The sequence below is a fragment of the Pseudomonadota bacterium genome (genome assembly GCA_039193195.1).
Taxonomy (GTDB): domain Bacteria; phylum Pseudomonadota; class Gammaproteobacteria; order Steroidobacterales; family JBCBZW01; genus JBCBZW01.
Map to the genome: position 1 here is coordinate 173,015 of JBCCWS010000001.1, position 57,405 is coordinate 230,419.

General features: G+C 64.9%; 51 protein-coding genes and 1 pseudogene (2 of these 52 only partly in view). 26 read left to right on the forward strand and 26 right to left on the reverse strand.

Going from position 1 to position 57,405, the window contains the following annotated elements; all coding sequences use genetic code 11:
* The 4 genes from aroQ to cutA form a co-directional block, all read right to left on the reverse strand.
* On the reverse strand, positions 1-406 hold the 5' portion of the coding sequence (aroQ, locus tag AAGA68_00705) for a type II 3-dehydroquinate dehydratase (protein ID MEM9383553.1). Its footprint begins 32 nt before the window's first position; only the first 406 of its 438 coding nucleotides appear in the window; its start codon is at positions 404-406; the stop codon falls past the left edge of the window.
* A gap of 123 nt (positions 407-529) precedes the next feature.
* Complete coding sequence (locus AAGA68_00710) at positions 530-1,087, reverse strand: TlpA disulfide reductase family protein (GenBank protein ID MEM9383554.1); 558 nt, start codon at positions 1,085-1,087, stop codon at positions 530-532.
* A 35-nt stretch (positions 1,088-1,122) separates the two neighbouring features.
* Positions 1,123-3,558 (reverse strand): protein-disulfide reductase DsbD, encoded by a 2,436-nt coding sequence (gene dsbD, locus AAGA68_00715; protein MEM9383555.1) that lies wholly within the window; start codon positions 3,556-3,558, stop codon positions 1,123-1,125.
* Between the two features lie 43 nt (positions 3,559-3,601).
* Entirely contained in the window at positions 3,602-3,940 is a 339-nt protein-coding gene (gene cutA / locus AAGA68_00720; protein ID MEM9383556.1) for a divalent-cation tolerance protein CutA, read from the reverse strand.
* A gap of 153 nt (positions 3,941-4,093) precedes the next feature.
* Between cutA and glnE the strand changes: the two genes are divergently transcribed.
* From glnE to AAGA68_00735, 3 genes are all read left to right on the forward strand, one after another.
* Positions 4,094-6,997 carry a bifunctional [glutamate--ammonia ligase]-adenylyl-L-tyrosine phosphorylase/[glutamate--ammonia-ligase] adenylyltransferase gene (gene glnE, locus AAGA68_00725; protein MEM9383557.1) on the forward strand — a complete coding sequence of 968 codons (2,904 nt, stop codon included), beginning with the start codon at positions 4,094-4,096 and terminating at the stop codon, positions 6,995-6,997.
* Between the two features lie 66 nt (positions 6,998-7,063).
* Positions 7,064-7,282, forward strand: coding sequence for a zinc-finger domain-containing protein (locus AAGA68_00730; protein ID MEM9383558.1), 219 nt, complete (start codon positions 7,064-7,066; stop codon positions 7,280-7,282).
* A gap of 89 nt (positions 7,283-7,371) precedes the next feature.
* On the forward strand, positions 7,372-8,439 hold the full coding sequence (locus AAGA68_00735; protein ID MEM9383559.1) for a glycosyltransferase family 4 protein: 1,068 nt from the start codon (positions 7,372-7,374) through the stop codon (positions 8,437-8,439).
* Between the two features lie 22 nt (positions 8,440-8,461).
* On the opposite strand, the gene lpxL is transcribed toward AAGA68_00735, so the two are convergent.
* On the reverse strand, positions 8,462-9,400 hold the full coding sequence (gene lpxL / locus AAGA68_00740; GenBank protein MEM9383560.1) for an LpxL/LpxP family Kdo(2)-lipid IV(A) lauroyl/palmitoleoyl acyltransferase: 939 nt from the start codon (positions 9,398-9,400) through the stop codon (positions 8,462-8,464).
* A gap of 189 nt (positions 9,401-9,589) precedes the next feature.
* Between lpxL and waaA the strand changes: the two genes are divergently transcribed.
* Positions 9,590-10,915 carry a lipid IV(A) 3-deoxy-D-manno-octulosonic acid transferase gene (gene waaA / locus AAGA68_00745; GenBank protein MEM9383561.1) on the forward strand — a complete coding sequence of 442 codons (1,326 nt, stop codon included), beginning with the start codon at positions 9,590-9,592 and terminating at the stop codon, positions 10,913-10,915.
* Here waaA and AAGA68_00750 read toward each other — a convergent pair.
* From AAGA68_00750 to AAGA68_00760, 3 genes are all read right to left on the reverse strand, one after another.
* Positions 10,899-12,311: a TolC family outer membrane protein gene (locus AAGA68_00750; GenBank protein MEM9383562.1), complete on the reverse strand. Its 1,413-nt coding sequence runs from the start codon at positions 12,309-12,311 to the stop codon at positions 10,899-10,901. The genes waaA and AAGA68_00750 overlap by 17 nt on opposite strands.
* A gap of 96 nt (positions 12,312-12,407) precedes the next feature.
* A complete protein-coding gene (locus AAGA68_00755; GenBank protein MEM9383563.1) occupies positions 12,408-12,728 on the reverse strand; it encodes a rhodanese-like domain-containing protein in 321 nt (106 codons plus the stop codon).
* A gap of 24 nt (positions 12,729-12,752) precedes the next feature.
* A complete protein-coding gene (locus AAGA68_00760; protein MEM9383564.1) occupies positions 12,753-13,409 on the reverse strand; it encodes a protein-L-isoaspartate O-methyltransferase in 657 nt (218 codons plus the stop codon).
* A gap of 162 nt (positions 13,410-13,571) precedes the next feature.
* On the opposite strand from AAGA68_00760, the gene thiC reads away from it, so the two are divergent.
* The 3 genes and pseudogenes from thiC (at position 13,572) to AAGA68_00775 (ending at position 18,532) form a co-directional block, all read left to right on the forward strand.
* Positions 13,572-15,446: a phosphomethylpyrimidine synthase ThiC gene (gene thiC / locus AAGA68_00765; GenBank protein ID MEM9383565.1), complete on the forward strand. Its 1,875-nt coding sequence runs from the start codon at positions 13,572-13,574 to the stop codon at positions 15,444-15,446.
* Positions 15,447-15,621: 175 nt separating this feature from the next.
* Positions 15,622-17,631 carry a sodium-translocating pyrophosphatase gene (locus AAGA68_00770; GenBank protein ID MEM9383566.1) on the forward strand — a complete coding sequence of 670 codons (2,010 nt, stop codon included), beginning with the start codon at positions 15,622-15,624 and terminating at the stop codon, positions 17,629-17,631.
* A gap of 250 nt (positions 17,632-17,881) precedes the next feature.
* A pseudogene (locus tag AAGA68_00775) lies at positions 17,882-18,532 on the forward strand (adenylate kinase).
* A 953-nt stretch (positions 18,533-19,485) separates the two neighbouring features.
* Here the strand turns inward: AAGA68_00775 and rnd are convergent.
* A complete protein-coding gene (gene rnd / locus AAGA68_00780; GenBank protein ID MEM9383567.1) occupies positions 19,486-20,613 on the reverse strand; it encodes a ribonuclease D in 1,128 nt (375 codons plus the stop codon).
* 66 nt (positions 20,614-20,679) lie between these two features.
* Between rnd and mpl the strand changes: the two genes are divergently transcribed.
* Entirely contained in the window at positions 20,680-22,128 is a 1,449-nt protein-coding gene (gene mpl / locus AAGA68_00785; GenBank protein ID MEM9383568.1) for a UDP-N-acetylmuramate:L-alanyl-gamma-D-glutamyl-meso-diaminopimelate ligase, read from the forward strand.
* Positions 22,129-22,130: 2 nt separating this feature from the next.
* A complete protein-coding gene (locus AAGA68_00790; protein MEM9383569.1) occupies positions 22,131-22,772 on the forward strand; it encodes a flavin prenyltransferase UbiX in 642 nt (213 codons plus the stop codon).
* 21 nt (positions 22,773-22,793) lie between these two features.
* Here AAGA68_00790 and hemL read toward each other — a convergent pair whose 3' ends face one another.
* From hemL to AAGA68_00805, 3 genes are read right to left on the reverse strand one after another with little or no spacing between them, the layout of a single operon-like run.
* Entirely contained in the window at positions 22,794-24,098 is a 1,305-nt protein-coding gene (gene hemL, locus AAGA68_00795) for a glutamate-1-semialdehyde 2,1-aminomutase (protein MEM9383570.1), read from the reverse strand.
* Positions 24,099-24,139: 41 nt separating this feature from the next.
* The gene (thiE, locus tag AAGA68_00800; protein ID MEM9383571.1) at positions 24,140-24,760 is read right to left on the reverse strand and encodes a thiamine phosphate synthase; all 621 of its coding nucleotides are present in this window, start codon (positions 24,758-24,760) and stop codon (positions 24,140-24,142) included.
* 4 nt (positions 24,761-24,764) lie between these two features.
* Entirely contained in the window at positions 24,765-25,580 is an 816-nt protein-coding gene (locus AAGA68_00805; GenBank protein ID MEM9383572.1) for a hydroxymethylpyrimidine/phosphomethylpyrimidine kinase, read from the reverse strand.
* Between the two features lie 96 nt (positions 25,581-25,676).
* On the opposite strand from AAGA68_00805, the gene AAGA68_00810 reads away from it, so the two are divergent.
* Positions 25,677-25,841 (forward strand): rubredoxin, encoded by a 165-nt coding sequence (locus tag AAGA68_00810; protein MEM9383573.1) that lies wholly within the window; start codon positions 25,677-25,679, stop codon positions 25,839-25,841.
* 52 nt (positions 25,842-25,893) lie between these two features.
* Here the strand turns inward: AAGA68_00810 and AAGA68_00815 are convergent, their stop codons facing one another.
* From AAGA68_00815 to metK, 5 genes are all read right to left on the reverse strand, one after another.
* Complete coding sequence (locus AAGA68_00815) at positions 25,894-26,778, reverse strand: TraB/GumN family protein (GenBank protein MEM9383574.1); 885 nt, start codon at positions 26,776-26,778, stop codon at positions 25,894-25,896.
* A gap of 23 nt (positions 26,779-26,801) precedes the next feature.
* A complete protein-coding gene (locus AAGA68_00820) occupies positions 26,802-27,584 on the reverse strand; it encodes a phosphodiesterase (GenBank protein ID MEM9383575.1) in 783 nt (260 codons plus the stop codon).
* A gap of 47 nt (positions 27,585-27,631) precedes the next feature.
* Complete coding sequence (locus AAGA68_00825) at positions 27,632-28,441, reverse strand: YdcF family protein (GenBank protein MEM9383576.1); 810 nt, start codon at positions 28,439-28,441, stop codon at positions 27,632-27,634.
* Positions 28,442-28,547: 106 nt separating this feature from the next.
* Positions 28,548-29,963, reverse strand: coding sequence for an adenosylhomocysteinase (gene ahcY / locus AAGA68_00830; protein MEM9383577.1), 1,416 nt, complete (start codon positions 29,961-29,963; stop codon positions 28,548-28,550).
* 92 nt (positions 29,964-30,055) lie between these two features.
* Complete coding sequence (gene metK / locus AAGA68_00835) at positions 30,056-31,219, reverse strand: methionine adenosyltransferase (protein ID MEM9383578.1); 1,164 nt, start codon at positions 31,217-31,219, stop codon at positions 30,056-30,058.
* Between the two features lie 274 nt (positions 31,220-31,493).
* Here metK and AAGA68_00840 point away from each other — a divergent pair, with 274 nt between their 5' ends.
* The 8 genes from AAGA68_00840 (at position 31,494) to AAGA68_00875 (ending at position 41,154) form a co-directional block, all read left to right on the forward strand.
* Positions 31,494-32,051, forward strand: coding sequence for a thioredoxin family protein (locus tag AAGA68_00840; protein MEM9383579.1), 558 nt, complete (start codon positions 31,494-31,496; stop codon positions 32,049-32,051).
* Positions 32,052-32,181: 130 nt separating this feature from the next.
* Positions 32,182-34,188, forward strand: a complete 2,007-nt coding sequence (gene tkt, locus AAGA68_00845; protein ID MEM9383580.1) for a transketolase — start codon at positions 32,182-32,184, stop codon at positions 34,186-34,188.
* A 15-nt stretch (positions 34,189-34,203) separates the two neighbouring features.
* On the forward strand, positions 34,204-35,214 hold the full coding sequence (gene gap, locus AAGA68_00850; protein ID MEM9383581.1) for a type I glyceraldehyde-3-phosphate dehydrogenase: 1,011 nt from the start codon (positions 34,204-34,206) through the stop codon (positions 35,212-35,214).
* 22 nt (positions 35,215-35,236) lie between these two features.
* A complete protein-coding gene (locus tag AAGA68_00855) occupies positions 35,237-36,409 on the forward strand; it encodes a phosphoglycerate kinase (GenBank protein ID MEM9383582.1) in 1,173 nt (390 codons plus the stop codon).
* A 6-nt stretch (positions 36,410-36,415) separates the two neighbouring features.
* Entirely contained in the window at positions 36,416-37,894 is a 1,479-nt protein-coding gene (pyk, locus tag AAGA68_00860; protein ID MEM9383583.1) for a pyruvate kinase, read from the forward strand.
* Positions 37,894-38,748 (forward strand): MoxR family ATPase, encoded by an 855-nt coding sequence (locus tag AAGA68_00865; GenBank protein ID MEM9383584.1) that lies wholly within the window; start codon positions 37,894-37,896, stop codon positions 38,746-38,748. Before pyk ends, AAGA68_00865 begins: the two co-directional genes overlap by 1 nt.
* 21 nt (positions 38,749-38,769) lie before the next feature.
* The gene (locus AAGA68_00870) at positions 38,770-39,987 is read left to right on the forward strand and encodes a VWA domain-containing protein (protein ID MEM9383585.1); all 1,218 of its coding nucleotides are present in this window, start codon (positions 38,770-38,772) and stop codon (positions 39,985-39,987) included.
* 117 nt (positions 39,988-40,104) lie between these two features.
* Positions 40,105-41,154 carry a Fic family protein gene (locus AAGA68_00875; GenBank protein MEM9383586.1) on the forward strand — a complete coding sequence of 350 codons (1,050 nt, stop codon included), beginning with the start codon at positions 40,105-40,107 and terminating at the stop codon, positions 41,152-41,154.
* A 288-nt stretch (positions 41,155-41,442) separates the two neighbouring features.
* On the opposite strand, the gene AAGA68_00880 is transcribed toward AAGA68_00875, so the two are convergent.
* Complete coding sequence (locus tag AAGA68_00880; GenBank protein ID MEM9383587.1) at positions 41,443-41,976, reverse strand: peroxiredoxin; 534 nt, start codon at positions 41,974-41,976, stop codon at positions 41,443-41,445.
* Positions 41,977-42,142: 166 nt separating this feature from the next.
* Here AAGA68_00880 and AAGA68_00885 point away from each other — a divergent pair, with 166 nt between their 5' ends.
* A complete protein-coding gene (locus AAGA68_00885; protein ID MEM9383588.1) occupies positions 42,143-43,369 on the forward strand; it encodes a patatin-like phospholipase family protein in 1,227 nt (408 codons plus the stop codon).
* Positions 43,370-43,383: 14 nt separating this feature from the next.
* Here AAGA68_00885 and mgtE read toward each other — a convergent pair whose 3' ends face one another.
* The gene (gene mgtE / locus AAGA68_00890; protein ID MEM9383589.1) at positions 43,384-44,736 is read right to left on the reverse strand and encodes a magnesium transporter; all 1,353 of its coding nucleotides are present in this window, start codon (positions 44,734-44,736) and stop codon (positions 43,384-43,386) included.
* A gap of 138 nt (positions 44,737-44,874) precedes the next feature.
* The gene (gene nhaR / locus AAGA68_00895) at positions 44,875-45,786 is read right to left on the reverse strand and encodes a transcriptional activator NhaR (GenBank protein MEM9383590.1); all 912 of its coding nucleotides are present in this window, start codon (positions 45,784-45,786) and stop codon (positions 44,875-44,877) included.
* Between the two features lie 192 nt (positions 45,787-45,978).
* Between nhaR and AAGA68_00900 the strand changes: the two genes are divergently transcribed.
* From AAGA68_00900 to AAGA68_00930, 7 genes are all read left to right on the forward strand, one after another.
* On the forward strand, positions 45,979-46,464 hold the full coding sequence (locus AAGA68_00900) for a hypothetical protein (protein ID MEM9383591.1): 486 nt from the start codon (positions 45,979-45,981) through the stop codon (positions 46,462-46,464).
* Between the two features lie 31 nt (positions 46,465-46,495).
* Positions 46,496-47,341, forward strand: a complete 846-nt coding sequence (locus AAGA68_00905; GenBank protein ID MEM9383592.1) for a cobalamin B12-binding domain-containing protein — start codon at positions 46,496-46,498, stop codon at positions 47,339-47,341.
* 123 nt (positions 47,342-47,464) lie between these two features.
* Positions 47,465-48,592 carry a YjgN family protein gene (locus AAGA68_00910; protein MEM9383593.1) on the forward strand — a complete coding sequence of 376 codons (1,128 nt, stop codon included), beginning with the start codon at positions 47,465-47,467 and terminating at the stop codon, positions 48,590-48,592.
* Positions 48,593-48,597: 5 nt separating this feature from the next.
* Positions 48,598-49,641, forward strand: coding sequence for a M48 family metallopeptidase (locus AAGA68_00915; protein ID MEM9383594.1), 1,044 nt, complete (start codon positions 48,598-48,600; stop codon positions 49,639-49,641).
* 51 nt (positions 49,642-49,692) lie between these two features.
* Positions 49,693-50,724, forward strand: a complete 1,032-nt coding sequence (locus tag AAGA68_00920) for a helix-turn-helix transcriptional regulator (protein MEM9383595.1) — start codon at positions 49,693-49,695, stop codon at positions 50,722-50,724.
* A gap of 154 nt (positions 50,725-50,878) precedes the next feature.
* Positions 50,879-51,853: a hypothetical protein gene (locus tag AAGA68_00925; protein MEM9383596.1), complete on the forward strand. Its 975-nt coding sequence runs from the start codon at positions 50,879-50,881 to the stop codon at positions 51,851-51,853.
* Positions 51,846-52,802: an acyl-CoA desaturase gene (locus AAGA68_00930; protein MEM9383597.1), complete on the forward strand. Its 957-nt coding sequence runs from the start codon at positions 51,846-51,848 to the stop codon at positions 52,800-52,802. Before AAGA68_00925 ends, AAGA68_00930 begins: the two co-directional genes overlap by 8 nt.
* On the opposite strand, the gene ptsP is transcribed toward AAGA68_00930, so the two are convergent.
* The 6 genes from ptsP to AAGA68_00960 form a co-directional block, all read right to left on the reverse strand.
* Complete coding sequence (ptsP, locus tag AAGA68_00935) at positions 52,711-54,462, reverse strand: phosphoenolpyruvate--protein phosphotransferase (GenBank protein ID MEM9383598.1); 1,752 nt, start codon at positions 54,460-54,462, stop codon at positions 52,711-52,713. The two genes, AAGA68_00930 and ptsP, sit on opposite strands and share 92 nt — an antisense overlap.
* On the reverse strand, positions 54,459-54,743 hold the full coding sequence (locus AAGA68_00940; GenBank protein ID MEM9383599.1) for an HPr family phosphocarrier protein: 285 nt from the start codon (positions 54,741-54,743) through the stop codon (positions 54,459-54,461). The genes ptsP and AAGA68_00940 overlap by 4 nt, the downstream gene beginning before the upstream one ends.
* Before the next feature lie 72 nt (positions 54,744-54,815).
* A complete protein-coding gene (rapZ, locus tag AAGA68_00945) occupies positions 54,816-55,679 on the reverse strand; it encodes an RNase adapter RapZ (protein MEM9383600.1) in 864 nt (287 codons plus the stop codon).
* A 9-nt stretch (positions 55,680-55,688) separates the two neighbouring features.
* Entirely contained in the window at positions 55,689-56,180 is a 492-nt protein-coding gene (locus tag AAGA68_00950; GenBank protein MEM9383601.1) for a PTS sugar transporter subunit IIA, read from the reverse strand.
* 25 nt (positions 56,181-56,205) lie between these two features.
* A complete protein-coding gene (gene raiA / locus AAGA68_00955) occupies positions 56,206-56,532 on the reverse strand; it encodes a ribosome-associated translation inhibitor RaiA (protein MEM9383602.1) in 327 nt (108 codons plus the stop codon).
* A 50-nt stretch (positions 56,533-56,582) separates the two neighbouring features.
* Positions 56,583-57,405: the 3' portion of an RNA polymerase factor sigma-54 gene (locus tag AAGA68_00960; protein ID MEM9383603.1), read on the reverse strand. It continues 668 nt past the right edge of the window; 823 of the gene's 1,491 nt are visible here — the last part of the coding sequence; the start codon falls outside the window, past its right edge — the gene reads right to left on this strand; the stop codon is at positions 56,583-56,585.

The following is a 57,405-nucleotide window of genomic DNA, read 5'->3' on the forward strand; positions in this document are numbered from 1 at the left end:
CCAACTCGTAGCCGACCGTTCCGAGGCCGATCACCGTTCCCACCGAGATGTCGGAGAGGTAGGAGTGATGACGAAACGACTCTCGCGCAAAAATGTTGCTCAGATGAATCTCGATGAACGGCACGTTGACGCTCAAAAACGCGTCGCGCAGCGCGATGCTCGTATGGGTGAAGGCCCCCGGGTTGATCAGCACGAAGTCGGTCGCTGTGGCGCCCGCATTGTGCACCGCATCGATCAGGGCGCCTTCGTGGTTGCTCTGTACACAGTCGAGGGTGATGCCGAGGGCGTCCGCTCGCTGGCGGAGCCGGCTCTCGATATCGCCCAGAGTGTCGGTTCCGTAGACTTCTGGTTCGCGGCTGCCGAGTAGGTTCAGGTTGGGACCGTTGATCAGCAGGATGCGAGCCATATAGCCGCCGTTATGTTTTTTTCGTGAACGTTCGCTGCCAGTTTAACCGCCTTCTGTCGAGCGGTGAAAGTGTTGCAGTCAATTTGCGACGCTTGCCACGATCGCGGCAGCGCGGGGCGAGCCTCAGAGCACTTCGGCGAGCAGTCGCCGGGCATCTTCTTCTGTGAGTTCGCCCACGTGGCCGGCCACGATGTGACCCGCGCGATTCACGGCAGCGGTGAAGGGCAGGGCGGTGGTCGGGGCACCAAAGGCGACCATGGCATCGATGCCCTCCTGCTCACCCACCACGATCGGGTAGTCGATGCCCAAGGACTGCGCCATCTCGCGGGTGGGGATTAGTTCGTCGATGGCAATACCGACGATTTCTAGGTCGTCCTCCGCGTGCATTTCACGTAGCGCGATGAGCAGCGGAATCTCCTTCCGGCAGGGACGACACCAGGTTGCCCAGAAGTTGACCAGAAGCGGTTGGCCCTTGAAGTCCGCCAGGTTCACCGCTGCTTCGTCTAGTCCGGTGAGGGTAATAGCTGGCATGGCCTGAGCTTCTGCCGTCGCGGCGGCGGGCCCTCGGTCGGCGCTCGCGTCCACCGCGGTCACCCTCGTCGGACCCGATAAGGTGCGATCGGCAATGAAGGCGCCAGCCCCGAGGGCAACGAGGGCGATGGCAAAGGTCGTGGTCTTCATGCGGTCCATTGCGTGGCAAAGTTTTCCGGTGCTGGTCAGTCGCTGATCGACGCGGATGATAGGCGAGCGCCACCCTCCCTGTCATGGCTGGCCCCGGCGGCCACTACGGCGCTGACGTGCGCTTGGAAGTTCTCGGCCGGCATGAAACCCACCACACGTGCGTTGCGCAGTTCGCGCCCGTCGGCCGCGAAGAAGGCGATCGTGGGAGGACCGTAGATCTCAAAGTACTTGAGCAGAGCCTTGTCGTCCGCGTTGTTCGCCGTGACGTCAGCCTGCAGTAAGACCGCGCCATTCAGGGCCGCCTGCACGCTAGCGTCCGTAAAGGTGTGCTTTTCCATTTCCTTACACGAGGTGCACCAGTCGGCGTAGAAATCGAGCATCACGAGCTGACCGGCAGCACCCGCGCGGGCCACTTCGGATTCCAACTCGGATACGGAGGCGATGCGCGTGAAATCCAGGTGCTTTGCCTCGTGACGACGAAGTGGGTCTAGGGGGTCGGTACTCCCCACCAGCAAGAGGCCACCGAGCAGCACCGCACCATAGGCGGCCAGCGCGCCGCCAGCGATGCGCACGCCCGCGGGGGTCGGCGTGCCGCCGCGCACGAAGGGCGCAAAGCCGCCGAAGGCGAGGCCGCCGCCAATGGCGAGTGCAGCCCATAAGCCCATGGTAGCGGCGGCCGGGAGGATCCGACTGAGCATCAACACGGAAACCGCTAGCATGCCGATGCCAAAGAAGGTCTTCACCCGCTCCATCCACGCGCCGGCCCTGGGCAGAAGCTTGCCGGCCGACGTGCCGTAGGCGACCAGAGGAGCGCCCATGCCGAGACCGAGGGCGAACAACGCGATGCCGCCACGCAGGGGATCACCTCCCTGCCCAATCACGATCAGTGCGCTCGCCAGGGGTGCGGCCATGCACGGGCCGACGATTAGCGCGGACAGGGCGCCCATCGCGGCGACGCCGACGAGCGATCCACCTTCCTGTCGATTGCTGAGCGCCATCAAGCGACTTTGTACGCCCGCGGGCATTTGCAGCTCGTACACGCCGAACATGCTCAAGGACAGCACCGCGAACAGGGCGGCGAAGGAGATCAATACTGCGGGGTGTTGGAAGGCCGCCTGCAGGTTGGCGCCGAGCATCGCCGTCACCACGCCGGCCACGGTGTAGGTGGAGGCCATGGCGAGCACGTAGGCCATAGAGAGCGAAAAAGCTCGTTGGGTGCTGGCAGATTCGCCCTCGCCCGAGCCCTGTTGGCCGATGATGATGCCGGACAGGATCGGGAACATCGGGAACACACACGGCGTAAAGGCCAGCAGCAGGCCAAAGCCGAAGAAAATGCCGATCATGTAGAGCACGTTGCCCTCAGTGATCGTCTGCACCAGTAGGTTCTGCTCCGAGGCGGGCAAGCCCGAATCACCGCCATCGAAGCTGGCGTCAACTCGGTAGGTGCCCCCCGGGGTGCTGCCATCGCCTATGGCAGGCAGCAGCACCAGCGATTCGGTCTGCGAAGGCGGGTAGCAGATACCCTGCTCGGCGCATCCCTGGTAGCTCGCGCGGAGCGTGAACTCTGCCGAGCCGCGCTCCTCCCGACTGATGGGTACAATCGCCTCAGCACGGTCGTGGAACACGGCGACGAGGCCGAAGTGTTCATCGTGCTTAGCTTTCCCGTCAGGGAGTTGGGCGGGCTGTAGATCGATGCCCGGAGCATCGGTCTCGAACGCGAACTTGTCGCGGTACAGGTAGTAGCCGTCGGCGATGGTCCAGACTGCCCGCACGGTGAAGGCGTCCACGATCTCTGTGTGGAACGCGAAAGCCTGCTCCGGTGGCAGGTAGGCATCGCCCGTAATATTGATGCCGCTACCTGGGGACCCCGCTGGCGAACCGGTGACGCCGGCGCCGAGCGCATCCATTAGGGGGTCGGCGAGGGGTGCCGCGATGGCGTCTGCGGCAGGGGCGGCAGCGCCGGGCGCAAGATCGAGGAGGTTGGCGCCCTGGCCAGCACTGGTGGCCGGTAGGGCGACGTCAGCTGTCCAGGTCTCAGGTGGGTAGCATAGGCCGACGTCTGCGCAGCCCTGGGAGCGGATTTCCAGACTCAGGACGTGCACGCCAGCCGCGGCTTCGTAGGGGATGGTGACCTGCGCCTGTTTGCGGTAGATCTCAACCTCGCCGAAGAACTCATCGTCCTTCACCTTGCCCTTCGAGAAGGCGACATCGCCGAGCGCAATGCCGGCGGTGGCCGTGGAGTAGCGCATGCGGCCGCGGTACATGTAGTAGCCGGGTTCGATATCCCAGCGCACGGTGATTTGCTCCACGTCCGCGCTCACCTCGTAGCGGAACGCCTCTTGAGGAGACAAGATGTCTTCCTCAGCTTGTGCCGGCAGGATGGCGCCAAGGGCTAAAACCAGACTCGCCCCGAGTGGGGTGAGTAGGCCAGCAGCGGGGATCCGAGCGGCGAATTTGGCGAATTGGCTCATAGCGTTCCTCTATCGCAGCCCTGCGTCGACGTGCGTTGGGCGCTCATTCAGACGGCGGCTGGCTTTCCGCGACCACCCAGTCAATATAGGCCGTCAGCCCATCCAAGACAGGGACTGCAATCACTTCCGGAAGTTCGTATGGGTGTAACTCCCGGATTCTTTCAGCTAAAGCGCTAACGCGCGTGGATGCGGTCTTAATCAGCAGTAATACTTCACGATCTCGCGCGATCTCCCCCTGCCACCGGTAGGTGGAGATGCCAGCCGGCATGATGTTCACACAGGCGGCGAGCTGCTCCTCGACCAGGGCGTCGGCGATGGCCTGGGCATGGTCAGGAGGGCAGCTGCTCAAAACCAATCGAATCGGCAGCGACGGTGATGTCACGGACCAGACCTCTCGTGAGTGGCCCCGAAAGGTGCGCGAGACTACAAGATAGTCCCAACGCGGTGCCACTGGCGTAGGCTGGCGGCATCGAGACCTCACCGATGAACACTCGCCCTCTGGGTGGTTGCTTCCGCGAAAAGGGTTACGCCGCGAGTGACGACCATTCTGCAATTCCTGCCGTCGGCGTGGCGCCTGGCGGGAGAGCCTCCGGCGTCCTTGGAGGAGGAGGTTTGCCGCGCTCTGCAGGCGTTGCGCCAGGCTGCTGAGTTCCGCGGGTCGGTGCAGATCCCCGCTGCGAACAGCGAGGCTGACGCGGGTGCGCAGAACGATGTGATTCGTCGCCTCCTGGCCTGCAGCCCCTTCGCCGCGGCCACCCTGACTCGCTGGCCCGACTTTCTTTGCGATCTTCCCTTGCACACGGGTGCGCCGGCGTCGTCGGTGCCTATGCCGCAGCCCCCTGCCTTCGATGCAGCGCTCAACGAGGCCGCGTTTATGGCCGCGCTGCGGTCATACCGGCAGCGGGTCATGGTGCAGATCGTGTTCGCGGCGCTCGGCGGCGAGGCCTCCCTGCCGCAGGTGTTGGCAAGCACTTCACGCTTGGCGGACATCTGCCTCAGCACCGCCGTCGACCGTGCGCAAGCCCAGCTGAGCAGCCGTCACGGACAGCCGCGGGATAGATCCGGCAGCGCCCTGCGACTAATCACGCTCGCGATGGGCAAACTCGGCGGTGAAGAGCTGAACTTCTCCTCCGATGTCGACGTTATCTTCCTGTTCCGCGAAGGCGGCACCACTGACGGTGCACGGCCGATCTCCCACGAGGAGTTCTTCACCCGGGTCACTCAGCGAGTGGTGCGCTATCTCGACCAACGCACGGCCGATGGCTTCGTCTTCCGGGTGGACACGCGTCTAAGGCCATTCGGCAGTAGCGGCTCCCCGGTTCACTCGCTGAGTGCGTTAGAGGACTACCTGCACCAGCATGCACGCGCTTGGGAGCGCTACGCCTACGTGCGGGCGCGGCCGGTGACCGGTGGCGCGGAGGATCGCGTGGCGGTACTGGAACTGCTGGGCCCCTTCGTCTTCCGCCGCTACCTCGACTACAGCGTACTGGCGTCCGTTCGCGACATTCGCGAGCGCATTGCCGCCCAGTCTCGCCGCCAAGATCGCACGGAGGATCTGAAGCTCGGTGCCGGTGGTATCCGGGAGATCGAGTTCGTCGTGCAGACCTTTCAAGTGCTCTACGGAGGGCGCGACCGGGCCTTGCGTCGCGCCGGTGTGCTACCTGCGCTCCCCTTACTCGAGGAACGAGGGTTGTTGAGCCCGGAGTCGACCCGCAAGCTCCGCACGGCCTACGTGCTGCTTCGGCGGGTGGAGAATGCGGTGCAAATGACCCGTGACGAGCAGAGCCATGTGCTGCCGGAGCGAGAAGAAGAGCGTGCGCGCCTCGCTTACCACCTAGCATTCGAGGATTGGCAGATGCTCGCCGAGGCCTTGAACCAAGCGCGCGCGAGCGTCGTGCTCGAGTTTGCCGCCGCCGTGGTCGGAGGTGGTGCGGGACCGGAAGCGGGTGGGGCGCTGTCGGCCGTCGCTAGCGGTCGGGTGGACGGCGATGAGGCGACGGCGCACCTCGCCGATGCAGGCCTGGAGGGAGCCGACGAGGTGGCCGCCCTGGTAGCGGCCCTGCGCGAGTCCACCTGGTACCGTCGTCTGACGCAGGTTGCCCGCGAGCGCCTCGACGCGCTGCTCCCGCGTCTGCTGGCCGAGGTGGCGAAGGCGCAGGCCGACGTGGCCACAGTGCAGCAGCTGCTCAAGGTGCTGGAGGCCATCGGCGGGCGTAGCGTGTACTTCGTGCTGCTGATTGAGAACCCTTGCGCCCTCTCTCAGCTGGTCAAGGTCTGCCAGCTGGGGCCTGTGGTAGTTACCCATCTTGTGCACACGCCTGCGCTGATCGACGAACTGCTCGATCCGGCCCTACTCCTCGCCGACCCCACGCAGGCCGACCTCGCCCGGGACCTGAGTCGGCGCTTAGATGGTCTCGACATGCGTGATGAGGAGTCCTGGTTGGATGCCCTGCGCGCTTTCCAACGCGGTGCCCTGTTTCAGATTGCGGTCAGCGATCTGACGGGAGGGCTTGGCGTATCTCGTGTGAGTGATTTGTTGAGTGCGGTCGCAGAACTCCTGCTGGAGCGGGCGTTGATCACTGCTCGCAAGCAGCTAGCTCGCCGCTACGGTGTGGCCCGCGACGGCGAGGGGCGAGAGATGAGATTTTGCGTCCTTGGGTACGGCAAGCTCGGCGGTCGAGAACTTGGCTACAGCTCGGATCTTGACCTCGTATTCTTGCACGACGACGGTGCCGGCCAGAGCGACGGCGAGCATCCTTTGGAAGCCCAGGTCTACTTCATCCGCCTCGCTCAGCGAGTCATCCACGTCCTCTCCACGCAGACTGGTGCCGGTGCCCTTTATCAGGTAGACACACGCTTGCGACCGAGTGGCAACTCAGGCTTGCTTGTGAGTTCCTTCGCTGCCTTCGCAACCTATCAAAGGAATGAGGCATGGACCTGGGAACATCAGGCGCTGCTGCGAGCGCGTACCGTAGCTGGTGATTTACCCTTGCGCGAGCGCGCCGAAGCCCTGCGCATCGACCTGCTCTGCAGACCTCGTGATGTGGCCACCCTTCGGAGCGAAGTGGCTGCTATGCGCGAGCGGATGCGCAGCGTGCGACCCTCGAGCGAGGCGTTCGACGTCAAGGCTGACCCTGGCGGGCTGGTCGACTTGGAATTTCTGGTCCAGTTCCTGGTTCTCGCGAACGCCCACGCGCACCCGGCGCTGGTTGCCGTTCGCGAGAACGTGTCTCAGTTGCGAGCGCTCGCCGAGGCAGGGATTATCGACAGTGAACGCGCCGAGGCTCTGGCCGACGCTTACTATGCGCACCGGGCCCTCGCGCATCGGGCCAACCTGCGAGGGGAAGAGCGGGCCCTAGTGCCCGTACAGGAAGCGGTTCCCGCTCGAGCGGCGATCCAGGCCGCCTTTGACGAATGGATCGGTAGTGCATCGGGTTGATCGGTGCGTACGCTGATCGCGTTATACTGAGGCCCAACCCGCCGCGTCCAAGAGGCCAGGTTCCCGGTGACGAGCTCCCCTGCCCCCCGTACACCCAACGATCAGAACTTCTACGAGATCACCGATGAGGATCTTCCCCTGTGCTGCCCACTGCCCGGCAGCTCCCTGTGGAACTCCCACCCGCGGGTGTTCCTCTCGCTGGATCAGAACGGCCAGGCGCAGTGTCACTATTGCGGCGCGCGTTTCATGCTGGTCACGCGCACTCGCGGCGCGGCGAGCGCCTGATCAGCGCTAGGGTCGCAGCCAGTCTTCGTCGCCCACGGCACGGCTCACGCCGTAGAGGCATCTTCCAAGCAAACTGACGTCGAGCGCTCATGTCCGCCGTTCACGTTACTCATGTCAGCCTCGCGCGCGATTACCGCGGTGCTCAGCGCCAGCTGGAGCTCCTGGTTCGCGGCCTTGCGGGCCATGGCATCCCCCAACGCGCGGTCGTTGGCAGTCGACGCCTGGCCGAGGCGCTGGGCGATGTGCCGGGCTTGGAGGTGCGGCGCGCCGAAGGCACGCCCTTCGCGGCGCTGGCCATCCCCGGTGCCTGCCGCGTGGTTCACGCACACGAAGTGGCCGCGGCACCCGCGGCGCTGTTCCGCCAGCAGACCGGCGGTCCGCCCTATGTGGTCACCCAGCGCTTGGCACCGTCGCCGCGAGCGCCTCGCCTGGTGCGACGTGCCTGTCGCCGGGCCGCGCGGTTGGTGGCGGTCTCCCAGTACGTGGTCGAGTCGATCCGGGCCGAGGACCCATCCCTCACGCCCGTGTTGATTCCTAGTGGAGTCGCGCCAATGCCGAGTGATCCCTTCAAGGTGGAGCGCTTGCGACGACGCTACGAGGGCAGGTTCTTGGTTGGGAACGTGGCCCCCCTCGACGACCGACTGCGGGGCCAGCGCGTGTTGATCGATGTGGCGCGACAGATCCAGAGCACCCATCCGCACGTGCACTTCCTGTTGCTCGGTGACGGGCCCGATGCGGCGGCTCTGCGCGAGGCGGCCAAGGGGCTTACCAACCTCGAGTTCGCCGGTTGGGTAGATGATGTGAGCAACTACCTCGGCGCCCTCGACCTGTTTGCCTACCCCTCGCGTGAGGAAGCGCTCGGTTCAGCGCTGCTGGAGGCGATGGCCTGCGGCGTGCCGGTGCTCGCCAGCGAAGTCGGAGGGGTGCCTGAGCTCGTGTCCCCGCAGACGGGACGTCTCGTGGCTTCGGGGGATTCAGCCGCATTCGCACAGGCCCTGATCGCGCTAGCTGAGAACTCGGCCTTGCGCGAGCAGATGAGCGAGGCTGCTTGCAAGCAGGCAGACCGCTTCACCGCTGAGCGTATGGTCAACAGCTACCTACGCCTGTACGGGGCCCTCGGTTACGCGGCGCCCACCGCCAAGATCACCGCGCCGTGAGCAGCGTGGGGGAAGTACTGAATCAGCTGAGGTCGGCGTAGAGGTCCGGCAACGAGGCGGGTCGATTCTTGAAGCGTCGATGGATCCAAAGGTAGCTCGACGGAACCCGCCTAGCGTGCGCTTCGATAAGCGCGTTCATCCGCGTCGCTCCCTGCAAGTCATCGTCCTCAGCGAAGTCATCGATCGGCGGGCCGATAATTAGCTGGTAGCTCCCGTCGGCCGTGCGCTCCGGGAAGTAGGGCACGACGGTGGCTCCTGTGAGCTTGGCCAAGCGTGTGGTGGCCGTGTTGGTCACTGCAGGGACGTCGAAGAACGGGGCTAGTACGTCGTCGTGGCCGCCGTGGGGCGTTTGATCAGGTGCGAACCAAACGGCTTTATTAGCACGCAGGCTGCGCACGAGCGCGCGTACGTCGGTGCGTTCGATGATCTTCTCCGCATGAGCCCCGCGTGTGCGCCGGATCATCTCCTGCAGCAGGGGGTTATCGTGGCGGCGGTACATCACGTGCAGGGGTGTGTACAGGCACATCAGTCGTGCGCCCATCTCAAGGCAGGTAAAGTGCGCGGTCAGGAGGATCACGCCGCGGCCCTGTGCAAGGCCCGCCTCTAGGTGCTCCAAACCGATCGGGTCCGCCATGTGCGCGAGGCGTGCATCGCGCGCCCACCAGCAGGTGGGGATTTCGAACAGGGCGATGCCGAGGTGCAGGAAGTGTTCGCGAAGCAGCTGATCGATCCGGGCCGGCTCAGCGTCGGGAAAGCAAGCCTCAAGGTTGCGTCGAGCGATGCCGCGGCGAAAGGAGAAGACGTGGTAGCCGATCTTCCCGATCATTCTGCCGAGCCCGCGCTGCAGCCCCATCGGCAGCAAGGAGAGCAGGCGCGCCCCGCCGATCAGCAGCCACAGGCCCCAGTAGCGCGGGGCGAGGAAGCGGGTGAGTGGTTGGGCAGAGGTATCGCGCGCAGGCATCTTCGAGCTTGTGGCAGGCGAGGGTTGGCGCGAGGGGCACCATGCGGATCGCGGATTGTACTCAACCCATCGCAAGCGGCGGTAGCGCGGTGAGCGCGAGCGGCGGCGGGCGATCCTGGCGGGTCCACTACCCCGGGGGGCCGCTGATCGCTGCGCCCCGGCGCGTTAGAGACAGGTGAAGCAAGCGGAGTGACGAACTCGCCCGATTCAGGCGACGCGGACGGCGACATCGGGCGCGTGCTAGCAAGGCCGCTCTACCTGCTACTGTCCTACGCGCTGCTGCCCGTCCTGCTCGCCGTGGTGGGCTGGCGTGTCCTGACGCGCCCTCCTTACCGTGAGCGCGTGTTTGAGCGTTTCGGCTGGGGACGGCGAGAGGAGGGCGATGCAGTGCTCTGGGTGCACGCCGTGTCGGTCGGCGAAGCCCAGGCGGCGCTGCCCCTGATCCGCGCCCTGCGCGCAAAATCGCCCGACGCCTGCGTCGTCATCACGACCACGACGCCGACCGGAGCCGCCCATGTAGCGCGCCTCTACGGCGACTCGGCCACCCATCGCTACGTGCCCTACGACCTGCGCGATGCGGTGTCGCGCTTCCTCGACCGGGTGCGCCCGAGCGTGCTGGTGGTCGTCGAGACCGAGCTCTGGCCGCATATGCTGCAGGGGTGTCGCCGCCGTCGGATCCCGGTCGTCTTCGCCAACGCGCGCCTCACGGACCGTTCGCTCCGGCGCTACCGGCGATTCGGCGCACTGTTCCGCGATGCCTTGCGCGATGTCGTGGTGGCCGCGCAGAGCGAGGCGGATGCGCAGCGCTTCCGCGCCCTAGCGCCGCCAAGTGCGCAGGTGCAGGCCGTCGGAAATCTGAAGTTCGATATCGCCCTCGACCCGAAAACGCTGCGCGCTGGTCGGGTGTGGCGCGCGCGCCAGGGAGAGCGTGACGCGGTGTTGGTAGCTGGGAGTACCCACGAGGGGGAGGAGCAGGCCGTCATGGATGCGCTGCGCGTACTTCAAGAGGCCGGTACGAACTGCCTGGCAGTCATCGTGCCGCGACACCCAGAGCGCTTCGAGGCCGTCGCAAAGGCAATCCACGGGCAGGGCTTTCCACTGCGCCGGCGCTCTGAACTTGGCTTCGAGATGAGCGTCGATGACGCTCAGGTGCTGCTGGTGGATGTGATGGGCGAGCTACTAAGCTTCTACGCGGCGGCGGACATCGCGTTCGTCGGTGGCAGTCTGGTGCCGGTCGGTGGCCACAACCTACTGGAGCCTGCAGCACTGGGTCTGCCGACGCTTACGGGACCGCACCATCACAACGCACCGGAGGTGGCAGCGGCGCTTGCCGAGGCGGGTGCCCTTCGCTACGTCGAGGACGGCCGGGCGATTGCCGGGGCGGTGGCTGAGCTTCTAGCGGACCCACCGCTCGCATCGCAGATGGGCGAGGCTGGGCGGCAGACCGTCGCCGCCAACCGCGGGGCGGTGGCGGCGGTGGTCGAGCGCGTGGAAGCGCTCAGGGCAGCTCGGTGACGGGCTCGGTCAGCGACTGATTGATCGCCGCAAGGTCATCACCGGTGAGCTGACCGGAGGACAGCTTCAGGGTGATGAGGTTGGTGATGTACACGTAGCGGCTGCGCTCGTAGTTGGTGCGGGCGCGGGCCAGGTCCTGGCGAGCGTTGAGCACGTCCACGGTGGTGCGCGTGCCTACCTCGAACCCCGCTTCCGTGGCTTGTAGCGCCGTGCGCGAGGATTCGAGAGCCTTCTCCAAGGCGCCGACGCGAGCGATCTCTGAGAGCACCCCGGCGTATGAATCGCGGGTCTGACGCTCGGTCTCTCGGATTGCGCGCTCCAGCCGTTCCTTGGCAGCGCGCTCGAGGTACACCGCTTCCTTCGCCCGCGATCCACGGAATCCACCGGAGTAGATGGGCACGTTCAGCTGCAGGCCGATCGAGGTGTTGCGGCTGTCGCTGTCCGACGGTTGGAACCCAGGCTCCGGCGCGCCAAGCTGGAAGGAGTTCGTGCGCTGGTTGGTATTGTTGTCCGCGCCCTGGACCACCAGATCGAGGGTTGGGTAGTGCTGAGCGCGCCGGCTGCGCAGCTCGTTGTGGGCCACGTCCACGCCGTACTCGGCCGACACTACGGTTGCGTTTTCGGCCTTCGCGCGCACCACCCAGTCTTCGGCGCTCGCCGGCGAGGGCGGCATCAGCGGCAGGTCACCTGGCGCGAGCAGCTCCTCGTAGTACTCGCCGGTGATCTCTCGCAGCAGTTCCTTGGAGGTGCCGAGGGAGCGCTTTGATTGGATCTCGTCCGCTACGGCCTGGTCGTAAGCGGCCTGGGCTTCGCGCACGTCGGTGACCGCAATCAGGCCGACGTCGAAGCGCGTCTCCGCCTGCTCCAGCTGGCGGGCCACCGCTTCCTTGGTGGTGCGCACCGCGTCGAGATCTGACTGGGCGCCGAGCACATCGAAGTAGCGCTGGGACACGCGCTGCAAGAGGTCGAGTTCTGCGGCTCGGTAGTCGGCCTCTGCTTGGAGGATACGAGCTTGTGCCGAGTCCAAGGCGATGAACTGGTCCTTGCGGAAGACCGTCTGCGTGATGTTCAGGGAGAAGCGCCTGTCCTCCAGCGTGCGCGACTCGAAGATCGTGATCAGTGGTACACCACCAACGGCGGTGAAGGCGCTCTGACCGGTGGCCTCGGAGCGGGTGGTGCTGGCTTGGCCAGTGATCTGCGGCTTGAGGGCTGACCAAGCCTGGGGCTTGGCCTCGCGGGCGGCGAACAGGTTGGCCTCAGCTTCACGCAGCTGGGGATCGCTGCGCATGGCAGCTTCTAGGGCATTGAGCAGATCAGCACCGAAGGCGCTGGGCGCGAACGCCATCAGGGCCAAGAAAAGGGGCGCCAGGGCGCGGAGTGTGAGTTTCAGGGGCATGGGGGTCCCGATTATCCTGAGAGTGTTGGTGTTGTATACTAGTATAACACCGGACGTGGGTCTAACCCTGGCGTCTCGGCATCCCGTCGGAGGCGCTCAGTAGCGGGGGATCGAGGCGTCGATCAACCGCGACCAGGCGTCGATTCCACCGTCGAAGTTCGCGATATCGCTAAACCCCTGACCGGTCAGCCACTGAGCCACCTGCCGGCTGCGAGCGCCATGGTGGCACATAACAATAAGGGGCTTACCAGGATCCAGTTCTCGAACGCGGCTGGGAACGCTGTTCATCGGGATGTGCACGGCCCCGGCGACGCTGGCGACGTCCAGCTCCCAGGCTTCTCTCACATCCAGCAGTACAGCAGCCCCATCGTCAGCCGCTAAACGTGCGGCTACTTCGGTGGCGTCGAGTTCCTTCATGAGCAGCTCCGAAGGCCTTAGACGTCAGAACTCGAAAGGAGGTCGCGCGGTCGCGTCGATCAGCGGCGGAACGGCGGTTTCGAAGAGCGCCGTGCGGGTCCACTCCAGAGCGCTGACGCGGCGAATCAGGCAAGCCTCCATCAACGGCTCACGGCCGCTGACTAGAACGAGCCGGCCGCCCACCTTGAGCGCTTCGCGAAAGCGTTGTTCGCCCGCGGGCTCGGCGATGGAGGCACTGACCAGCACGGCATCGTACTGACCGGGTGAAGCGAATTGCGTCGCGTCTTCCTGCCGGACCTCGGCGTTGGTCACGCCGGCGTCGCACAGATTGTGTGTGGCCATCGCTGCCAGCGATGAGTGGTACTCGAGGGCGTGGATTCGACCAGCGAGCCGAGCTAAGCAGGCGGTGACAAAACCCGAGCCCGCGCCCACCTCGAGCACCTCGTCGTCTGCGCGTAGATCGAGTGCCTGTACTAGCTTGCCCTCGACGGAGGGGCGGAGCATGACCTGGTCATGGCCGAGCGGAATCTCGGTGTCCGCGAACGCCAAGCGGGCGTAAGCCGGTGGAGCGAAGCGTTCACGGGGCACATTCTCGAAGGTCGTAAGCACGTCTGGATCAAGGACTTCCCAGGTGCGCAGCTGCTGCATCAGCATCTGGCGACGAGCGTGTTCCGTATTCATCCTTCAAGCCTTGGCGGGAGGCCGGCGTGCGACCCATTGGCGACGTTCGAAATGTGTATGGCGCCGGAAGGTTACGGCCTTTGCAGCGCAGTGACAAGCGCAGGTCCGCGATGCATGATGCGGGCACGGTTTCGAACATGGACAGAGGAGGCACTCGGCCCCATGAGTGCAAAGGCGAAGGACTTTGAAACGCAGGTGGGCGAGCTTTCACGCAGCGTGACTGGACCGCTTCCGGGCTCCAGCAAGCTGTACGTGACCGGTGCTCGCCCAGACCTGCGTGTGCCTATGCGACGCGTTGCCCAGGCGCCCCGGGCGCCAGGCTCGTCCGGCGGACGACCGGACATCGTGTTGTACGACACCTCCGGCCCCTACAGTGACCCCGATCAGCGGATCGACCTAACCGCCGGACTGCCAGCGCTGCGCTCGGGCTGGATCGACGAGCGCGGCGATACGGTGGCGTTGGGCGGCTCCGGCTCGACCTACCGTCGTGAGCGGCTGGCGAGTAGTGCCTACTTCCCGCGCCGCGACCACGGACGGCGCGCCAAGGACGGAGCTTGCGTCACCCAGATGCGCTACGCCCGCCAGGGCATCGTGACGCCTGAGATGGAGTACGTCGCCATTCGCGAGAACCTGCAGCGTGAGGAGATGCGCGAGGCCTACGAGTCGGAAGGCTTGTGGCGTCGTTCGCCGGGCCAGGGCTTCGGCGCCAATCTCCCCGCCCAGGTCACTCCCGAGTTCGTGCGCGACGAGATCGCCGCCGGCCGCGCCGTGATTCCGGCGAGCATCAATCACCCGGAACTCGAGCCGATGATCATCGGCCGCAACTTCCTCGTGAAGATCAATGCCAACATCGGTAACTCGGCGGTCACCTCCTCCGTGGCGGAGGAAGTGGAGAAGATGGTGTGGGCGACCCGCTGGGGCGCCGATACGGTGATGGATCTGTCCACGGGCAAGGAGATCCACGAGACGCGCGAGTGGATCTTGCGCAACAGCTGCGTGCCGATCGGTACCGTACCTATCTACCAGGCGCTCGAGAAGACTGGCGGCATCGCCGAAGAGCTGACCTGGGAGCTGTACCGCGACACGTTGATCGAGCAAGCCGAGCAGGGCGTGGATTACTTCACGATCCACGCCGGCGTGCGCTTGCCGTTCATTCCCATGACGGCCAAGCGGCTCACGGGCATCGTGTCCCGGGGCGGATCGATCATGGCTAAGTGGTGCTTGGCGCATCATGAGGAGAACTTCCTCTACACACGCTTCCCCGAGATCTGCGAGATCATGGCGGCCTACGACGTCACCTTCTCTCTAGGCGATGGTCTTCGACCTGGATGTTTGGCCGATGCCAACGACGACGCCCAGTTCTCTGAGCTGCGCACCTTGGGGGAACTGACCAAGATCGCTTGGCAGCACGATGTGCAGGTGATGATCGAGGGGCCTGGGCACGTGCCCATGCACATGATCGAGGAGAACATGAAAGAGGAGCTCGAGCACTGCAGCGAGGCGCCCTTCTATACGCTCGGTCCGCTCACCACCGATGTGGCTCCGGCCTACGATCACATCACCTCTGCGATCGGCGCCGCCCAGATCGGCTGGTACGGGACGGCGATGCTCTGCTACGTGACTCCTAAGGAGCATCTCGGACTGCCGGATCGCGAAGACGTGCGCGAGGGCATCGTGTCGTACCGCATCGCAGCCCACGCCGCGGATCTCGCGAAGGGCCACCCGGTGGCACAGGTGCGAGACAACGCCCTGTCCAAGGCGCGCTTCGAGTTTCGCTGGGAGGATCAATTCAACTTGAGCCTCGATCCGGAGCGGGCCCGTGAGTACCACGACGCCACCATGCCCAAGGAGGCGCACAAGACGGCGCACTTCTGTTCCATGTGTGGTCCGAAGTTCTGCTCCATGAAGATCACTCAGGAGATCCGCGATCTTGCCGCCGACGCCGAGGAGGACCCGTCTGCGGTGCGTGAACAGGGCATGCGCGAGAAAGCGCAGGAGTTCCGCGAAGGTGGCGCAGAGCTGTACCGGGAGGGGTAGGGGAGAGTCTAGGCAGGCAGGCGGCGGGCGCGTGCGCTAGAATCGCCGCGCCGGCCCCAAGCCCGACTTCACCAAAGACGTTAGCTTTTGACCGCGTCGTGCGCCGGCGGATCCGACTGAGGATCTCGCCGGCGTTTTCGTTTCCGAAGAATGAAAAACCAACCAGAGGGGAGACATGGAGACAGGTTATTTTCCCGTAATCGCGGGTGCCATCGGCATCGTCGCCGCGATCGTGCTCTACGCCACCGTGAACCGTTATCCCGCGGGTGAGGGCAAGGTGGCGTCGATCGCTGAGGCGATCCACCAGGGGGCGATGGCGTTCATCCGTCGCGAGTACATGATCCTGTGGGCCTTCGCCATCGGCGTCGCCGTGCTCATCGCGGTCTCCGGGTTGGGGCTGGAGACGATGATCGCGTTCCTTGCAGGCGCGGCCACCTCTTCGGTCGCCGGTTGGGTCGGCATGTACACGGCCACGCGCGCCAACGTGCGCACCACCGTTGCCGCCAATCAGCACGGCGCGGGCACGGCGCTCACGATCGCCTTCTTCGGCGGGTCGATCATGGGCGTTACGGTGGCTTCCATGGGGCTGCTCGGCCTCGGGACCTTGTACCTGGTCTTCGGCGGTGATCCGGAGACCGCGCACAACTTGCACGGATTCGGTATGGGCGCGTCCGTCGTGGCCTTGTTCTCACGTGTGGGCGGCGGTATCTACACCAAGAGTGCGGACGTTGGTGCGGACCTCGTGGGTAAGGTCGAAGCAGGTATTCCCGAAGATGATCCGCGCAACCCTGGCGTGATCGCAGACAACGTGGGCGACAATGTAGGTGACGTTGCGGGCATGGGGTCGGACATCTTCGAGTCCTACTGCGGCTCGATGATCGCCACCATCGCCATCGCCTCGACGCTGCCGATTGCGGCTTTCGAGCGCTTCGGTCCTCAGGAGTCGTTGATGGGGCTGCCCCTTCTGCTCGCGGCCGTCGGCCTGATCTGCTCCCTGCTAGGCATCGTCATCGTGCGCATGTCTTCGGGCCGAGCGCCGGAAGTCGCCTTGCGCACGGGCACGCTGGGCGCCGCGATCATCTTCATCATCGCGGCCTACTTTGTAGTGAGCGCGACTGGGCTCTCTGCGGGTGTGTGGCAGGCGGTGCTATCGGGCGCGATCGGCGGGATCATCATCGGCTTGGTCACCGAGTACTACACGGGTGGCCCTCCCGTACGCAAAATCGCCGAGTCCGGTCAGACGGGCCCAGCCACTGTGATGATCTCTGGCCTCGCCGTGGGCATGCAGTCGGTCACCGTGCCGCTGTTCACGATCAGCGCCATCATCTACGTGAGCAACGTCACCGCCGGTCTGTACGGCGTTGGTATCGCCGCTGTTGGCATGCTCGCTACCGTGGGCATCACCATGGCAATCGATGCGTACGGCCCGGTAGCGGACAACGCCGGCGGTATCGCAGAGATGGCGGCGATGGGTGAGGACACGCGCGAGATTACCGACTCCCTCGATGAGGTGGGCAACACCACCGCCGCCATCGGTAAGGGTTTCGCCATCGGTGCAGCCGCGCTGGCAGCGCTCGCGATCATCACCGCGTACATCGAGACCGTCGCTCACAACAAGGCGGACTTCGAGCTGCTGTTGAACGATCCAGAGGTACTCATCGGGATCTTCATTGGCGGGATCTTCCCGTTCCTCGTCGGGTCGATCACGATGACCGCAGTGGGTGATGCAGCGTTCCAGATGATCGAAGAGATTCGTCGTCAGTTCCGCGAGATTCCTGGCCTACTCGAAGGCAAGGCTGAGCCTGACAACGTGCGTTGCGTGGAGATCGCGACCACCGCAGCGTTGCAGCGGATGGCCTTGCCCGGCGTGTTGGCGGTCGGAGCGCCCGTGGTGGTTGGCTTCGCCATTGGCCCCGAGGCGCTCGGCGGCATGCTAGGCGGTGCCTTGATCACCTGCGTCCTACTGGCCCTGTTCATGGCCAACGCTGGCGGCGCCTGGGATAACGCCAAGAAGTACGTGGAGAAGGGCAACCTCGGTGGCAAGGGATCGGATGTGCACAAAGCCGTTGTGGTCGGCGACACCGTCGGCGATCCGTTCAAGGACACCAGCGGTCCATCCATGAACATCCTCATCAACGTGATGGCCATCGTGTCGCTGGTGATCGCGCCATTGTTGAGTAGCTGATAGTGCTGCGGTGATCGACACCTGGGCAAACCAGGTGTCGATCACGCCCCCTTGCTGCGGCACTCGTCCGCGGATACGAGCGGCTACGATCCGCTCACCTGCAACGCGTCTCGCTGGTTGATCAAACGACGATCTTCAGGCACCGAGCAACGCCTCGATGAGCACGCGTTCACACCCGAAACGGTTGCGTTTGACGCGCGCGAAAGCAATCGGTACGTTAGCCGCGTCCGTCTACTATCGAGTCTCCTCAATGAGAATCGTGCTCCTGGGGCCGCCTGGTTCAGGCAAGGGCACTCAAGCCAAGAAGCTCGTCGAGCATTTGGGTATCCCACAGGTCTCCACTGGCGACCTACTGCGAAGCGCGGTCGAGTCGGGCACGTCATTCGGACTTCGAGCCAAAGCAGCCATGGACGCGGGGCAACTCGTCTCCGACAGCATCGTGCTCGGCATCATAGGAGAGCGCCTCTCGCAGGACGATGCGCAGCACGGTTTCATCCTCGATGGCTTCCCCCGCAACGTCGCGCAAGCGCGTGCCTTGGACCAAATGCTCAAGGCTATGTCGATCGAACTCGACGCCGCCGTGCTCTTCGAGGTGGACTTCGACCTTCTCATGCAGCGTCTCACGGGGCGCCTTACGTGCCACAACTGCGGCGCAGTGTTCAACATCTACAGTTCACCGCCGACGTTGGAAGGAATCTGCGACAAGTGTGGCAGCACACGCCTGTCTCGCCGCGGCGACGATACGGAAGAGACCGTCAGCAACCGATTGCGCGTTTACGAGGCGCACACCAAACCCCTGGTAGTGCACTACGAGCGCGCGGGAAAGCTCAATCGCCTGGATGCGGTCGGTGAGGTCGACTCCATCTTCGAAGATCTCACAGACCTGCTGAGCGCATTGCGCGAACGCACGGGCGCTATGTCAGTCGAGTCGACACTGACGACGGTGACCCACGACAGCGACGGGCTGCCCAATGGGCCGGCCGTGCAAGCGCTCGCCGATGCGACGGCGATGACACCAGCACCTCGGCCACCGGCTGAGGTCACTCCCATCGACGTCGGACGTCGAGCGAGCGCGAGCAAGAAGAAAGCGCGCGCCAAGCGTGGGGGATCGAGTTCCGCGGCCCGCAAGCGTGCCGCGAAACAGGCGACCGGGAAGCAGAGTGCTAGCACGAAGGCTACCCGGATTAAGGCCGCCACGGCGTCGAGTCGCAGTAAGGGCACCAGTGCCCGTGCTGCCGGCGCCGAAAAGGCGGCTAGGAAGGCAGCGAAAAAGGTGAAGGCAAAGACTATGGCGGCAGAAACCCCAAGCGATGAGCCTGCTGCCGAGACGACGACCAAGGCGTCGACGTCCGGCCCAGGCAAGAAGAAGGCGAAGAGGAAGACAGCAGCGAAGAAGAAAGCGGCTGGCAAGAAGAAGACGGCAAGCAAGAAAAAGGCTAGCAAGAAGAAAGCTGCGTCGAAGAAGAAGGCCACCACGAAGAAGAAGGCGGCTAGCAAGAAGAAGGCTGCGTCGAAGAAGAAGGCAGTCAGCAAGAAGAAGGCGACTTCCAAGAAGAAAACGGCGAGTAAGAAGAAGGCCGCTTCGAAGAAGAAGGCGGCTGGCAAAAAGAAAGCAGCTAGCAAGAAAAAAGCAGCTTCGAAGAAGAAGGCGGCGGCCAGCAAGAAGAAGGCAGCTTCGAAGAAGAAAGCAGCCAGCAAAAAGAAGGCCGCTTCCAAGAAGAAGCCCGCGGCCAAGAAGAAGACAGCCGCGCGCAAGAAGGTCAGTCGTCGCAAGAAGCGCTAGCTAGGGCACTGATCGGAAGGTCGGCGGCCGGTGTTGCAGCCAGCCGCCGGAATGAACGCCACTCGACCCCTTTAGAGGGTCGCAAACTCCTCGCGCAAGGAGCGCAAACCCTCGCCGACGAATTCCCGCCGCCAGCCACGCTCGAGGCGCGTGTGATTGTGGCCGCGGGAGAATTGCTCGATATCCCGACGCGAAGCGATCGAGGTCGCGCACACGTTCTCCTGCTCGGCGAGCGAGCGTAGGTTCGCCATCAGCTTGCGCACCAGCGGCTCATCGACAGGCGTATAGCTGCGCGGCGGTTCCACCTCGTGCGCTGCGAATGGCTCACAGAGCAGTGCGAATAGCTCTTCGCCGTGACGCCGTACGACCGCGGCGGGCAGGTCGCGGTTTCTCTGCAGCGTGCGCAGGCTGTCGGGGCGCCGTTGGGCGAGGCTCAACAGCACCTCGTCCTTAAGTACCCACTGCCGTGGCTTGTCGCGTTCGAGCGCGCGCGTCTCGCGCCAGTCAGCAAGGCGCTTCAGCAGCGCAAGCGCTTCGGGACGCAGGCGTCGCGCGCCCTTCACCCGCCGCCACGCCTCGGAGGTGTCCACCTCGTACAGGTCGGGGTCGATCAGCGCGGCGCTGTCTTCGCTCACCCAGTGCTCTCGGCCGCGCTCACGCAACTCTTCCCGCAGTTGCGCCCACACTGGGAGCAGGTAGCGCACGTCATCGGCGGCGTAGTCGAGCTGCGCCGGATCGAGCGGTCGTTTGGTCCAGTCCGTTCGCGTGTGCGCCTTTGGCAGGGTGATCTGTTGGCGCTCTTGAACCAGATGGGCGTAGCTCACCTGCTCGCCGATACCGAGCAATCCAGCAGCGATCTGCGTGTCGACGTAGGGCACCGGCATGACCGGCTCTCCTAGTGCGCGACGGCTCTCCGTGTGCGCAAGCTCGAGGTCCTGGCGTCCAGCGTGCATGACTTTGGTGGCCGTTGAATCGGCAAGAAACTGCCAAAACGCCCCGAGATCGAGCTCAGCGAGGGCATCGATGCACGCCACGCGAGTACCGAAGGCGAGTTGGATCAGGCAAAGTCGCGGATGGTACGTGCGAACGCGCTCGAACTCGGTGTCTAGCGCGATCTCCTCAGACCCAGCCGCATCGCTGAGCAGGTCGTCGAGCGCCAGCTGCGTTGTAATGAAATCGAAGTTCATAGGCACCGGCATGTGCCCCTTAGGCGTGGGCGGCGCATCTGCCGACCTCAAAATTTGTCATCATGCCGTGAGATTACCATGACCACCGCTGGCGTCGACCGACTCCATTTTCTGGGCATCTGTGGCACGTTCATGGGCGGCCTCGCGCTCCTAGCGCGCCAGCTTGGTTACCGCGTAAGTGGCTGCGATCAAAACGTTTATCCACCCATGAGTGCCTTGCTGGAGTCACAGGGAATCGACATTCAGGAGGGCTATTACGCCAGTCACCTCGAGCCTGCGCCGGATCTCGTCGTGGTCGGCAATGCGATGGTGCGCGGCATGGACGCTATTGAGTACATGCTCGATCAACGCCTGCCCTACGTGTCGGGCCCCCAATGGCTGGGTGAGCAGGTGCTGCGCCATCGGCACGTCTTGGCCGTGGCCGGCACGCACGGCAAGACCACGACCACGAGCATGTTGGCGTGGATTCTCGAGCAAGCTGAGCTCGCGCCCGGATTTCTGGTGGGTGGCGTGCCTGCTAACTTCGATGTCTCCGCGCGCTTAGGGGGTGGCACCCACAACGGCCAGGGATCATCCAACTACTTTGTCATCGAGGCCGACGAGTACGACACGGCTTTCTTCGACAAGCGATCGAAGTTCGTGCATTACCATCCGCGCACGCTGATTCTGAACAACCTTGAGTATGATCACGCTGACATTTTTCCCGACCTCGTGGCGATCGAGACGCAATGCCACCACGTGGTTCGTATCGTTCCTGAGCGGGGGCAGGTCATCGCCAACGGCGCGAGTAGTGCACTGGCGCGGGTGCTCGAGCGAGGCTGCTGGTCCACGCGAGCCACGACCGGATGGGTCGGCGACACGCCGGCGGTATCGGAGCGAGCGGATGACACCCATTGGAGACTATCGTCGGTAGAGCCAGGTGATGGTGTCGACGTGCTGCGTGAGGGTGAGCGTCTCGGTGTGCTGCCGCCTAACGTCAGAGGTAGGCACAACGCGGAAAACGCGCTCGCCGCCATCGCCGCGGCGGCGCATGTGGGCGTGGCACCATCCAAAGCCCTAGAGGCATTGGCGAGCTTTGAGGGCGTTGCGCGTCGCCTGGAGCGCGTAGACGTGCCAGGTGACCTCAACGTCTACGATGATTTCGCCCATCATCCGACGGCCGTCGCGCGCACCCTTGAAACGCTGCGTCAGGAGATGGCCAGCCGGGATGGACGCCTGATCGCCGTGCTGGAGCCCCGCTCGAACACGATGCGCATGGGCGCCCACGGGCCCGAGTTGGCGGCCGCCTTGGCGCAGGCGGACCAGGCTTGGCTATACGCCCATGCGAGCCTCGATTGGGACGCGAGCGCCATCCTCGGCCCGACACTTCCCGAGCTGCGGGTGCATACTGAGGTCGAGGGCCTTGCGCAAGCTTTGGCCCAAGAGCTGCGACGGGGAGATACGGCGGTGTTGATGAGTAATGGCGCGTTCGGCGGCCTTCGCCAGCGCTTGCGAGAGGCGCTGCAAGAGCGCGTTGACCATCCATGAGTATCGAGGAGCCACCGCGCACGGTCACCTTGGCGTTCACGGGCGCCTCCGGCGCGCAGTACGGCCTGCGTTTGCTGCAGGTACTGCTCGCCCGTCATATACGCGTCTTTCTACTCCTGTCCAAGCCAGCTCAGGTGGTGATAGGCACGGAGACCTCCCTCAAGCTGCCGGGGCGGGTAGGGGACATCGAGCGTTTTTTCACCGAGCGCTTCGACGCGGCTCACGAGCAGCTGCGAGTGTTCGGCCGCGAAGAGTGGACCTCACCGGTGGCGAGCGGATCCGGTGCCCCGCGCGACATGGTGATCTGTCCATGCAGCATGGCCACCGTAGGGGTGATCGCCGCGGGCGCGGGGCGTGAGCTCATCGAGCGCGCGGCCGATGTGGTGATTAAGGAGCGGGGGCGGTTGATCGTGGTGCCCCGGGAGACCCCCTTCTCTGTGATCCACCTGGAGAACCTCCTGCGCTTGGCGCAGCTCGGCGTGACGATCTTGCCGCCGAGTCCAGGCTTCTACCACGCGCCGACGACGATGGACGATCTCATCGATTTCGTCGTCGCGCGGATCCTCGATCAGCTCGACGTGCCGCAGGGGCTCATGCCGCGTTGGGGCTGGGACTCGCACGCGAACAGCGGTGGGGCCACCTAGTCGCGGACGGATTCGATCCTTCTACGCGGCGATGCGCGCCAGCACCCGGTCGGCAGCGGCGATCGTCTGATCGATGATCTCATCCGTGTGTGCGATCGAGATGAAGCCGGCTTCGTAGGCTGAGGGCGCCAGGTAGACACCCTCTGCCAGCATGCCGGCGAAGAACTGGTTAAAGCGTTCTAGGTCACAGCCTTGCACGTGTTCGAAGGTGGTCACGGGATTCTGGTCCGTGAAGAAGAACCCGAACATGCCGCCTACGACGTGTCGGCTCATGGGAATGCCGTGGCGCTTGGCCGCGTGGACCATGCCAGCGGTGAGCCGGTCCGCGCGCTGCCCCAGCGTGTCGTGGAAGCCGAGTGTCTGAAGGTGGCGCAGGGTAACGATACCCGCTGCCATCGCTAGTGGGCAGCCCGACAGCGTGCCAGCCTGATACACAGGACCAGTGGGGGACACGTGCAGCATTACGTCACGACGCCCGCCGAAGGCCCCCACCGGGGTGCCGCCGCCGATGATCTTGCCGAGCGTGGTCAGATCCGGCGTCACCCCGTACACGGCCTGCGCGCCGCCGAGAGCCACTCGGAACCCCGTCATCACCTCATCGAAGATCAGCAGGGCGCCGGAGGCGTCGCAGACCTCACGACAGGCCTCGAGAAAGCCCGGCACGGGCGGAATGCAGTTCATGTTGCCCGCGATCGGCTCGACGATGATGCACGCGATGCGATCGCCCATGTCAGCGAAGGTCTGACGGACTTGCTCCGCGTCGTTGTAGCGCAGCGTCACCGTGTGTTCGGCGAGCACGGCCGGTACGCCCGGCGAGGACGGCACGCCGAAGGTCAGGGCGCCGGAGCCCGCCTTGACCAGAAGGGAATCGCTATGGCCGTGGTAGCAGCCCTCGAACTTCACGATCGTGTCGCGACCGGTGAACCCGCGCGCAAGGCGAATGGCGCTCATCGTCGCTTCCGTGCCCGAGCTGTTCATTCGAACAAGCTCAATCGAGGGGACAATCTCGCACACGAGCTTTGCCAGATCTGTCTCCCGCGTGGTCGGCGTGCCGAAATGCAGCCCGCTGGCAGCGGCTTCCTGAACGGCGCTAACGACCTCTGGGTGAGCGTGGCCAAGGATCATCGGGCCCCATGAACCGATGTAGTCGATAAGCTGGCGTCCGCTCTCCGTATGCAGGTAGGGGCCCTCTGCGCGGCGCACGAACTCGGGCGTTCCGCCGACGGCGCCGAAGGCTCGGACCGGCGAGTTCACGCCGCCGGCGATGTAGTGTTTGGCTTCCTCGAAATGCTGTTCCATCGGTTCGATCTCTGTCTGGGGTCTCATGGGAGCGATGACCTACGCGATTGCGCGGACCCACCGATCGCTCAAAACAGGGCTTGGTAGGCGCTCGCGGTCGCCTTCACGTCGGGGCACGAAAAAAGCCCGCTGATAACGGCGATAGCGTGCGCACCGGCGTCTACTAGGGGGGCGCCGTTCTCCGGCGTAATGCCGCCGATCGCTACCACGGGCAAGGAGCTGCGGCCGACGGCTTCGCCGAGCAGGCCAACGCCGACGCGAACCGCGTCCGGCTTGGTCCGCGAGTGGAAGAAGGAGCCGAGTGCGACGTAGGAAGCGTCTGCGCGCTCAGCGCGCAGGACCCGATCCAGTTCGTCGTAGCAGCTCACGCCGATGATCGCATGGTTGCCGAGGAGCTGGCGGGCGTGGGAGACGCTCATGTCGCGTCGGCCTAGATGTACGCCGTCGGCGCCGCAGGCGAGGGCCAGCATCGGGTCGTCGTTGACGATGAAGCAGGCATTGAGTTCAGTGCACAGGCCGCGCAGCTGCACGGCGATCTCTCGATCTAAGGCATCGACGCTGCTGGCCCGGTACTGCAGGGTGCGGGCACCGCCGTCTAGCGCCTCGCGCGCGAGGTCGACAAGCGTAGCCGAATCGGCGACGTCGTTCGGCGTGATGGCGTAGAGGCCACGGGGCAAGGACTGGTACATGGTGTCACTTTATCATCCGCCCGGGGATGAATTGGCCTCGGCCGGGGGCAATGGCCTGGGAGAGCGCGGAGGCGGTGTATCGCTGCGCTGCCTCCATCGCTGGGCCGAGTGCCTCGCCCTTCGCGAGTTCGCAGGCAAGCGCGGCCGCGAGGGTGCAGCCGGAGCCGTGGAAGCGGCCCGGTAGCCGCGGCCAGGTCCACTGCCGCGAGGTGCCGTCGGCGAGGGCGGCGTAGTTGCGAACTACGGGCTGATCCAAGTCTGCAGCCACATCGGCGCCGGTCACGAGCACAGCGCAGGCGCACTGCCTGGCCAAGGCTGCTGCTTGCGTCTGCGGGTCCGCGCCCTCATCAGAGTCGACCAGGCGGGCGAGTTCGAAACGGTTGGGCGTGGTGACGGTGGCCTCAGCCAGGATCTCCTCGCGCAAGACCTTCGCCAGAGGGTCGTCGGCGAGGCGACCACCGCCGCCCGCCTTGAGCACCGGGTCGACCACGGTCGGCACCGCGGACAGGCGCTCGCGAAGGCATCGAACCACGGCGAGTGCGACATCCTCGCTCGGCAGCAGGCCTATCTTGACTGCGGCCGGTGAGATGTCGTCCAGGAGCACGTGGAGCTGTTCCGTTACCTGAGCGGGTGGCACGGGATGGACGCTCACCACGTCGCGCGTGTCCTGGGCGGTGATCGAGGTGATCACCGGCAGCGGATGCAGGCCCAAGGCCGAGGCCGCCTGCAGGTCCGCGGCGATGCCGGCGCCGCCGCTCGGATCGTTGCCGGCGATCACCAGCAAAGGGAGCCGCGCGTTCGCTGGTCGCGCTTCGTTCATCCGTGTGACAATGCGCGCCCTCGGCGCTGCGAGGGGGTTCGCAGCGTGAGGCCACGCTCTTCTCGATGACTTTGAACAGGACTGGTAGCGCGATTCATGAAGGCATATATGTGTGTGATCTGCGGGTTTGTCTACAAGGACGCCGAGGGCCATCCCGAGACGGGCATTACGCCGGGAACCAGTTGGGATGATGTCCCGCTGACCTGGCAGTGTCCTGATTGCGGTGCTACCAAGGAAGACTTCGAGATGATTGAGATTTGATCGAGACCGCCGCGAGCGCGCTTCGTCGCCGCCCGTTGAGCGGTGGCGCCGCCTACCAGATCGGCTCGAGGGTCACATCGCTCTGCTGGCGTAGCAACTGCACCACGCTGTCCTCGCCGAGCAGATGCAGTGACCCGACCACCACCAACTCTACTGGCGGCGACTCTACCATGGCTAGGATGGGCGCCAGCCAGCGCGCATTGCGCTCTACCACGAGGGCGCGATAGAGCTGAGGCTGATCACTGAGCGAATCCAGTAGCTCTTCGCGCAGCACTTGCGTATCAGCCCGGCGCCACGCGCTGATCGTGCGCTCGGTCACATCGCGCAGCTGGCCAAGCTCGGCCAGCGCTTCGCTGAGCATGATGCGCTGAGTTTGGCCCGGTAGGCTTTCGAACACTGCCAGCTGCTCGCTGATCGTCTCCAGCCCTGCCGTCTCTCGATCGTCTTTGGTGGCTCGCGCGCTCAGCTGCGCCTCCACTCCAAGGTCGCCACGAAAGCCGAGCTGCTGCAAGTTGAGGTTGATCAGTACGGTTGCCAGAAACCAGGGGTCGAAGCCGTTGACGGCTGTCGGGTCAATGCCCGCGTCGAGAAGTTGATCGCGAAGCTGCGGGTAGCCCTCGCCGAAGACGACGTCTAGGGTCCGTAGGGGCGCCGCTGCGCCAAACTCCTGCAGCTTGCGCTCGAGCGTGCCCGCGCCCGCGGATGCCACGTCTAGCTCCATGACCAAGGTGTCAGTGTTGGCGTACGCATCCAGGACTGGCGCCGGGAGGGGGAGGTCCTGCTCGCGCAACACGTGAATCGAACCTAGCAAGAGCAGGTGGTGCTCGCCGTCACTCACGCGCCATAGAAGTGCCTCGCGCGGTGGGGATGCGGCTGTGTCGGTGTCCGCGAAGGAGCTGAGCGAGAGCAGTAGGCTAGTTGCTACCGCTCCAAGCATTGCGCGTTTTCGTCGGCGTTGGGTCATGCGGGGATGGCGCGCAGGCCTGTGTTGAAGGGTAGCCAGACTACCTCCGTCTCGATCTTTCCGTTCGTGTGTAGGCGCAGGTGGCGGTAGCCGGGCCCGCGTGAGTTGTCGGTGCCGAATTCCGCTTTGCGCGGCGCGAACTGCACGCAGGTGGAAGGGGTGCAGAGCAAGTGGGCGCCGCCACGCTGACCGTCGTAGCGCTGGTGGGCATGGCCCCACACGACAGCGCGCACGGATTCGGTTTGCTCGACCACCTGCAGGAGAGCGTGCGCATCCTCCAAGCCGATCGAGTCCATCCACGTGCTGCCTAAAGCGATAGGTGGGTGGTGCAGGGCCAGCAGCTGGTGTCGACCGCTGTCATCCGCCCGCGCCTGCTCTAGTAGCGCCAGCGAAGCCGCCGTGAGGCGACCACCGACCGCACCGGGTAGATGGCTATCCAACAGGTGAGCGCACCAATGCTCGCCGAGCCAGTGAACACCTTCGGTCACGAATGGGGCGCTAGAGAGCACCTCGCACAGGGTTTGCGGGTGATCGTGATTTCCGGGTATCGCCAGCACAGGACAGGGGGCGTCAGCAAACACCTCACGGATGTGTTCGTACGCCTCAGGGCTGCCATCGTCCGCGATGTCGCCGGTGAGCAACAGGGCGCCAGGCGTCGGGTGGCGCAGCAGCGCTCTTCGGTAGACGGCGTCCAGGCTGTCGCGCGTATCGATACCGCGCAGGCACTCGCCAGCCGTGCGGGTGATGTGCAGATCGGTGAACTGGAGCAGCTCGAACATGCTACGAGCATGGGTGTGGCGAGCGGAGCGGTCAAGCCGGCTCGGTCTCACTGTTTGCGGTCGTTCGTCGTCGAGGGTGCAGGCTTGGGAAACAGCTCACGGGTATCGCCGCGTAAGCGGTACCACAGCAGCCCCACCCACTCGTGAGCTGCCCAGTCCAACTGCGTTAGCGATCGAGCAGCCTGCGGCAGGGTGAAACCATCGCTGCCCGTGCGAAAATCTGTGGGGAAGCCAGCCACGGGCACCCCAACGGCGCGAAAGACCCCGATCGAGCGCGGCATATGGAAAGCGCTCGTCACCAGCCACCAATCGCAGCCTTTTGCCTCCGGGTTGGCCGCCATTAGTCTCGCTACCTCGCGCGCCGCGCCTTGTGTGTTGGTCGAGCGGTCTTCGTAAACAATGTTGCGCTCGGGTAGGGCAGCTTGCAGGAATGACCGTGCCACCGTGCTCTGAGATGCGCCGTCGCGCCAGCTCCCTGCGCCGCTGTGGATCAGGGTCGCCTCCGGGAAGCGTCGTGCGAGCACTACGAAGGTCGTAAGCCGATCAGCGAAATCGTTTACGTGTGGTGTGCCGTGTTTCACGCTCAGGGAGACCTGCTCTGCGCCCGCTAGCACCACCAGGCCGCAGGGGGGTGGGGCGTCGATCGGCGGCGGGGGGAAGCGGCGCTCCAGCGGGCCGATCACCCAGTCGCTCACCGGCGTAAGGGCGCAGACGAGCATCAGGAGTAGGGCGCTCGCGCCCAGGCGCCGGCCCACGCGGCGCCAGCGAGGGCGCAGGCTGAGCATTGCGCCCAAGGTGAGGCCCCAGAGCATGAGGTGGCTGGGTTGTATCAACCACCACAGATCGTAGCGAGTCATTGGCTTTCGAAATGTTGGGTAGAACGCACCAAACGGCGAGGGCCGGAATGCGTCGCGCACCCCGGCCCTCGTTCGTCGATCGGCAGCCGCGCGGGGCGGTCGGCGATCAGTAGCGGTAGTGGTCGGGCTTGTAGGGGCCTTCCACCTTCACGCCGATGTAGTCGGCCTGCTCCGGCGTGAGCTCGGTGAGCTTGGCGCCGATGCGGTCGAGATGCAGGCGTGCCACCTTCTCGTCCAGGTGCTTAGGTAACACGTAGACGTCTTTCTTGTAGTTATCGCCGTTCTGCCACAGTTCCATCTGCGCCAACACCTGGTTGGTGAAGGAGTTGGACATGACGAAGCTCGGGTGGCCCGTGGCGCAACCGAGGTTCACTAGGCGACCCTGGGCCAGCAAGGTGATGCGATTGCCGTTGGGGAAGATGATGTGGTCGACGCCATCTTTGATGTTGTCCCACTCGAACTGCTTCAGGCCCGCGACGTCGATCTCGTTGTCGAAGTGGCCGATGTTGCAGACGATGGCCTCGTTGCGCATCTGTGTCATGAGATCGGTGGTGATGATGTTGAAGTTGCCGGTGGCGGTGACGAAGATGTCCACGTCGCCGATCACGTCGTTGATGTCGACAACCTTGTAGCCTTCCATCGCCGCCTGCAGGGCGCAGATCGGATCGACTTCCGTGACCATGGTGATGGCGCCGAGAGCGCGCAGGGACTGGGCCGAGCCCTTACCTACATCGCCAAAGCCGCACACCAGGGCAGTCTTGCCGGCGACCATTACGTCGGTGGCGCGCTTGATGGCGTCGACCAGGGACTCACGGCAGCCGTACAGATTGTCGAACTTGGACTTGGTGACCGAGTCGTTCACGTTGATGGCGGGGAAGGGCAGCTTGCCTTCCTTGGCCAGGCGGTACAGGCGGTTCACGCCGGTGGTAGTCTCTTCGGTCACGCCTTGGATGTTGGCGAGGGTGCGCGAGTAGAAGGTGGGGTCCTTCTGCAGGCGGGCCTTGATCGACTTGAACAGGGCGACCTCTTCTTCGCTGCCGGGGTTGTCCAGGACGGCGATGTCCTTCTCCGCGCGCGTGCCTAGGGTGAGCAGGCCCGTGGCGTCGCCGCCGTCGTCGAGGATCATGTTCGGCGTGCCGCCGTCATGCCATTCCATGATGCGGTGGGTGTAGTCCCAGTACTCGTCCAGGGTCTCGCCCTTCACGGCGAACACGGGCACACCCGTCTTTACGATGGCGGATGCAGCATGATCCTGGGTGGAGAAGATGTTGCACGAGGCCCAGCGCACTTCGGCGCCGAGGGCGGTGAGGGTCTCGATCAGCACGGCGGTCTGCACGGTCATGTGCAGGGAGCCGGCGATGCGGGCGCCCTTGAGGGGCTTGGACTCGCCGAACTCCTCACGCAAGGCCATCAGGCCTGGCATTTCCGTCTCGGCGATGTTCAGTTCCTTGCGGCCCCAATCGGCGAGTGCGAGATCGCGGACGACGTAGTCAGCGTCCACTTTTTCCAAAGGAGTGCTCATGTTGATCTCCGTATTTCGTGTCGTTGTGGTGGCAGCCAAGCGAAGGGGCCTGCGCTGCCCGTTGTTCGTTGCTCAGGGACGGATCGTTTCGCTTAGCCGATGGCGGCGCGCAGGGCGTCGGCCTTGTCGGTCTGCTCCCAGCTGAACTGGGGCTCTTCGCGGCCGAAGTGGCCGTAGCTCGCCGTTGCCTGGTAGATCGGACGGACCAGGTCGAGGGAGGTGCGGATGCCGTAGGGGGTGAGGTCGAAGTGCTCGCGGATTAGCTGCGTGAGCTTCTCGTCCGCCACCTTGCCGGTGCCGAAGGTGTCGACGGTGATCGAGGTGGGCTCAGCCACGCCGATCGCGTAGGACACCTGAATCTCGCAGCGATCGGCGAGGCCCGCGGCAACCACGTTCTTGGCCACGTAGCGGCAGGCGTAGGCGGCGGAGCGGTCCACCTTCGAAGGATCCTTACCGGAGAAGGCGCCGCCGCCATGGCGGGCCATGCCGCCGTAGGTGTCGACGATGATCTTGCGCCCGGTGAGGCCGCAGTCGCCTACGGGCCCGCCGATCACGAAGCGGCCGGTCGGGTTGATGTGGATGTGCTCCGATGGGCAGCCCGCCAGCCACTCGGCAGGCAACACGGGCTTTAGGATCTCCTCCATCACCGCCTCGCGCAGCTGTTCGGTGGAGACTTCCTCGGCGTGCTGGGTAGAGAGCACGACGGCGTCGAGGCCAACGGGTTTGTCATCCTCGTAACGCAGGGTGACCTGGCTCTTCGCGTCCGGGCGCAGCCAGGGCAGGGTGCCGTTCTTGCGCACTTCTGCCTGGCGCTTCACCAGGCGGTGGGAGTAGGTGATCGCCGCGGGCATGAGCACGTCGGTCTCGTTGGTGGCGTAGCCAAACATGAGGCCTTGGTCGCCGGCCCCCTGAGCCTTGTCTTCCTCGCGGTCGACGCCCTGCGCGATGTCCACGGACTGCTTGCCGATGGCGTTGATCACCGCGCACGTGGCGCCGTCGAAACCCATATCCGAGTGGGAATAACCGATGTCCAGAATCGTCCTGCGGACCAGGTCTTCCAAGTCGATCCAGGCGTTGGTGGAGATCTCACCGGCCACGATGGCCATACCGGTCTTCACCATGGTCTCGCATGCCACACGGGCCCGGGAGTCTTCCGCCAGGATGGCATCCAGCACGGCATCAGAGATCTGGTCCGCGATCTTGTCCGGATGGCCTTCCGACACCGACTCGGAAGTGAAAAGGTACGATTTGCTCATAATTGTTCTGTCCCCGTGGGTAAACGAGACGCTCGGGCACCCTCTGGGGGGTGCTTCCTAAGGTGGTGGGCCGGGTTGGAACTGGCCCCTGAAACAGCTTCTGGAATCAGCTGGATAGGCGGCTTTGCGGCTGCGCAGCGAGCGCGGATTATACAGCAACTCCGCCGCAGTGCCGAAAAGCCGTCACGCGCCGTCGCATTCTTCGCCGCGCCCAAGCGCAGGGCGATGCTAGAATTCGACGTCGCCAACATCGCCGTACCGCTAGAGGGGTAGCATGCCCGCCTTGGAATCGCCCGTCTGCGATTTCGATTCACCTATTCCAGATTTCTGCCTGCCAGACCCAGCCGGCGCGCTATTTCGGCGCGACGACTGTACCGGTACGCGCGGTCTGTTGGTTATGTTCCTGTGCAATCACTGCCCCTTCGTGCAGGCAGTCTTGCCGCGCCTGCTGGAGCAGACCAGGGCCCTCGCCGCCCTGGGTGTCGGCACCGTCGCCATCATGCCCAATGACTTTCGCGCTTACCCCGAAGATGCCCCGACAAAGATGCGGGCCCTGGCCGAGACCATGGATTTCCCCTTCCCCTATCTGGTGGATGAGGGCGGCGAGGTAGCGAGACGCTTCGGCGCGCTCTGCACGCCCGACTTTTTCGGCTACAACGCCGCCGGACTGCTGCAGTATCGGGGCCGCCTGGACGGCGCACGCATGCAGCCGGTCACGCCGGACACGCGCCCGGAGCTTCTCGAGGCCATGAGCGCCGTCGCCAGCACTGGGAGCGGCCCCGTTGAGCAATTCCCCAGCATCGGCTGTTCCATCAAGTGGGCTACCGCGTAGGTGCGCGCGCGCGGTCCTAGCCGTGAGACGTCACTTTGGTTGATGGCGCTCCGGGTGCGCGAGACAATGCGCGCCCACCCGATGGATAACCCCGATCGTCCGACGACTAGATCCCCCTAGAGGTTCATGCATGCCCACCCGTAGAGACTTAGCCAACGCGCTGCGCGCCCTCGCCATGGATGCTGTGGAGCAGGCACGTTCGGGGCATCCGGGCATGCCCATGGGCATGGCGGACATGGCCGAGGTGTTGTGGAACGACTGGCTAGTGCACAATCCCGCCAATCCCCGCTGGGACAACCGCGACCGCTTCGTGGTCTCCAACGGCCACGGCTCCATGCTGGTTTACGCACTGCTGCACCTCTCGGGCTACGACCTGCCGCTAGCGGAACTGCGCAACTTCCGCCAGCTCGGGTCGCGCACCCCGGGGCATCCCGAGTACGGCATCACACCTGGCGTGGAGACCACTACGGGGCCTCTGGGGCAGGGCATCGCCAACGCTGTCGGCATGGCCCTCGCCGAACAGGTGCTAGCGGCGCGCTTCAACCGCCCGGGCTTCCCGATCGTCGATCATCACACGTACGTGTTGCTCGGCGATGGCTGTCTCATGGAAGGTATTTCCCACGAGGCGTGTTCCCTAGCCGGCACCTTAGGTCTGGGCAAGCTGATCGCCCTCTACGACGACAACGGCATCTCCATCGACGGCGATGTGCGCGGCTGGTTCACGGACGACACGGAGCAGCGCTTTCTGTCTTACGGTTGGCATGTGATCGACGACATCGACGGCCACGACCCGGACGCCGTCGCCCGCGCGCTCGAAGTTGCGCGATCCATCGAAGACAAGCCCACGCTGATCATGTGCCGCACGGTGATTGGCTACGGATCCCCGGCGAAGGAAGGCACTGGCGACTGTCACGGTGCCCCGCTCGGCGCCGAAGAAGTGCAGGCTGCGCGTGAACGCCTAGGCTGGGAGCACGGACCCTTCGAGATACCGCAGGACATCCGCAGCGCTTGGGATGCGCGCACCCGCGGCGCCGAACGCGAGGCGGCTTGGCAGCAGCTGTTCGATGAGTATCGGGAGAAGTTCCCGGAGGAGTCGCGCGAGTACCTTCGTCGCATGGCGGGCGAGCTGCCGGCGGACTGGGAGATAAAGGCGGCCGACGCAATCGCCGTTAGCGCAGACAAGGCCAAGGACATGGCCAGTCGAAAGGCCTCTCAGCTCGCCCTGGAGGCGTTCGGTCCTTTACTACCGGAATTGCTAGGCGGCTCGGCGGACTTGGCGGGCTCGAACAACACGATTTGGTCCGGCTCGAAGGCGATCGGCGCCCGCGAGGTGGACGGCAACTACCTGCACTACGGGGTGCGCGAGTTTGCGATGACGGCGCTGGCCAGCGGGCTCGCGCTGCACGGCGGATTCATCCCGTACTCGGCCACCTTCCTGGTGTTCTCCGACTACGCGCGCAACGCCGTGCGCATGGCGGCCCTCATGGGCCTGCGCAACATCCTCGTCTACACCCACGACAGCATCGGCGTGGGTGAGGACGGCCCCACCCACCAACCCGTGGAGCACGCTGCCTCCCTGCGCCTGATCCCGAACCTGTCCCTGTGGCGCCCCTGCGATGCGGTGGAGTCCATGGTGGCGTGGGCGGTGGCGATCGAGCGCCGCGAGGGGCCCACGGCGCTGGTATTTACGCGCCAGGGCCTGCCCCATCAGCCGCGTACGCCGGACCAGCTACAGGCGATTCGACGTGGCGGCTACACATTGGTCGATCCCGAGGGCCTGCCGGAGATCGTTCTGCTGGCGACCGGCAGCGAAGTCAGCCTAGCTGTCGATGCGGCCAAGCGCCTTGCGGACAACGGCCGCGCCGTACGCGTCGTGTCCATGCCGTGCACGGACCTGTTCGACGCGCAGAGCGAGGATTATCGCCACAGCGTGCTGCCCCCTGCGGTCACCGCGCGGGTGGCCATCGAGGCGGGCAAGACCGACCTGTGGTGGCGCTACGTGGGCATTGCGGGCGATGTGATCGGTCTCGATCGTTACGGTGAGTCCGCCCCTGGTAAGGCCGTTTTCGAACACTTTGGATTTTCTGCCGAGGCCGTCGCTGACCGGGTTGAGAGCCTGCTCGGCGCCGCCTCGTAACTTCAGGAGGGAGTCATGGCGATCAACATCGCGATCAATGGATATGGACGTATCGGCCGCATGGTGCTGCGGGCCTGCTACGAGGCCGGACGCAACAAGGACATTCGCATCGTCGCGATCAACGACCTGGGCGACTCCGAGACCAACGCCCACCTCACCCGCTTCGACACGGCCCACGGCCGCTTCAGCTCGCAGGTGATGGTGGAAGGTAACGACATGGTCGTGGATGGCGATCGCATCCGCGTGCTCGCCGAGCGCGACCCCGCGAAGCTGCCCTGGGGCGAGCTCGACGTGGACGTGGTGCTTGAGTGCACGGGCCTGTTCGCCTCGCGCACCAAGGCTGCGCCTCACCTGGAAGCTGGCGCCAAGAAAGTGTTGATCTCCGCGCCCGCGGGTAAGGATGTGGACGCCACAGTCGTTTACGGCGTCAATCACGACGTGCTCCGTGCTGAGCAAAAGGTGGTTTCGAACGCTTCCTGCACGACTAACTGTCTGGCCCCGATGGTCAAGCCCCTGCACGATGCAATCGGCCTCGAAACGGGCCTCATGACCACCGTGCATGCCTACACCAACGATCAGGTGCTGACGGACGTCTTCCACAAGGACCTGCGCCGCGCGCGCTCGGCAACCCACTCGATGATCCCCACCAAGACCGGCGCCGCCGCTGCCGTGGGCTTGGTGCTGCCGGAGCTCGACGGTCGCCTAGACGGCTACGCCATCCGCGTGCCCACGATCAATGTCTCCCTGGTAGACCTCACCTTTACCGCCGCGCGCGACACTTCCGTTGACGAAGTCAACAGTGCCCTAAAAGCTGCTGCCGAAGGTCCGCTTAAGGGCATCCTGGCCTACAACGAGGCCCCACTGGTGTCCGTGGACTTCAACCACGACGCCCACTCCTCCACCGTCGATGGTTCCCTGACCAAGGTGTCCGGTCGCCTGGTCAAGGTAAACTCCTGGTACGACAACGAGTGGGGCTTCTCCAACCGTATGCTCGACACCATGCAAGCCATGATGAGTGCTAAGTGACCTCGCTGACCAACGATCGCTCATGAGCATCTTGCGGATGGCGGACGTGGACCTCGCGGAGAAGCGCGTGCTGATCCGCGAAGATCTCAACGTACCCGTGCGCGGCGGCGGGGTGGTGAGCGATGCGCGTATCCGCGCTGCCCTGCCCACCCTGCAACTTGCCCTGGAGCACGCCGCCGCGGTGATCGTGGTGTCCCACCGCGGACGTCCGGAGGCAGGTCAGCCCGATCCTGAGCTCTCGATGGAGCCGGTCGCGCGACACCTGGCAGGTTTGCTAGGTCGCGAGGTGCGCTTCGAGGCGCAGTGGATCGACGGCGTCGAGGTGGCGCCTGGCGAGATCGTGCTCTGTGACAACGTGCGCTTTCTGGTCGGCGAGAAGACCAACGACCCGGCCCTCGCCAAGCGCCTCGCCTCCCTCTGCGACGTCTATGTCATGGACGCTTTCGGCACGGCCCACCGCGCCCACGCGAGCACGGCGGGTGTGGCTGAGCACGCGCCTGTGGCGTGCGCGGGGCCGCTGCTGATGGGCGAGCTGGATGCCTTGGCGCGGGCGCTCGATCATCCCCTGCGGCCGATGCTGGCGATCGTGGGCGGCAGCAAAGTGTCCACCAAGCTAACGCTGCTCGAGTCCCTGCTCGATCGGGTGGATCAGCTGATCGTGGGCGGCGGCATCGCCAACACCTTCATTGCCGCTGCCGGCCATGCGGTCGGCAAGTCCTTGTACGAACCTGACCTGCTCGATACGGCGCGCGCGCTGGTGCAGCGCGCGGAGGCCGAGGGACGCAGTATTCCCCTGCCCACCGACGTGGTGGTGGCTGCAGAGTTTGCAGACGATGCCAGCCCGAGGATTTGTGCCGTCGACGACGTGCATCAGGACGAGATGATCCTCGACGTGGGCCCCGAGACCGCGCAAGCATTTGCACGCGTCGCCTTGGCGGCAGGTACCATCGTCTGGAACGGCCCCGTGGGCGTGTTCGAGTTCGACCGCTTCGGCGAAGGCACGCGCGCCCTGGCCACCGCCGTGGCCAAGAGTTCGGCCTTTTCCATCGCCGGCGGCGGCGACACGGTGGCCGCCGCGGAGAAGTATGGTGTGCTCGAGCGCCTCTCCTACGTCTCGACCGGCGGCGGTGCGTTCCTCGAGTTCCTCGAGGGGCGTGAGCTGCCCGGCGTCAAAGTACTGCAGCGGAGCGAATAAGCTGTGATCGACCCTATCCAGGCGCCGGCCCGCCGCCGGCGCACCAAGATCGTTGCGACCTTGGGGCCCGCGTCCTCCACGCCGGAGTCCCTGCGCAAGCTGATCGAGGCGGGCGCCGACGTCTTCCGCGTGAACTTCTCCCACGGCACCGCCGAGCAGCAGGGTGCCTTGGTAGAGGCCGCGCGCCAAGCCGCCCGCGAGGCCAACCGCGAGGTGGCAATCCTCGGCGATCTGCAGGGACCTAAGATCCGTATTGACAAGTTCCGCGACGGCCCGGTACTACTCGAGCAAGGCGCGCGCTTTACCCTCGATGTGGGCCTCGACGCCAACGCCGGCACCGTCAACTCCGTGGGCGTGACCTACAAGCAGCTGCCGGGCGATGTGCGCCCCGGCGACGTGCTGCTGCTGGCGGACGGCCAGATCGTCCTCGACGTGGAAGCCGTGGAGCGCGAGCGCATCATCTGTCGCGTGGCCACGGGCGGTGAGCTCTCGGACAATAAGGGCATCAACCGGCAGGGCGGCGGCCTGTCCGCCGAGGCCCTCACGCAGAAAGACCTCGACGACATCAAGACCGCAGCCAAGTTGGAGATGGACTACCTAGCCGTGTCCTTCCCGCGTGAGGGTGCGGACATGGATTACGCCCGGGGCCTGCTAGAGGAGGCCGGCGGTAAGGCCCTGATGGTCGCCAAGGTGGAGCGCGCTGAGGCCATCACCAATCTGCGCGAGATCGTCGGAGCGAGCGACGTGATCATGATCGCCCGCGGTGACCTCGGCGTGGAGATCGGCTTCGCCGAGCTGCCGGCGCTGCAGAAGGAGATCATCAAGACCGCGCGCGAGATGCACAAGGTCACGATCACCGCCACGCAGATGATGGAGTCGATGATCTCCAACCCCATCCCGACCCGCGCGGAAGTCTCCGACGTGGCTAACGCGGTGATTGATGGCACTGACGCGGTGATGCTGAGTGCCGAGAGCGCTGTCGGCCGCTACCCCACGGAAGCCGTGGCTGCAATGGCCAAGGCCTGCCAGAGCGCCGAGCGCGTGCGCACCACGATGGTGTCTGGCCACCGCCTCGACGCCAAGTTCGCCTACGTCGACGAGGCCATCGCCATGGCCACCATGTACGTGGCCAACCACCTCGACGTGGCGGCCATCGTCGCGCTTACCGAGTCCGGCTCCACGGCGCGCTGGCTGTCGCGCATCAGCTCCGGCATTCCGATCTTCGCCTTCACTCGCCACGAGCGCACGCGTCGGCGGGTGAAGATTTACCGCGGCGTCTACCCGGTGGCCTTCGACATCACGCACACGAGCGCCGCCGAGTCGAATCGCGCTGTCGCCGAGACCTTGCTGAGTCACGGCATCGTGAAGGAAGGCGATCACATCATCCTCACGGGCGGTGACTTCTCCGGCGTCTCCGGCTGCACCAACAACCTTCGCATCGTGAAGGTGTCGAGCGGCGACCTGCAGCCGACGGGCAAGATCTGATGAGCGAGGGGCGCTTCGAGGGCAGCCAGCGCTACGTGGCCACGGAGGACCTCGCCCTCGCCGTCAACGCCGCGCTCACGCTGGAGCGTCCCCTGCTGCTGAAGGGCGAGCCCGGCACGGGCAAGACCCAGCTCGCCCAAGAGGTGGCGGCCTCCCTCGGCGCGCCGCTGATCGAATGGCACATCAAGTCCACCACCCGCGCCGTGCAGGGCTTGTACGAGTACGACGCCGTCGCCCGCCTGCGCGACTCCCAGCTCGGCGACCCACGGGTCGAGGACATCGCCAACTACATCAACCGCGGCAAGCTCTGGCAGGCCTTCGACGCCGATCAGCGCCCGGTGCTACTGATCGACGAGATCGACAAGGCTGACATCGAGTTTCCCAACGATCTCCTGCAGGAGCTCGACCGCATGGAGTTCTTCGTCTACGAGACGCGGGAGCTCGTGAAGGCCAAGCAGCGCCCGGTGATCATCATCACCAGCAACAACGAAAAGGAGCTGCCCGACGCCTTCCTGCGCCGCTGCTTCTTCCACTACATTCGCTTCCCGGAGCAGGAGACGATGAAGCAGATCGTCGAGGTGCATCACCCGGCGCTCAAGCCCGAGCTGCTGCGCGCCGCGTTGGAGGCCTTCTTCGACCTGCGCGACGTGCCCGGCTTGCGTAAGAAGCCTTCCACCAGCGAGCTGCTCGATTGGATCAAGCTGCTCGTCGCCGAAGATATCCCGCCCGAGGTGCTGCGTAGCGAAGACAAGCGTAAGGCGCTGCCGCCGCTGTACGGCGCGCTGCTGAAGAACGAGCAGGATCTGCACCTGTTCGAGCAGCTGGTCTTCCTTGACCGCCGCCGCGGCGGTTAGTCCTGAACGCGCTGGCGCGCCGTGCTCGTCGACTTCCTCTTCCACCTGCGCCGCAGTGGCCTGAAGGTCACCACCACCGAGTTCCTCACGCTGCTCGAAGTGATGAAGGCGCACCTGCCCGAGTTCAGTATCGAGCGCTTTCACGGCCTCGCGCGCACCTGCCTGATCAAGGACGAGTCCCTCTACGATCGCTTCGATCGCGCCTTCTCCGCGTACCTCGCGGGCGTCGAGGTGACCTTCGAAGGCTGGGGCGAGTCTCTCCCCGAGGATTGGTTGCGCCAGCAGGCAGAGCTATACCTGAGCGATGAGGATCGCGAGCAGCTGGCCAAGAACGCTAAGAGTTGGGAGGAGTTGCTCGATACGCTGCGCCAGCGCCTCGAAGAGCAGGACGACCGCCACGAGGGCGGCTCGAAGTGGGTCGGCACCGCGGGGACATCGCCCTACGGTGCGTACGGCGATCACCCCGAAGGCATTCGCATCGGCCAGCGTGAGGGGCGGCGGCGCAGCGCCGTGAAGGTGTGGGATCAGCGGGAGTTCCGTGACCTCGACGGATCACGGGAGCTGGGCACGCGCAACTTCAAGATCGCCTTGCGCCGTCTGCGTCGCTTCGCCCGGGAGGGCGCAGCGACGGAGCTGGACCTGGACGCCACGATTCGCGACACGGCGCGCGACGGTGGCCTGCTCAACGTGCGCGAGCGGCCCGAACGACGCAACGTGGTGAAGCTGCTGCTGTTCCTCGACGTGGGCGGGTCAATGGATCCCTTCGCTCGCGTGTGTGAGGAGCTGTTCTCGGCGGCGCGAGCGGAGTTCGGGCAGCTCGAGTATTTCTACTTTCACAACTGTGTGTATGAGCGGGTGTGGCGGCAGAACCGGCGGCGCCAGTCGCTGAGCACGCCCTTGGCTGAGGTGCTGCGGACCTATCGCTCGGACTACCGCGTACTGTTCGTGGGCGATGCGGCGATGAGCCCCTACGAGCTCACGCATATCGGCGGCAGCGTGGAGCACTGGAACGAGGCGCCGGGGGCCGCGTACCTCGAGCAGATGGCGGAGCACTTTCCGCGGGTGGCGTGGTTGAACCCGCTGCCGCGGGAGGAGTGGGGCTACACGCAGTCGGTGCAGATCGTGTCGCGGTTGCTGGGGGCGCGGATGTTTCCACTGACCCTGGATGGGTTGGATGGAGCGGTCCGGTGTTTGCGTGGGGCCGGGGGGCCGCGGCGGCCGGATCCTGCCCATAGCTAACGCCTGTGTATCCCTGTTCATCGTGACCGCGTGCAGGTTGTTGACCGGACCGTCATTGGGCGTCTTCAGGTATCCAATCCGGTTGACATTCAGGTTTAAACGGGTCTTTGTTCGGGTATGCTTCGCGTCGAGACCCTCCAAGTCACCCAGCCCATCCTCGCGCTGCTGTCTGAACTCGACGAGTTCAAAGGGGCCTGGCGGGCCTTCGGTACCCTCGCGCCTGAGCGGTTAGCCATGCTCCGGCAGGTGGCCACGATTGAGAGTATTGGCTCCTCCACGCGAATTGAGGGCAGTACGCTCTCGGACAGTGAAGTGGAACAGCTGCTGGGGCGACTGGACATCCAGGCATTCTCCAGCCGCCATGAGCAGGAGGTGGTGGGCTATGCGCAGGTGATGGAAACGGTGTTCTCGTCTTGGCAGCACATCCCCATCACGGAGAACTACCTCAAGCAGTTGCACCGAGATCTCTTGCGCCACTCCACCAAGGACGCCCACCATCGCGGCGAGTACAAAACCCAACGTAACGAGGTCGGCACCTTCGATGCCGCGGGCCAGATGGTGGGCGTGGTTTTCGAGACCGCTAGTCCCTTCGACACGCCGCAGCGCATGGCCGAACTCGCCGCGTGGTTCAACCAAGCGCGTGAGCAAGCCACGCTTCACCCTCTGCTCGCGATCGGTGTGTTCGTGGTGGTGTTTCTCGAGATTCACCCGTTGCAGGATGGCAACGGTCGCCTAAGCCGCGTGTTGACTACGCTGTTGCTGCTGCAGGCCGGTTACGTGTACGTGCCCTACGCTTCCCTGGAGGCGGTGATTGAGCAGAACAAGGAGCAGTACTACCTCGCCTTGCGACGGACGCAGCAGACGATCCGCGCCGAGACACCGGACTGGCAGCCATGGCTGGCGTTCTTTCTGCGCTCGCTGCAACAGCACAAGCACAGGCTAGAGAGGAAGATCGCGAGTGAGCAGCGCGCGCTGAACGAGCTGACGCCGCTCGCCGTGGTGGCGCTAGAGTACGCACGTGCGCACGGGCGGGTGACGAACAGGGATGTGGTGCGCGAGGCGCAGGCGAGCCCGAATACGGTGAAAAGTACACTGAGTGCGCTGGTTCGCAAGGGATTGCTCGTGCGTCATGGAGGTGGGCGTTCTACGTGGTACGGTCTGCCGTGAAGGGTCCTCTTGCGAAGACTCGCGTCCAAGAAGCACCTTCCAATGATAGGTACTGGCCCGTCGGCGCCATAGGACTCCGGGGCAGTCTCGTCATGAGGGACCGACAAAAGGTACGGAAAGTCACAGCGTAGGGGCGCCAACGCGGGGCGGGCGCGACAACGGAGGAAGCCCGTAGTTGGGGAATGCGGTGTTGGTCGCGGATGTGGCGCGCAAGCCGCCGCCAATCAAGGGCGGTAAGTCGCGTGCGAGCCACTGCCTTGGGCGAGCCTCTCTTAGACCCGCACGAAATCAGTTAGCCGCCATCAACGCCGACAAATCCGTCAACACTTCTTCCGAATGGTTGTCCGGATTCACCCGCGCATAGTGCCGCGCGATCTCCCCCTCCGGATCGATCAAGAACGTCTGGCGCTTCGCCATCTTCACCGGCCCAAAGCTGCGCAATACGCCGTACGCCTTCGCCATTTCCGCGTCCGGATCGGACAGCAGCGTGAACGGCAGCGAGTACTTCTGCGCGAACTCCTGGTGGGAGTCCACATCGTCCAGGCTCACGCCCACGATCTTCACGCCCATCTTCTTGAACTTGAAGATGTCGTCGCGGAAGGCGCAGGCCTCGGTGGTGCAGCCGGGGGTACCGTCCTTGGGGTAGAAGTAGAGGGCGACCCATTGGCCGGCGAAGCTCTCGAGCTCGTGCCATTCGCCGTGTTGATCCTGCAGGCGGAAGTTGGGGGCGGGCTCGCCGGCCTCCACCGCGAAGGCGTTGGCAGTGGCCAGGGCGAAGAGGGTGACGCCGAGCGCCAGTCGATTCAGCGTTGCAAACTTCATGTCGTATCCTTTTCAGGTCGATCCGCGGGCATCGTGGCGGTCGATGTTGGCGGTTTCAACACAGGGTCGCGGTCAAGTTTCGTTGCGCAGCGGCGCGGTGATTCAGTCGCGGCGGTCGCTTTTCTCCGTATGCGCGATGCATAAGTTGCGATAATCAGGAGCGGTTTTGGGTCACGGGCACCTGCCACCAGCGCAGCAGGCCGACGCCACGGCGTTGGCGACCCCCTATTCGGCGGGCGGCGGCGGCACGGCTCTGGTGCTCCCGGGCGGCGGCGCGCGCGGGGCCTACCAGGCGGGCGTGTTGCGCGGGGTCGCTGAGATCCTCGATGCCAAGCGCTGCCCCTTCCCCATCATCACCGGCACCTCGGCCGGCGCCATTAATGCCGTGTCCCTAGCCTGCTCGGCCCTGGATTTTCGCCACGGCGTGGCCCGCCTGAGCGGGGTGTGGCGCCATTTTACCGTAGATAAGGTGTTCCGCTGCGATTGGACCGGGGCGGCTGGCAATCTGGCCCGCTGGGGCTGGTCCCTCGCCCGCGGCGGCCTCGGCAACGTGCCGGTCTCGCTCCTCGACAACACTCCCCTGCGCGAGCTGCTCGAAACGCATTTGCGCATGGCCCGCATCCAGCACGCGATCGGGGTGGGGGCGCTGCGCGCGGTGGCCGTGTCGGCGGCGGGCTTTCGCTGCGGGCGGACCGTGGCGTTCTACGAGTCGGACGACAGCGTGAAGCCCTGGAAACGTGCGCGTCGCGAAGGTCGGCCCTGCCACATGAGCCTGGACCATCTGATGGGTGCGGTGGGCATCCCCTTCGTCTTCCCCGCAGTTCGCATGCAGAACGACTTCTTCGGCGACGGCGCTGTGCGTGAGTCGGCGCCCTTGAGCCCTGCGATCCACCTGGGAGCGGATCGCCTGCTGGTGGTCGCCGTGCGCGATCCCTCCCTCGGCGCCGTGCCCGAGCTGGCGCGACCCTCCCTGGGCGAGATGGTGGGATACCTCCTCGATGCGGTGTTCGAGGACGGTCTCTACAACGATCTCGAGCAGCTGACGCGCCTGAACAACATGCTGGGCGAGGCCCCGCAGGGCGAGCGGCGGCGCAATCAGTTCCGCCGCGTGCCGGCCTACGTGATCTCCCCTAGTCGCGACATTAACGCGATCGCCGCCCGCCACGCGCATCGCTTCCCCGGCGCGTCGAAGATGATGTTGGGGGCCTTGGGCGGTGGCGAGGCGCTGGCGAGCTTCCTGCTCTTCGACGGTCAGTACTGCCGCGAGATCATGCGCTTGGGCTACCGCGATTGCCTGGCCCAGCGCGATGCCCTGAAGCGGTTCTTGGACGCGGGCAGCGATACCGAGGCCGAGACCTTGCACGCAGCGAAGCACCTGCCGGTCAACTCTTGAGGTGCCCCTGGGCGTCAGACCAAGAACAGCGCGCCTAGGCCGAGGAAGGCGAGGAAACCGACCACGTCGGTCACCGTGGTGAGCACGACGCTGCCCGCGAGCGCGGGATCCACCCCGAGACGCCGCAGGACCAGGGGGATGGCGACGCCGGCGATGGCGGCGCAGATGCAGTTGAGCAAGATCGCAGCGGCGATCACGGCGCCGAGCTCTGCCGAACGAAACCATAAGGCGGAGACGGCGGCGACCACGAGAGCCCAGCCGATCCCGTTTAGCGCGCCCACGGCCAGCTCCTGGCGCAGCACCAGCCGCGCATTGCTGCGCTCGATCTGCCCCAGGGCGATGGCGCGGATTACCAGGGTCAGGGTCTGGCTGCCGGCGATACCCCCCATGCTCGCCACCACCGGCATCAGCACGGCGAGGGCGACGACCTGGCCGATCGTCTCGTCGAACATGCCCACGACCCCGGCCGCGAGGAAGGCCGTGGCGAGGTTCGCCCCCAACCACACGGCCCGGCGGCGGGCGCTCACGCCGACGGGGGCGAAGAGATCTTCGTCCTCGTCGAGGCCGGCCATGCTCATCATGTTGTGCTCGGCCTGCTCGCTGATCACGTCGACCACATCGTCGATGGTGATGCGGCCGACGAGGTGACCGTCGTCGTCGACCACGGCGGCGGAGACCAGGTCGCGGTCGGCGAACAGGCGCGCCACGTCCTGCGCCGTGTCGTTGAGGTTGATGGCGCTCTCGCCGGTTTCCATCACCTCGCCCACGCGGACCTCATCGTCGTTCACCAGCAGGGCGGTGACGTGCAGCGTGCCGAGGTAGTTGCCGTAGCGGTTGACCACGAACAGGCGGTCCGTGTCGTTGGGGATGTCGCCGCGCATGCGCAGGTAGCGGCGGACCACGTCGACGGTCACGTTGGCGCGCACGGTCACCGTGTCCGTGTTCATCAGGCCGCCGGCCGTGTCCTCGGGCAGGGAGAGCACCTGATCGAGGCGTTCGCGGTCCTGCGCGCCCATGGACTGCAGCAGGCGCTGGGTGACCGCTTCTGGGAGGTCGCCGATGATGTCGGCGAGGTCGTCGAGCTCGAGGGCGTCGGCGGCTTCGACCAGCTCCTCGGTCTCGGTGATGCCGATCAGGCCGGAGCGCACCTCGTCGCCGAGGTGCACGAGCACCTCACCTTCCTCATCGCTGCCCATCGTGCGCCAGAGGATCTGACGCTCCGTGAGGGGCAGGGATTCGATGAGATTGGCGATCTCCGCCGGCGACATGGAGAGCAGGGCGCGGTGCAGGGACTCGAGGCGGCCGGCCTCGATGGCTTCACGCAGCGACTGCAGCTTGCTCGGCTTGTTCTCGAGCGTTGTCGACATGCGTGCACCCCCGGGCCCTGCGAGCCACCGCGCGGTAGAGGCGATGGCGAGATCGTCGGCACGGAAGTGTATCGGCGCGGCGGGGCAGATGCTACGCGCCGAATTCGCGATCGGCAGAGCTCAAATGGGCACGCGGGGTTATGCGATGACGTCCAGGCGTCGTTGGCCGGCTGCGGTGATCGCCGCGACCGCTGGGTGGCCAATGCGACGCTCGGGCAGGATGGCGAAGTAGCGCTCCACCACAGAGCCGCCGGTGCGGCCGATCTCCTGCACGCCGTAGCTGTCGCACACGCGGGAGGCGATGACCGCCGGCGCCACGAAGACGCCGATCCCCTCCTGACCAAAGGCCTTTAGCAAGCCGCTGTCGTCGATCTCAGCAGCGATCAGTGGGCGCACGCCTCGTTCTGTGCACCACACCTCCAGGCGCGTGCGCAGGGAGTTGCGCACGGCAGGCATCAGGAATGGGGCGCCGTCGAGGCAGGCGGGAAACTCAGGTCCTAAACGCTCGGCGAGATCCGGGCGCGCGAAGAAGGCCACGTCGCTCTGGCCGAGGGGATGGCTCTTAGCGCGCACGTCAAGGTCGCTCGGCAGGGATCGATCGGACAGTACGATGTCGAGGCGGTGCACGGAGAGATCTGCGAGCAGCTCTTCCAGCGTGTCCTCGTGCGTGACCACCCGAACCGGTTCCTCGAGCGCGAGCGCGGGTGCCACGATTTCGCAGGCGATCAGCTTAGCGATCGAGTTGACGATGCCCACGGCCACCGAGCTTGGCGAGCGCGGCTTCGCCCCATGGCGCAGGATCTGTGTGAGCTCCTGCCCTACGGTGAAGATCTCGTCGGCGAACTGGGCGACGAGACGCCCCGTGTCCGTCAGCACCAGCGAGCGACCGTCGCGCTGGAACAGGGCCGCGCCGATGCTCTCCTCGAGCCGTTTGATTTGGCCGCTGATGGTCTGTGGCGTGAGGTTCAGCACTTCCGCGGCCCGGCTGACCGATCCCTCGCGCTGCACGGTCCAGAAGTAGAGCAGGTAGGTGTAATTGATGTGACGCACGGCATTCAAATCGCCGATGCACGGTACGTGGAACCGGCTGGCCTATGTAGGGAGTTACTTCGAGGGCCTCGAACCACGCCTACGGAAACATCTGCTGTTTCCCATGGAGGCACCCACGTACCTTGCGCTTGCGAAAAATCTGAGAACACCGCTCCGGGCGAGGCAACGCCCACCATCATCGAAGGTGCTGACATGGAGAATCAAGTCATACCGTTCGCGCTCGACAGTGATCCGCTGCTCGCGCTCGCCCCCGAGGTCATTCTCTCGGAAACCCTGGAGAGTCTGATCGCGAGCGCCGAGACCACCTTTGGTGGCGAGGCGTGCGAGGCCTTCCACGACGGTCAGCTGGTCGAGGTGGAGGTGGTGTGTGATGCGAAGATCGTCGAAGCGGTGTACGACGCGAACTCGTGCGAACTGCTCGACGCCCATGTGCAGCCGGTTGGGCGACGCGGCAAACGCGTCGTGCGCGCTCTCGATCGGGCGGTGCTCACCCTCGTCGATGCGATGGATGTGGCAAAGGGGGCAGTCGGCCCCGGTGAGAGCCTAGAGGCCGGCCTGCGTACCACGGGGTCCGATGGCGGACGTCGCTTCGAGGTCATCTTGCGCACGAGCGAGGGCGTTTACGAGATTCAGGTCGACTCGGCCAGCGGCCGTCTGGTGCGCGTCGTCCCGCGCTGATCGAGGGCCGATAACGCAGGAAAACCGATAGGTGGAGGACGACCCCGACTTTCGCCTGGCCCGAGATGCCTACGCGCGCACCCTCGCCATCGGCGGCGCTCAGCGCGAACGCTTACCCACCGCCGCTTTGGAGGCCCTCGCGGGCGATGTGGTCTCCCTGCTCGCGAGCCGCTTGCGCGACGCGCCACCCGAGGGAGACGCCCCGGGCACCCCTTCCCCAGCGGCCTTTGACGCTTTCGTACGCGCCCTGTTGGACTCCGATGCACACCGCGCGGCGGACCACATCGATGGCGCCCGCGCGATGGGCGCCGGCGTGGAGGCAATCTACCTAGGGTACCTGGCCCGTGCGGCGCGACACCTCGGTGCCCTATGGGATCGCGATCGCATCGACTTCGTACAGGTCACCGTGGCCATCGGGTGCCTCTACGCCATCATGCGCAGCCTGCGCCAAAGCCTGCCCGCCGTGCGCCACCAGGACCCGTGGCGCCACGCCCTGTTCATCACCATGCCTGGGGATGATCATCGTCTGGGCGCGGCAATCGCCGCAGATCTCTTTCGCGCCCAGGGGTGGGACATTCAGTTGGAAGGACCAGCGGATCGCGCAGCTGCCGTGACGATACTGATGGGCAGCGATCACAGCGTGGTGGGGATATCGGCAAGCCGCAATGCGCAGTTGAGCGAATTGATTCGCTTGGTGAGCGCCCTGCGCATCTGCCGCCCTGAGGCGTTCATTGTGGTGAGCGGCCATATCGTGGAGGAGATGCAGGATCTCCAGGAGCTGGTCGATGCGGATGCCGTGGTGGGCAGCGCGCCGAGCGCCATCGAGCGGCTAGAAGAGCTCATCGCGAATCAGCGCCGAACGGCCCGCGGGCGCTAGACCCCAATCGAGCGTGTCTGCGTCGGGTGTCTCGCCGCGAGGCAAGGCACGATGGGGCTGCGCTCGCTAGACAGCTTCTGCACGAGCTGGCTAAATCCCGGCGGATAAGCCAAGGACCTGCCGATGAGTTCGCCGACCCCCTTGGACGCTGGCGCTGCAGGCGACAGCGCCGCCATGGCTGCGACGTCAACCGCCATCGCTGCACCTGCCCGAGCGTTCCGATTTAGCGGTAGGGCCCGGGAGTTTTTCGGCATCTGGGCCGTCAACCTTCTGCTCACGGTGGCAACCCTGGGTCTCTACTCGGCGTGGGCGAAGGTGCGCACGCGCCGCTACTTCTATCGCCACACCGCCTTTGCCGGTGAGCGCTTTGACTACCATGCTAAGCCCACTGCGATTTTGCTAGGGCGTTTGGTCGCATCCGCGCTCGCTGCCCTCTACCTCATGGTGGCTTGGCTGGCGCCGGGCTGGGAACTGATCCCCGCGGCGGGCACCTTCCTTGCCACGCCCTGGTTGCTGACCATGGGGGCTCGCTTCAACGCGCGCAACTCTTCCTATCGCAATGTGCGCTTTTCCTTCAGCGGTCGACTGAAGCCTGCCTATGCGGCCTTCGTGGGCTGGCCGATCCTGGGCTTGCTCACGCTGGGGTTGATGATGCCCATCTCCCTGCATCGCCAAGCGCGCTGGAAGCTAGATAACCACCGCTTCGGCAGCTTGCCCTTTCGCTTCGACACCGCCACCGCGCCCTATTTCGGTCTGTATTGGAAGGCCATCGGCCTCACGCTGCTTGGGGGGTTCACGATTCTGGCGATCATCGTCGGTGCCGTCGCCTTGGGTGCCGCCAGGGTCACCGTGGAAGGGGGGCAAGCGACGGTTGCGCAGACGAGCGCAGTGTTGCCGGCCTACGCGGCGCTGATCCTCGGCTACACCCTTGCTGGTGCTTACTTCGTGACACGCTCCATGAAGATCGGGCTTGGCACTAGCACCCTCGGGGGCCATCCTTTCGTGGTGACGATGCGAGCGCGCGATGTCATGTGGCTCTACGCCACCAACAACATAGCGATACTATTGACCTTCGGTCTCGCCTTGCCATGGGCCAAGGTGCGCACGGCTCGCTATCAGCTGCAACACATCGCCCTTTGTATCGATGAGTGGACGATTCAACGGGTCGTTGCTAAGCGCTCGGCAGATGCCTCTGCGATTGGTCAGGAGGTGGCGGAGGCCTTCGACGTCGACGTCGACTTCGGGATCTGACACGCATGATCGAGTTCACCGCTCGCTACTTCGCCGGCGACCGTCCTCGGGCTGAGGACGTGGTCGTGCGTGTCGATGAGAAGCGCAAGCAGTTGACGATCACCGGCACGTGCTTCATCCAGTCATTTCCCCTCGAGAGGCTGCGGATGGAGAGCCGTCTGGGCGATACGCCGCGCATCCTCGAGTTGCCCGCGGGTGGTCGTCTGGAGTCCTCTGATCATCGGGTCCTTTCGCAGTTGGAAGATACGTTGGGTGATCGCGGCGGCTGGCTGCATGCACTGGAGTCGCAGCGCGGTCCTGTGATCTTGTCCTTGGCGAGCGTGATGCTGATGCTGGCCGGCGTTATCTGGCAGGGCCTGCCCGCTCTGGCGTGGGCCGCATCGGAGCTGATCCCACCTTCCTACGACCAACAGATTGGCCGTGCAGCCCTGACGTTTTTGGATCGCGAGTGGCTCTCGCCTAGTGCGCTGCCCGAGGAGGAGACGGCCCGCATCCGTGGGCTCTTCGACGAGGTGGTGGCGTACTCGGGGCAGTCGCGCTCCATGGGACTGCTATTTCGTGCCGGACACCCCGCGCACGAGCAGGAGGGCATCGGTGCTAACGCCCTGGCCTTGCCCTCCGGCATCGTGGTGATCACAGATGAGCTGGTCACCTTGGCGGTGTCGGAAGATGAGCTCGTCGGCGTCTTGGCGCACGAGGTGGGTCACGTGGTCCATCGCCACAGCCTGCGGCGGGTCATCCAGAGCGCCGGCATCACCGTGCTTGTGTGGGTGCTCACTGGCGATGCTGCCGGCATGAACGTGCTTGTGGAGAGCGCGCCTGCGGTGCTCGCCAATGCGGCGTACTCACGCCGTTTTGAGGCTGCTGCAGATGATTTCGCCAGTGCCTACCTGCGCACGACCGGACGCGATCCCCGTGCATTGGGTACCTTGTTACTGCGACTTGAAGCGCTCACGGGCGGGGCCGGCACGGGCTACCTCGCCACCCATCCGCCGGCTGCGCGGAGGGCGGAGCGATCCTTGGAGCTTGCCCCGCGCGAAGCGCCCTGAGCCTCATGTGCTCGTCGCACCGGGTGGGCCCCTACACGCTAAGCTGGTGCCATGGCTAGCGATGTGCTCGACCAACTCGCCCTGATCGCGATTGGTACCACTTGGTTCAGTGCCCTGGTGCTATCCCTCGGCCACTTGTCATCCGAGCTGTACGCGGAGCGACCTTGGGCGAGGCGCTTCGGGCTTGCGCTGCTGCTCAACCTAAGCGTGCTGCAAGGGATGCACTACTGGGCGTTGGTCGGCGAGCTGCACGTCTGGTCATCCTCGCTCTACATCGCCAGCATCTTTTGCACGGGCGCCCTGTTCTTCTTCTTCTGCCGCGCCGTGCTGCGCTTCGAGCAACCCCTCCCCCGGTGGGCGTGGGCCGCCCTGATGCCGCCTCTGATCGGGGCCGTCGCACCGGGCCAGATCATGTTCTTCGTCGCCTTCGTGATCGGCGCTGGGTACTTTCTGGCGATCGGGGCCCAGCTATTCGTGCTTCGCAGCCAACGGCGACGCTTCGCCGCGGAACTCACCGCGCTGGTCGCCCTATTCATCATCTCTGGGATGACCCTGCTGTTGGGGCTGCTGCTGCCGTGGATCGAAGAGCATGTGTACGTGTCTGTATTCGCCATTCTCAATGGCCTGAGCTTCGTGCCAGCCTTGCTGTTGGCGGTGCGCTACCCGGACCTTCTCAATCGCGCCGAAGAGGCGTTGGTGCTGGCCGAGGCCAACTCGACCCTGCGCAAGGTGGACGTGGCCAGCAAGCGACGCGAACTCGATCGCCTGATGGGCGAGGAGCACTTGTATCGAGACGAGACGCTGAACCTGGCGGCCTTGGCGGATCAACTGCAGCTCTCCTCGCACCAGACCTCCGAGCTCCTCAACCAACACGTAGGCATGGGCTTTGCGCGCTACCTGCGCAAGCACCGGGTGGCCGATGCCTGCCAGGCCTTGCTTGCGCAGCCACGTGAGTCCGTGCTGTCGATCGGTCTCAACGCCGGCTTTTCCTCCCAGTCAACCTTCTATACCGCCTTTAAGCAGGAGACCGGTCTCTCCCCCGGTCAGTACCGAAAGACCCCCCAGGACTCACCCACAGGTTGAGTATCCAGACTTCCCTCTTATATTCCTGGAAGTTCCTTAATTATTGTTTTAAAAAGATATTTAGGAAGATGCATCTCGCATCGCAAGGTCGGAAGACCCGAGCTGCAGGCACCGGTTGGAATGCGCCCTGGCTTGCCATTACCGGGTCCTCAGCGTGGAATCCTCAAACGACGATAGGGGGCGTGCGAGCGCCCCCACACCCAGTGCGCGCCTCGCGCGCCTGCGCCATCCAACGGCTACCGCCGTGCTTGTACTCACCATTCTCAGCGCCGGGCTGATCATATTGCTCTGGCGAATCCGTATCGGCGATAGCGCGATGCTGTACGTCGGCGTGCCCTACGTGATCGCAGTTGCCTTGTTGGTGTTCGCCCGCAACCCGCGGACCCACGGCCTCAAGGCGACCTACGGTTGGCTAGTGCGCACGTCCCTCTGGATCTTGTTCTCCACTGCCTTAGTCTTGCAGGAAGGGTTCATCTGCGTGCTCTTCTTCATCCCCATTTACCTGCTCGTCATCACCGCTGCATACGGACTCATCCGCTGGGTGTCGAGCGTGCGTTCCCGCGAGCGCCGCCTGCGCGCATGCTTGCTGCCGTCGCTACTGCTTCTGAGTGCTCTCGAAGGCGTGACGCCAGTGCTCACGGTGCCCACCCACGCCGTCGTGGCGGCTACTAGGGTCGTGCGGGTGACGCCCGAAGAGATTCGCACCAACCTTGCAAACCCGCCGTCGATCGATACCAGTGCGAACCTGGTGCTGGCGCTGTTCCCGATGCCCTACGCGGTGGAGACGGGCGATCTGAGCGTTGGGGCGATCCATCGCGCGCACTATCGCTACCACCGCTGGTTCTTCACCAACACGCACGAGGGCACGACCACCCTGCGCATCGCCGAGTCGACACCCACGCGCCTCGCGGCGCAGGTGATCTGGGACAGCAGCTACCTAGCCAAGTATCTGGCGGTGCATGAGGTGGTCCTCGAGATGGTGCCCCGTGCTGACGGGCGCACGGCCGTGACGATCGCCGTGGACTTCGATCGCAAGCTGAGCCCGGCCTGGTACTTCAGTCCTCTCGAGGCCTACGCCGTGCGCCGGATGGCGAACCACCTGATTCAAGAGGTGCTGGCCGATGGCTAGGGGGAGAATGCACGGCTCGGGTGCGAATGCGCGTGATGCCAGGGTGAAATGGGCACTGGGTCAGTCTCTGTGGGTCACCGCGATGGTGCTACTCGCTCTGGTCGGCGGCTACCTTACGATCAGTGCGAGCGCGCTGTTGGTGTTCCTGCTCACGACGGCGCTCACCCTGTGCTTTGGGCACTCTCTCGGCATGCATCGCCTGCTCATCCATCGTAGCTATGAGACTCATCAAGTCACCGAGTACCTGCTCGTTTGGTTGGGCACGCTCGTGGGCCTAGCAGGACCAAGAGGACTACTCTACACGCACGACCTGCGCGACTGGGCCCAGCGCCAGGGCAGGTGCCACGATTTCTTTGCGCATCGAAGAGGGATGCTCCAGGACGCTTGGTGGCAGCTGCACTGCAGGGTCGAGCTCGATCGGCCGCCGATCTTCCGCCTGGAGCGGCGCATCCACGAGGATCCGATCTATCGGTGGCTGGAGCGCACCTGGATGGCTCAGCAGCTGAGCCCCGCGCTCCTGCTCTATCTGGGTGGAGGCCTGCCCTGGGTGATCTGGGGCGTATGCGTGAGGGTGAGCGTGTCGATGATCGGGCATTGGTGGGTGGGTTACTTCGCCCACAACGACGGCCATCGACCTCGCCACCTTGCCGGCGCGGCCGTACAGGGGACCAACCTGGCGAGGTGGTGTGGGCTAATTACGATGGGTGAGAGTTGGCACAACAATCATCACGCGTTTCCCGAGTCCGCGCGGATCGGGCTCGAGCCCACAGAGTGGGATCCGGGATGGTGGTGCCTGCGCTTGATGCGCGCGTGCGGCCTGGCGTGGTCCTTGCGCGAGTTCTCCCCCGGCGACCCGGTCAGTCCGCGTTCAGCACGGCCAGCAGGTGCTGTGATTCCTCGGGGCAATCGCACTCTGCGATCGCCTGCGCCTGGGCGCGCACCTGGGTAACGTTGGTCTCCGCCACGATGCACTTCACCTCCGGGATCGCGGTTGGGCTCATGCTGAAGTGTGTGAGCCCAAGGCCCAGCAGCAAGCGGGTGAAGCGCGGGTCTCCAGCCATCTCGCCGCACAGGGCGACGGGTGTGCCCACGGCGGCACCCGCGGCCAAGGTGTCACGGATGAGGCGCAGCACCGCGGGGTGGGCGGGTTCGTAGAGGGACTGTACGGCATCGTCATCACGGTCGATTGCCAACGTGTACTGAATGAGATCGTTAGTGCCGATGGAGAGGAAGGCGGCTTCGCGGGCGAGGGTGCGAGCGCACATGGCCGCTGCGGGAACCTCGATCATGACGCCGACGGGGACGTCCTGCTCGTGGGTCACGCCCTCCCGGTCTAAGGCCTCGCGACAGTCGTCGATGAAGGCCAGGGCCGCGCGCAACTCGGCAGGGGTGGCGATCATCGGCAGCAGGATGCGCAGCGGGCCATGGCGGGCCGCACGAAGGAGCGCGCGAATCTGGGGCGCGAACAGCTCCGGGTGCTGAAGGCACAGGCGTATGGCACGCAAGCCCAGGGCCGGCTGGCTGGTTCGGGGAAGGTGCTTGGACAGGGAGCGCAGCTGGGGGCCGGCGCAGGCATCGAGCGTGCGGATGGTCACCGTGCTGCCGCCCATGCCTTGGACCAGCAGGCGGTAGCTGTTGTAGTGCTCCTCTTCGCTGGGCAGGTCGTCGCGGTTGGCGTAGAGAAACTCTGTACGGTAAAGGCCGACGCCGTCGACCTGGAGGCGCCGAGAGGCAGTGAGATCCCCCGGGCCGCGCACGTTGGACATGATCTCCACGGCGATCCGATCGCGCGTGGCCACGGGGCCAGCGAGGGCCGGCGCGCTCTGCAGGGAGCGTTTACGCCGCTGCTCCAGCTGCTGGCGCTCGCGGTAGGTGACGAGCGCGTGGGGGTCGGGATCGGTGATCACTAGACCGGAAGCGCCGTCTACGATGACTAGCTGATCAGGCTGTAGCGTACAGGTCGCATCGGCGAGGCCGGCCACGTAGGGCAGGCCCAAGCTACGCGCCACGATCGTGGTGTGCGATAGCTGGCCTCCGCGTTCGGAGATGAGGCCTGTTAAGGTGCCACTTCGCGGTAGCAACAGGTCCGTGGGCGCCGGATCCGCGCACACCAACACGTAGGCAGCCAGGTCGCCGGTCTCCTGTGCAGGAGAGGCATCGGCGCCCGTGTCGCGTTGGGTACTGAGCATCGTCAGAACCTTGCCGAACAGGCTTTCAAGGTCGTCCCGGCGAGCGGCAAGGTAAGGGTCGTCGATCTGCTCTAGGGCGTCCAACACCTCCTCTTCGTGGGTGAGGAGCGCCTCCTCGGCGGTGCACTGACGCGCGCCGATGAGCGAACGGATCGGCTCGGCGAAGGCCTCATCTTCCAAGATATGGCGATGGCCGTCGACGATGGCTCGCACTTCCAGGGGCCAAGCGCGCGCGTGCTGATCGGCCGCCTGGAAGCTAGCCACCACCTGGCGGATGGCGTGATCGAGGCGGTCGCGTTCTTGCGCCGGCGCGAGGGCCGCGCCGAAGTTGGCGGTGCGCGCCGCTAGGGCGCTCTCGAGGCGTACGCGGGCGATCACGATACCGCTGGAGACGCCGGTGCCGAGGACGGTGACACTCATTCGTGAGAGCCCACTTGCGTGGTGCGCAGGATCTGGCAAATGCGCTCCACCGTCGGCTGGCAGGGCTGCTCACCTTCGGCGGTGATCTCGATTTCCGCGCCCTGGGTCGCCGCTAGCATCATCAGGCTTAGGACGCTGGTGGCGCTGGCGCTGCGCCCCATGTAGTGCAGCGTGATCGTGCTGCCTTCGGCGTCTCGCGCGGCCTCGGCGATGGCGCTAGAGGGGCGCATGTGCAACCCGCGGGGATCACTGACGACCACACTGCGTACGACGACGGCCATGTTCCTCCCCTGCGAGCGGTGACAGCCCTACCTCGGTCACTCTATGGTTGCTGGAGTGCGAGGCGCGTGTCGTCAGCCGGGAAGCTCCCGGTGCTGGGTCAGTACATTGGTATACCGATCGCTGAAATGCTGCGCAAGTCTGTTGGCCATGTAGACCGAGCGATGCTGCCCGCCCGTACAGCCGATCGCCACCGTCAGGTAGCTGCGGTTGGTCTTCTCAAAATCGCCTATCCACTGGGCGAGGAAGCCGCGCACATCGTCGAACATCTTGTTCACTGAGGGCTGCTCGTTGAGAAACTCACGCACCGGATCATCAAGGCCCGTCTGTGGGCGCAGGTCTGGGTGCCAGTGCGGGTTGGGCAGGGAGCGTACGTCGAATACGAAGTCCGCATCGCTCGGCACGCCGTTGCGGTAGGCGAAGGACTGGAACAGCAAGGATAGGCGCGTGCTGGCGCGTTGGTCGATGCGCTCGCGCACGAGCTCGCGAAGCTGATGTACGTTGGTGTGGGTGGTGTCGATGATGAGATCGGCGATGCTGCTGATGGGCAGCATCAAGCGGTGTTCGCGCGCCAGCGCGTCGCGCAGGCCATGGCCGTCGCTGGTGAGCGGGTGGCGACGGCGCGTCTCGCTGTAGCGCTTTATAAGCGCCTCTTCATCAGCGGACAGGTAGATCACATCGCAGTCGATGCCGCGGTCGCGGATTCGTGCGACCACCTCGGGAATCGCGGCGATGTCTTGAGGCGGGTTGCGCGCGTCGATGCCAACGGCGCAGCGCTCGAAGATACCGTGCGTGAGATAGCCGTGGGCATGTTCGACGAAGCCCGCGAGCAAGGCCACGGGCAAGTTATCGACGCAGTAGTACCCCAAGTCCTCCAGCATGTGCAGGGTGATCGACTTTCCTGCGCCGGAGAGGCCGCTCACGATGATGATGCGCATGGGCGGTGCTCAGCTCTCGTCCTCTGCAGCCACCGCGGGCGAGTCGCCATCGGCGTCTAGGAACAGCTGGTGCAGAGCGCTCGATGAGGGGCTGGCGAGGATGTCGTCGAGAAATCCGGGGCGCAGGAGGGTGCGCGCTACATGGGCGAGGTTGCCGAGGTGACCGTCCGTGGCATCGCGCGGCACTAGCAAGCCGAACACAATGCGCACGGGCTGCTCGTCCGGCGCGTCGTAGGGGATCGACTCGCGCAGCTTGAGCACGGCGGCGACCGTGCCGTCGAGCTCGTCTGCCCTGCCGTGCGGCAGAGCGACGCCCTGACCCAGGCCAGTGGCGCCGAGGCGCTCACGCTGGATCAGGGCATCGAAGATGACGCTCGAGCCGATGCCGTGGTCGGCGTTGGCGAGCAACTCGCTCAGTATCTCGAAGGCGTGCTTTTGGCCCCGCGCTTCGACGTTGCACAGCACCCGCGCCGGTGCCAGAAGTTCAGCGAATCGACTCACGGGTGGGCAGCTTGCCTTGCTATCGCTATTGTTGGGCGAGGCGCTGTCTGTGGGCTTCCTTGGCATGGTGGTCCGTCAACTTTTCCTTGTGCCGCAGCACTTGGCGATCGAGCTTGTCGATCAATAGGTCGATCGCCGCATACATTTGTTCTTCTTCGCTCTCCGCGTGGACCTGTCCACCGCCCAAATTCAAGGTTGCCTCTGCACGGTGCCGGTTCTTCTCTACGGTCAGGGTGACCTGAACGTCGACGATGTGGTCGAAGTGCCGCTCGAGCTTCGTCAGCTTTGAGTTGACGTGGTCGCGAAGGGCATCGGTGATATCCACGTGATGACCGGTCATTTTCACTTGCATGAGGCGTCTCCTTGGCAAGATTTCCGCCATGCTTCGACATGACGAGCACCTTACAACTGTCGAAGGTGCAGTTTCTTCCGTTCGCTGGAGGAGGGGATTGACATGGCCTCGCGGTACTTCGCAACCGTTCGTCGGGCCACGTCGATGCCGTCATCCACCAACGTTTGGGCGATTTTGTTGTCGCTAAGCGGTTTCTCCGGGTTTTCGTTGGCGATCATCTTGCGAATCATGGCGCGGATGGCGGTGGAGGAGTGCTCGGCGCCCTCCTTGCCGACGTGGCTAGAGAAGAAGTGTCTGAACTCGAAGACACCTCGCGGCGTGTGCATGTATTTGTTGGTGGTGACCCTCGAAATGGTCGACTCGTGCATGTCCAGCGCCTCAGCCACGTCTCGCAACACCATTGGACGCATGGCGAAGTCGCCTTGTTCCAGAAACTTGTGCTGGCGTTCGACGATACACGTCGCCACGCGCAGCAGCGTGTCGTTGCGGATCTCTAACGAGCGTACCAGCCATCGCGCTTCCTGTAACTGGGCCTTCAGGGCCGTGTGGTCACTGCCGCGCCCCAGCATGCTGGCATAGGTCTGGTTTACTTGGACTTTTGGTAGGGAGCCGGGATTGACTTCCACTACCCAGCGCTCGCCAAGCTTGCGAACGTAGACGTCCGGCACGACATAGTCCGACCGCTCTGGCTGCACTGCAGCGCCAGGTCGCGGCTGCAGGGAGCGAATCAGGGCGACGGCGAGTGCCAGCTCCTCATCGCTCGTCCCGAGCTTGCGGCGCAGGGCGGAGAGCTGCTGATTTCCCAGGGTTTCAAGGTCGTGCTCGACGATGCGAAGAGCCAGCTCGCGCCCCGGCGTATCGCTGGCGATCGAC

Coding starts and splice junctions, on each gene's coding strand:
- AAGA68_00710 (MEM9383554.1), bottom strand. CDS start 1,087: ATGAAGACCACGACCTTTGCCATCGCCCTCGTTGCCCTCGGGGCTGGC.
- dsbD (MEM9383555.1), bottom strand. CDS start 3,558: ATGAGCCAATTCGCCAAATTCGCCGCTCGGATCCCCGCTGCTGGCCTA.
- AAGA68_00735 (MEM9383559.1), top strand. CDS start 7,372: ATGTCCGCCGTTCACGTTACTCATGTCAGCCTCGCGCGCGATTACCGC.
- lpxL (MEM9383560.1), bottom strand. CDS start 9,400: ATGCCTGCGCGCGATACCTCTGCCCAACCACTCACCCGCTTCCTCGCC.
- AAGA68_00750 (MEM9383562.1), bottom strand. CDS start 12,311: ATGCCCCTGAAACTCACACTCCGCGCCCTGGCGCCCCTTTTCTTGGCC.
- AAGA68_00755 (MEM9383563.1), bottom strand. CDS start 12,728: ATGAAGGAACTCGACGCCACCGAAGTAGCCGCACGTTTAGCGGCTGAC.
- AAGA68_00760 (MEM9383564.1), bottom strand. CDS start 13,409: ATGAATACGGAACACGCTCGTCGCCAGATGCTGATGCAGCAGCTGCGC.
- thiC (MEM9383565.1), top strand. CDS start 13,572: ATGAGTGCAAAGGCGAAGGACTTTGAAACGCAGGTGGGCGAGCTTTCA.
- AAGA68_00770 (MEM9383566.1), top strand. CDS start 15,622: ATGGAGACAGGTTATTTTCCCGTAATCGCGGGTGCCATCGGCATCGTC.
- rnd (MEM9383567.1), bottom strand. CDS start 20,613: ATGCCGGTGCCTATGAACTTCGATTTCATTACAACGCAGCTGGCGCTC.
- mpl (MEM9383568.1), top strand. CDS start 20,680: ATGACCACCGCTGGCGTCGACCGACTCCATTTTCTGGGCATCTGTGGC.
- hemL (MEM9383570.1), bottom strand. CDS start 24,098: ATGAGACCCCAGACAGAGATCGAACCGATGGAACAGCATTTCGAGGAA.
- thiE (MEM9383571.1), bottom strand. CDS start 24,760: ATGTACCAGTCCTTGCCCCGTGGCCTCTACGCCATCACGCCGAACGAC.
- AAGA68_00805 (MEM9383572.1), bottom strand. CDS start 25,580: ATGAACGAAGCGCGACCAGCGAACGCGCGGCTCCCTTTGCTGGTGATC.
- AAGA68_00810 (MEM9383573.1), top strand. CDS start 25,677: ATGAAGGCATATATGTGTGTGATCTGCGGGTTTGTCTACAAGGACGCC.
- AAGA68_00815 (MEM9383574.1), bottom strand. CDS start 26,778: ATGCTTGGAGCGGTAGCAACTAGCCTACTGCTCTCGCTCAGCTCCTTC.
- AAGA68_00820 (MEM9383575.1), bottom strand. CDS start 27,584: ATGTTCGAGCTGCTCCAGTTCACCGATCTGCACATCACCCGCACGGCT.
- AAGA68_00825 (MEM9383576.1), bottom strand. CDS start 28,441: ATGACTCGCTACGATCTGTGGTGGTTGATACAACCCAGCCACCTCATG.
- ahcY (MEM9383577.1), bottom strand. CDS start 29,963: ATGAGCACTCCTTTGGAAAAAGTGGACGCTGACTACGTCGTCCGCGAT.
- metK (MEM9383578.1), bottom strand. CDS start 31,219: ATGAGCAAATCGTACCTTTTCACTTCCGAGTCGGTGTCGGAAGGCCAT.
- AAGA68_00840 (MEM9383579.1), top strand. CDS start 31,494: ATGCCCGCCTTGGAATCGCCCGTCTGCGATTTCGATTCACCTATTCCA.
- tkt (MEM9383580.1), top strand. CDS start 32,182: ATGCCCACCCGTAGAGACTTAGCCAACGCGCTGCGCGCCCTCGCCATG.
- gap (MEM9383581.1), top strand. CDS start 34,204: ATGGCGATCAACATCGCGATCAATGGATATGGACGTATCGGCCGCATG.
- AAGA68_00855 (MEM9383582.1), top strand. CDS start 35,237: ATGAGCATCTTGCGGATGGCGGACGTGGACCTCGCGGAGAAGCGCGTG.
- AAGA68_00865 (MEM9383584.1), top strand. CDS start 37,894: ATGAGCGAGGGGCGCTTCGAGGGCAGCCAGCGCTACGTGGCCACGGAG.
- AAGA68_00875 (MEM9383586.1), top strand. CDS start 40,105: ATGCTTCGCGTCGAGACCCTCCAAGTCACCCAGCCCATCCTCGCGCTG.
- AAGA68_00880 (MEM9383587.1), bottom strand. CDS start 41,976: ATGAAGTTTGCAACGCTGAATCGACTGGCGCTCGGCGTCACCCTCTTC.
- mgtE (MEM9383589.1), bottom strand. CDS start 44,736: ATGTCGACAACGCTCGAGAACAAGCCGAGCAAGCTGCAGTCGCTGCGT.
- AAGA68_00900 (MEM9383591.1), top strand. CDS start 45,979: ATGGAGAATCAAGTCATACCGTTCGCGCTCGACAGTGATCCGCTGCTC.
- AAGA68_00910 (MEM9383593.1), top strand. CDS start 47,465: ATGAGTTCGCCGACCCCCTTGGACGCTGGCGCTGCAGGCGACAGCGCC.
- AAGA68_00915 (MEM9383594.1), top strand. CDS start 48,598: ATGATCGAGTTCACCGCTCGCTACTTCGCCGGCGACCGTCCTCGGGCT.
- AAGA68_00920 (MEM9383595.1), top strand. CDS start 49,693: ATGGCTAGCGATGTGCTCGACCAACTCGCCCTGATCGCGATTGGTACC.
- AAGA68_00930 (MEM9383597.1), top strand. CDS start 51,846: ATGGCTAGGGGGAGAATGCACGGCTCGGGTGCGAATGCGCGTGATGCC.
- ptsP (MEM9383598.1), bottom strand. CDS start 54,462: ATGAGTGTCACCGTCCTCGGCACCGGCGTCTCCAGCGGTATCGTGATC.
- AAGA68_00940 (MEM9383599.1), bottom strand. CDS start 54,743: ATGGCCGTCGTCGTACGCAGTGTGGTCGTCAGTGATCCCCGCGGGTTG.
- rapZ (MEM9383600.1), bottom strand. CDS start 55,679: ATGCGCATCATCATCGTGAGCGGCCTCTCCGGCGCAGGAAAGTCGATC.
- raiA (MEM9383602.1), bottom strand. CDS start 56,532: ATGCAAGTGAAAATGACCGGTCATCACGTGGATATCACCGATGCCCTT.